The sequence below is a fragment of the Desulfogranum mediterraneum DSM 13871 genome (genome assembly GCF_000429965.1).
GTDB lineage: Bacteria > Desulfobacterota > Desulfobulbia > Desulfobulbales > Desulfobulbaceae > Desulfogranum > Desulfogranum mediterraneum.
The window spans coordinates 27,347-85,017 of the sequence record NZ_KE387005.1 but is presented as its reverse complement, the minus strand read 5'-3'; the positions used below and the strand labels follow the sequence as shown (position 1 = coordinate 85,017).

45 protein-coding genes, 1 tRNA gene and 1 pseudogene (1 of these 47 cut by a window edge) are annotated in these 57,671 nt (G+C 56.2%); 31 read left to right on the top strand and 16 right to left on the bottom strand.

Annotated elements, in window-relative coordinates; all coding sequences use genetic code 11:
- The 5 genes from G494_RS0117010 to G494_RS0116990 all read left to right on the top strand — a co-directional run.
- Window positions 1–674, top strand: the 3' portion of a protein-coding gene (locus G494_RS0117010) for an ATP-binding protein (protein ID WP_028585469.1). The gene continues 1,135 nt to the left of window position 1, outside the view; only the last 674 of its 1,809 coding nucleotides appear in the window; its start codon lies off the left edge, out of view; the stop codon is at window positions 672–674.
- 218 nt (window positions 675–892) lie between these two features.
- Window positions 893–1,264 carry a response regulator gene (locus tag G494_RS0117005; RefSeq protein ID WP_028585468.1) on the top strand — a complete coding sequence of 124 codons (372 nt, stop codon included), beginning with the start codon at window positions 893–895 and terminating at the stop codon, window positions 1,262–1,264.
- 104 nt (window positions 1,265–1,368) lie between these two features.
- Entirely contained in the window at window positions 1,369–1,836 is a 468-nt protein-coding gene (locus G494_RS0117000) for a chemotaxis protein CheX (RefSeq protein ID WP_028585467.1), read from the top strand.
- Window positions 1,837–1,880: 44 nt separating this feature from the next.
- Window positions 1,881–2,345, top strand: a complete 465-nt coding sequence (locus G494_RS0116995; protein ID WP_028585466.1) for a chemotaxis protein CheX — start codon at window positions 1,881–1,883, stop codon at window positions 2,343–2,345.
- Between the two features lie 265 nt (window positions 2,346–2,610).
- Complete coding sequence (locus tag G494_RS0116990) at window positions 2,611–4,491, top strand: hypothetical protein (RefSeq protein WP_028585465.1); 1,881 nt, start codon at window positions 2,611–2,613, stop codon at window positions 4,489–4,491.
- Between the two features lie 41 nt (window positions 4,492–4,532).
- Here G494_RS0116990 and G494_RS27965 read toward each other — a convergent pair whose 3' ends face one another.
- Complete coding sequence (locus G494_RS27965; RefSeq protein WP_035247272.1) at window positions 4,533–5,594, bottom strand: sigma-54 interaction domain-containing protein; 1,062 nt, start codon at window positions 5,592–5,594, stop codon at window positions 4,533–4,535.
- Between the two features lie 5 nt (window positions 5,595–5,599).
- The gene (locus tag G494_RS0116980) at window positions 5,600–6,082 is read right to left on the bottom strand and encodes a Crp/Fnr family transcriptional regulator (RefSeq protein WP_028585464.1); all 483 of its coding nucleotides are present in this window, start codon (window positions 6,080–6,082) and stop codon (window positions 5,600–5,602) included.
- A gap of 201 nt (window positions 6,083–6,283) precedes the next feature.
- Between G494_RS0116980 and G494_RS24200 the strand changes: the two genes are divergently transcribed.
- Complete coding sequence (locus G494_RS24200) at window positions 6,284–6,838, top strand: thermonuclease family protein (RefSeq protein WP_051305817.1); 555 nt, start codon at window positions 6,284–6,286, stop codon at window positions 6,836–6,838.
- 30 nt (window positions 6,839–6,868) lie between these two features.
- Here G494_RS24200 and G494_RS25755 read toward each other — a convergent pair whose 3' ends face one another.
- Together G494_RS25755 and ftsH are read right to left on the bottom strand one after the other, a co-directional pair.
- Window positions 6,869–8,317: a multiheme c-type cytochrome gene (locus G494_RS25755; protein WP_028585463.1), complete on the bottom strand. Its 1,449-nt coding sequence runs from the start codon at window positions 8,315–8,317 to the stop codon at window positions 6,869–6,871.
- Entirely contained in the window at window positions 8,310–10,106 is a 1,797-nt protein-coding gene (gene ftsH, locus G494_RS24185) for an ATP-dependent zinc metalloprotease FtsH (protein ID WP_153305929.1), read from the bottom strand. The genes G494_RS25755 and ftsH overlap by 8 nt, the downstream gene beginning before the upstream one ends.
- 1,079 nt (window positions 10,107–11,185) lie before the next feature.
- Between ftsH and nrfD (G494_RS0116960) the strand changes: the two genes are divergently transcribed.
- Both nrfD (G494_RS0116960) and G494_RS24180 read left to right on the top strand, forming a co-directional pair.
- Window positions 11,186–12,379 (top strand): NrfD/PsrC family molybdoenzyme membrane anchor subunit, encoded by a 1,194-nt coding sequence (nrfD, locus tag G494_RS0116960; protein WP_028585462.1) that lies wholly within the window; start codon window positions 11,186–11,188, stop codon window positions 12,377–12,379.
- 71 nt (window positions 12,380–12,450) lie between these two features.
- On the top strand, window positions 12,451–12,894 hold the full coding sequence (locus G494_RS24180; RefSeq protein ID WP_084457033.1) for a MerR family transcriptional regulator: 444 nt from the start codon (window positions 12,451–12,453) through the stop codon (window positions 12,892–12,894).
- 437 nt (window positions 12,895–13,331) lie between these two features.
- Here the strand turns inward: G494_RS24180 and G494_RS27030 are convergent, their stop codons facing one another.
- Both G494_RS27030 and G494_RS24175 read right to left on the bottom strand, forming a co-directional pair.
- Window positions 13,332–13,502 carry a hypothetical protein gene (locus G494_RS27030; protein WP_153305928.1) on the bottom strand — a complete coding sequence of 57 codons (171 nt, stop codon included), beginning with the start codon at window positions 13,500–13,502 and terminating at the stop codon, window positions 13,332–13,334.
- 357 nt (window positions 13,503–13,859) lie between these two features.
- On the bottom strand, window positions 13,860–14,372 hold the full coding sequence (locus tag G494_RS24175) for an Lrp/AsnC family transcriptional regulator (protein WP_084457031.1): 513 nt from the start codon (window positions 14,370–14,372) through the stop codon (window positions 13,860–13,862).
- A gap of 494 nt (window positions 14,373–14,866) precedes the next feature.
- Here G494_RS24175 and G494_RS26450 point away from each other — a divergent pair.
- Window positions 14,867–15,810, top strand: a pseudogene (locus tag G494_RS26450) (IS1595 family transposase).
- 53 nt (window positions 15,811–15,863) lie between these two features.
- Window positions 15,864–18,923, top strand: coding sequence for a carbonic anhydrase (locus tag G494_RS25750; RefSeq protein ID WP_084457029.1), 3,060 nt, complete (start codon window positions 15,864–15,866; stop codon window positions 18,921–18,923).
- 252 nt (window positions 18,924–19,175) lie between these two features.
- Here the strand turns inward: G494_RS25750 and G494_RS27960 are convergent, their stop codons facing one another.
- On the bottom strand, window positions 19,176–21,593 hold the full coding sequence (locus tag G494_RS27960; protein ID WP_084457027.1) for a sigma 54-interacting transcriptional regulator: 2,418 nt from the start codon (window positions 21,591–21,593) through the stop codon (window positions 19,176–19,178).
- A 398-nt stretch (window positions 21,594–21,991) separates the two neighbouring features.
- Between G494_RS27960 and G494_RS0116925 the strand changes: the two genes are divergently transcribed.
- The 5 genes from G494_RS0116925 to G494_RS0116900 all read left to right on the top strand — a co-directional run bounded on the left by G494_RS0116925 (window position 21,992) and on the right by G494_RS0116900 (window position 26,443).
- Complete coding sequence (locus G494_RS0116925; protein ID WP_028585459.1) at window positions 21,992–22,747, top strand: 4Fe-4S dicluster domain-containing protein; 756 nt, start codon at window positions 21,992–21,994, stop codon at window positions 22,745–22,747.
- Between the two features lie 19 nt (window positions 22,748–22,766).
- Entirely contained in the window at window positions 22,767–23,474 is a 708-nt protein-coding gene (locus tag G494_RS24160; protein WP_084457025.1) for a c(7)-type cytochrome triheme domain-containing protein, read from the top strand.
- Window positions 23,475–24,385: 911 nt separating this feature from the next.
- A complete protein-coding gene (locus G494_RS0116910; protein ID WP_028585457.1) occupies window positions 24,386–24,619 on the top strand; it encodes a hypothetical protein in 234 nt (77 codons plus the stop codon).
- Window positions 24,620–24,821: 202 nt separating this feature from the next.
- Window positions 24,822–26,009, top strand: coding sequence for an NrfD/PsrC family molybdoenzyme membrane anchor subunit (nrfD, locus tag G494_RS0116905; RefSeq protein WP_028585456.1), 1,188 nt, complete (start codon window positions 24,822–24,824; stop codon window positions 26,007–26,009).
- A 77-nt stretch (window positions 26,010–26,086) separates the two neighbouring features.
- Window positions 26,087–26,443, top strand: coding sequence for a MerR family transcriptional regulator (locus G494_RS0116900; protein ID WP_028585455.1), 357 nt, complete (start codon window positions 26,087–26,089; stop codon window positions 26,441–26,443).
- 125 nt (window positions 26,444–26,568) lie between these two features.
- On the opposite strand, the gene G494_RS0116895 is transcribed toward G494_RS0116900, so the two are convergent.
- Complete coding sequence (locus G494_RS0116895; protein ID WP_028585454.1) at window positions 26,569–26,967, bottom strand: hypothetical protein; 399 nt, start codon at window positions 26,965–26,967, stop codon at window positions 26,569–26,571.
- Window positions 26,968–27,666: 699 nt separating this feature from the next.
- Here G494_RS0116895 and G494_RS25745 point away from each other — a divergent pair.
- The 7 genes from G494_RS25745 (at window position 27,667) to G494_RS0116855 (ending at window position 34,648) form a co-directional block, all read left to right on the top strand.
- Window positions 27,667–29,529 carry a pentapeptide repeat-containing protein gene (locus tag G494_RS25745; RefSeq protein WP_051305813.1) on the top strand — a complete coding sequence of 621 codons (1,863 nt, stop codon included), beginning with the start codon at window positions 27,667–27,669 and terminating at the stop codon, window positions 29,527–29,529.
- A 117-nt stretch (window positions 29,530–29,646) separates the two neighbouring features.
- Window positions 29,647–29,919, top strand: coding sequence for a 30S ribosomal protein S20 (gene rpsT, locus G494_RS0116880; RefSeq protein ID WP_028585453.1), 273 nt, complete (start codon window positions 29,647–29,649; stop codon window positions 29,917–29,919).
- 111 nt (window positions 29,920–30,030) lie between these two features.
- Window positions 30,031–31,515 (top strand): anthranilate synthase component I, encoded by a 1,485-nt coding sequence (gene trpE / locus G494_RS0116875; RefSeq protein ID WP_028585452.1) that lies wholly within the window; start codon window positions 30,031–30,033, stop codon window positions 31,513–31,515.
- Window positions 31,516–31,517: 2 nt separating this feature from the next.
- Complete coding sequence (locus tag G494_RS0116870; RefSeq protein WP_028585451.1) at window positions 31,518–32,129, top strand: anthranilate synthase component II; 612 nt, start codon at window positions 31,518–31,520, stop codon at window positions 32,127–32,129.
- Between the two features lie 32 nt (window positions 32,130–32,161).
- Window positions 32,162–33,196 carry an anthranilate phosphoribosyltransferase gene (gene trpD, locus G494_RS0116865; protein WP_028585450.1) on the top strand — a complete coding sequence of 345 codons (1,035 nt, stop codon included), beginning with the start codon at window positions 32,162–32,164 and terminating at the stop codon, window positions 33,194–33,196.
- A 19-nt stretch (window positions 33,197–33,215) separates the two neighbouring features.
- Window positions 33,216–33,980, top strand: coding sequence for an indole-3-glycerol phosphate synthase TrpC (trpC, locus tag G494_RS0116860; protein WP_028585449.1), 765 nt, complete (start codon window positions 33,216–33,218; stop codon window positions 33,978–33,980).
- Window positions 33,977–34,648 carry a phosphoribosylanthranilate isomerase gene (locus tag G494_RS0116855; protein WP_028585448.1) on the top strand — a complete coding sequence of 224 codons (672 nt, stop codon included), beginning with the start codon at window positions 33,977–33,979 and terminating at the stop codon, window positions 34,646–34,648. Before trpC ends, G494_RS0116855 begins: the two co-directional genes overlap by 4 nt.
- A gap of 163 nt (window positions 34,649–34,811) precedes the next feature.
- On the opposite strand, the gene G494_RS0116850 is transcribed toward G494_RS0116855, so the two are convergent.
- Together G494_RS0116850 and G494_RS0116845 are read right to left on the bottom strand one after the other, a co-directional pair.
- Window positions 34,812–35,645, bottom strand: a complete 834-nt coding sequence (locus tag G494_RS0116850) for a septal ring lytic transglycosylase RlpA family protein (protein ID WP_028585447.1) — start codon at window positions 35,643–35,645, stop codon at window positions 34,812–34,814.
- Between the two features lie 12 nt (window positions 35,646–35,657).
- A complete protein-coding gene (locus tag G494_RS0116845) occupies window positions 35,658–37,127 on the bottom strand; it encodes a cytochrome c3 family protein (protein WP_153305927.1) in 1,470 nt (489 codons plus the stop codon).
- A gap of 76 nt (window positions 37,128–37,203) precedes the next feature.
- Between G494_RS0116845 and G494_RS0116840 the strand changes: the two genes are divergently transcribed.
- Window positions 37,204–37,280, top strand: a tRNA-Thr gene (locus tag G494_RS0116840).
- 374 nt (window positions 37,281–37,654) lie between these two features.
- On the top strand, window positions 37,655–39,538 hold the full coding sequence (locus tag G494_RS0116835) for a bifunctional acetyl-CoA hydrolase/transferase family protein/GNAT family N-acetyltransferase (RefSeq protein WP_035247264.1): 1,884 nt from the start codon (window positions 37,655–37,657) through the stop codon (window positions 39,536–39,538).
- Window positions 39,539–39,849: 311 nt separating this feature from the next.
- Here the strand turns inward: G494_RS0116835 and G494_RS0116830 are convergent, their stop codons facing one another.
- Window positions 39,850–40,791 carry a hypothetical protein gene (locus G494_RS0116830; RefSeq protein ID WP_153305926.1) on the bottom strand — a complete coding sequence of 314 codons (942 nt, stop codon included), beginning with the start codon at window positions 40,789–40,791 and terminating at the stop codon, window positions 39,850–39,852.
- 1,119 nt (window positions 40,792–41,910) lie between these two features.
- On the opposite strand from G494_RS0116830, the gene G494_RS0116820 reads away from it, so the two are divergent.
- The 7 genes from G494_RS0116820 (at window position 41,911) to G494_RS0116785 (ending at window position 51,056) form a co-directional block, all read left to right on the top strand.
- Complete coding sequence (locus G494_RS0116820; RefSeq protein ID WP_028585443.1) at window positions 41,911–43,419, top strand: APC family permease; 1,509 nt, start codon at window positions 41,911–41,913, stop codon at window positions 43,417–43,419.
- Window positions 43,420–43,881: 462 nt separating this feature from the next.
- Complete coding sequence (locus G494_RS0116810; RefSeq protein ID WP_028585441.1) at window positions 43,882–44,343, top strand: pyridoxamine 5'-phosphate oxidase family protein; 462 nt, start codon at window positions 43,882–43,884, stop codon at window positions 44,341–44,343.
- 278 nt (window positions 44,344–44,621) lie between these two features.
- Complete coding sequence (locus G494_RS0116805) at window positions 44,622–44,918, top strand: STAS domain-containing protein (protein WP_028585440.1); 297 nt, start codon at window positions 44,622–44,624, stop codon at window positions 44,916–44,918.
- Window positions 44,919–44,959: 41 nt separating this feature from the next.
- Window positions 44,960–47,338, top strand: coding sequence for a SpoIIE family protein phosphatase (locus tag G494_RS25740; protein ID WP_051305811.1), 2,379 nt, complete (start codon window positions 44,960–44,962; stop codon window positions 47,336–47,338).
- An 81-nt stretch (window positions 47,339–47,419) separates the two neighbouring features.
- Window positions 47,420–48,880 carry an MFS transporter gene (locus G494_RS0116795; RefSeq protein ID WP_028585439.1) on the top strand — a complete coding sequence of 487 codons (1,461 nt, stop codon included), beginning with the start codon at window positions 47,420–47,422 and terminating at the stop codon, window positions 48,878–48,880.
- On the top strand, window positions 48,873–49,973 hold the full coding sequence (locus G494_RS0116790; RefSeq protein ID WP_028585438.1) for an alpha/beta hydrolase: 1,101 nt from the start codon (window positions 48,873–48,875) through the stop codon (window positions 49,971–49,973). The genes G494_RS0116795 and G494_RS0116790 overlap by 8 nt, the downstream gene beginning before the upstream one ends.
- A gap of 15 nt (window positions 49,974–49,988) precedes the next feature.
- Window positions 49,989–51,056 (top strand): hypothetical protein, encoded by a 1,068-nt coding sequence (locus tag G494_RS0116785; RefSeq protein WP_028585437.1) that lies wholly within the window; start codon window positions 49,989–49,991, stop codon window positions 51,054–51,056.
- Between the two features lie 115 nt (window positions 51,057–51,171).
- Here the strand turns inward: G494_RS0116785 and G494_RS24140 are convergent, their stop codons facing one another.
- From G494_RS24140 to rbr, 5 genes are all read right to left on the bottom strand, one after another.
- Entirely contained in the window at window positions 51,172–51,588 is a 417-nt protein-coding gene (locus G494_RS24140; protein ID WP_051305810.1) for an SRPBCC family protein, read from the bottom strand.
- 366 nt (window positions 51,589–51,954) lie between these two features.
- Window positions 51,955–53,757, bottom strand: coding sequence for an AMP-binding protein (locus G494_RS0116775; protein WP_232362589.1), 1,803 nt, complete (start codon window positions 53,755–53,757; stop codon window positions 51,955–51,957).
- Complete coding sequence (locus tag G494_RS0116770; protein WP_208597709.1) at window positions 53,742–54,836, bottom strand: Glu/Leu/Phe/Val family dehydrogenase; 1,095 nt, start codon at window positions 54,834–54,836, stop codon at window positions 53,742–53,744. Before G494_RS0116770 ends, G494_RS0116775 begins: the two co-directional genes overlap by 16 nt.
- A gap of 350 nt (window positions 54,837–55,186) precedes the next feature.
- On the bottom strand, window positions 55,187–56,593 hold the full coding sequence (locus G494_RS0116765; protein WP_028585434.1) for a glutamate synthase-related protein: 1,407 nt from the start codon (window positions 56,591–56,593) through the stop codon (window positions 55,187–55,189).
- Between the two features lie 79 nt (window positions 56,594–56,672).
- The gene (gene rbr, locus G494_RS0116760) at window positions 56,673–57,194 is read right to left on the bottom strand and encodes a rubrerythrin (protein ID WP_028585433.1); all 522 of its coding nucleotides are present in this window, start codon (window positions 57,192–57,194) and stop codon (window positions 56,673–56,675) included.
- Window positions 57,195–57,671 lie beyond the last annotated feature (477 nt).

The following is a 57,671-nucleotide window of genomic DNA, read 5'->3' as shown; positions in this document are numbered from 1 at the left end:
GCCTCTGCAGCTTGGTCGATCAACTGATGAAGATGCACCAGGATCAGGGCTCGGTGCCCGAGCCGCTGTTGGAGTTGAATCGACTTTGCGCACCACTGCGAAACGCTACCATGCAAAACCTGATACCGCGGTTGAAGCGTTTTGTCCATGATCGCACCGTTGCTGCCGGGAAAAAGATCTATTTTACGGTGCAGGGGGTTCGTTCCGAGTTGAAGAGCGAGCTGGTGCTTGCCCTGTATCAACCGCTTTTGGAGTTGCTGGCGAACAGTATTGAGCATGGGCTGGAGGAGCCGGAAGAACGGGCCGCTGCAGGTAAGAACAGCAAGGGCCGGTTGAGCTTGCTCTTTTTGCTGAAGGGTGAAGAACTCTGGGTCAGCGTTGAGGATGACGGCCGGGGGCTCGATCTGGATACCATCAGCCGGCTGGCAGGGGAGCGGAAGATGGTATCCCAGCAGCAGCTGGGGGAGATGACCAGCCGGGAGAGGGCGGCCCTGATCCTGGAGGACGGGCTGAGCACCGTTGACGACCAGAGGGGGCAAGCTGGTCGGGGTTTGGGGATGGCACGGCTTGCCGAACAGCTGGAACCCTTGGCTGCGACCATCGATGTGCTCTCCCGGCCGGATAAGGGGACTCGGGTTACCCTCCGCATTCCCCAGGCAAAATTCGGCGTGTAGCAGACCGGGGGGAGCGGTTCCGGACCAGGAGAGAGGGCGGCCTCATCCAGGGGCGGAACGGACCGGCTCGATATTTGGCGAAGAAGACTTGCTTTTCTCTGGTCTGAATTGATATGATGGCAGGAAGAAATTAATGCGTCTCCGGAAGGGCTTGCCTGGGTGTTGACCCTGGTGAGGTTCTGATGATAGGCGGGGTGTCATAGTCCAAGGAGGAAAAGATGGCAAAAAATGTGTTGCTCGTAGATGATTCAAGTACCATGCGAAAGATAATCAGTCGTTCTCTTCGCCAAGCCGGGTTGGAATTCGGTAAGATTTTTGAGGCCGGTGATGGCCAGGAGGCCTTGGCCGTCTTAGAGAGCGAGGAGGTTGATATCGTCCTCAGTGATATCAACATGCCCAACATGAATGGTATTGAGTTCTTGCGAGAAAAAGCCGGGCGTGATGCCATCAAGGATATTCCCGTATTTATGATCTCCACCGAGACTGGTGAGGATATTATCGGTGAGGCAAAGAGCCTGGGGGCGGCAGGGGCCCTGAAAAAACCCTTTACCCCGGACAAGGTTAACGAGGTCCTCGGGCCACTCATGTAGCTCCAGGATATTGGCGATCTTGAATAACTGTCAGATGTTGTTACCGTTCCCCTTCCGGCTGGTCACCCTGTGGCCGGCCGGATTGTTTATGAGGAGGGTGTTTTGTGGATGTGAATACTGAGTTGGCCCCTAGATTGACCGAATCGACCCTGGAGATCTTCACCGGCATGGTGATGATGGAAATCGAGCCCCTTGAAGAAACGGCTGCGGCCCTGGGAGTGTTGCACAACTCCATCACCGGTATGGTGGGGCTTGCCGGCACCCACAAGGGCTTGCTGGCCGTGCACCTGCCCGAGGCGGTGGCCCTGGCCGTCACCGGCAGCTTTCTCGGGATGGAGGTGGCGGAGATCAACGAAGATGTCCAGGACGCCATTGGCGAGATCGCCAATATGCTGGGAGGGGACCTCAAGATGATCCTCTCTGATAAGGGAAAGGATATACAGCTCTCTCTGCCCTCAACCATCTCTGGAGAGACCTACACCTTTGCCTCCAGTGCAGATATTGATCACCTGGTTCTGCCCTTCAAGGCGCCCGACGGTATCTTCCAGGTCGTGGTTGAGCTGGAAAAGTAGGCAGCGGAGGTATCTTGAAAAAAATGTGGAGATAAGGAGGATAAGTGACCGAGGATTTAGCACAGTACCTTGTTGATTCCACCCTGGAAGTGTTCTCGACCATGATCTTTCTGGAGATCGAACCGGGTGAGGTCTTGCATCAGGAGGCGGCTTCCATGGAGTCTGAACTCACCAGCCTGATCGGGCTCGCCGGGGACCTGAGGGGGGTGATCGGGGTGCATTGCACCAGAGATGCGGCCCAGGGGATAACCGCTGCCATGCTGGGGATGGAGATCGACGAGCTGAATGAAGATGTCAAAGACGCCATTGGAGAGATCGCCAATATGGTAGCCGGCGGCCTGAAGGTAGCCCTGGCCGGGCAGGATGTGGACGTTGAGCTGGCCATCCCCACCACGGTGATCGGAACAGGACTCCGCACCAGCGGTCTTGCCGGCGGCTCCAGGTTTATGATTCCCTTCACCCTGCCTGTCGGCGTCTTCGGGATTGAGTTGAAGTATGTCCTGAGCTGAGCCGGAGCTCTTCACCTTCCGGCTTCTGCCCTCGGCTTGCCGGAGGAGGGCATGGCCACGGTCTTTGAGTGAGCCCTCTTTTGGCTAAATTTTCGGAGGGAAATAACCGAAAAAGATATGAACAGAGTGTGTTTGGCCACCCTGGGGAACAAGGGCTGTTGTTCGGAAAGGGATGGTCTGACCAGGCCCCATTCCGGCAAGGAGTAGGCCGGATCCCCTCTGATGTCCGAACGTGTTTGGCCAAGTGTCTTGGACGAGAACAACCATGAAATCCAGAGAACGTCTTGATAAAATAATCTCTTCCTGCCGCGAAAGGATGCAGGAAGAGATCTCTGCACTGTTGGGCAAGGCCATCAAGCTTGGTGTGCCGGAAACCGATGTGGTCAGCAAGGAAGCGTTCTTTGAACAGCCTGCCGGCAAATCGGTTTTTGCCCACGTGCAGTTAGAGGGTGAACTGGCCGGCCAGGGAGGGGTCCTGGTAGGGATTCGGGATGCCATCCGGATCGGCGGTACCCTGATCATGCTGCCGGACTCTGAATTACAGGCGGTCATCTCCGAGGAATCCTACACCGATGAGTTGGAAGACTCCTACGGTGAGATAGCCAATATTATCTGTGGCGCCATCACCTCAACCTTTGAAGAGCAGTACCCCAAAAACTGTCGATTTATCAGGACAGAGCAGGAGGTACTGATACCGGTCAAGGTCGAGGCCGAATCTGATCAGCCGATCCCTGACGGTTCCTACTACAGTTGTTGCTTTACCATGGAGATGGAGGGCAGCGAGATGGGGGCGCTGTGGTTGGTGCTGCCGGCCATCCCCTTTGGCCTGGTTGAGGCGGAGGAGGAGCCGACAGCAGCAGCTTCCCCGGAACAACAGGCTACAGAGCAAAGAGAGCGCAGCTCCGTTGATCGCGAGGAGGTAGAGCGTCTGTACCGCCAGGATGAAGAGCAGGGGGTTGCTGAAGACCAGCCCCAGGAGCCTCCACCTGGTGCCGGCCAGCCGCAGGCAACCGGGGGGATGGATCCCAAGAAGTTGGCCAAGCAGCAGAAGCTGATCAATGGTCTGCTGGACAGCTGTTTTGAAAAGGTCGGGGAAGAGGTAGGCGCCCTGACCAGCGGCACCTTCAAGCTCAGCCAACTCAAAGAAGAGCTCTACACCAAGGAAGATCTCCTGGAACAGGCCGGCGGCAAGCAGGTCATGGCCCGGATGGAGATCCGGGGCGAGGGCTCTGGAGAGGCGTATCTACTGGTCCCGGTGAGCGCAGCCATCTTCCTTGGCGGCAGTCTGATCATGCTCCCCCAGAACGAACTGGAAGAGACGGTTCGTAATGGGGACTTTGGTGAGGATGCAGAGGATGCTTATGGCGAAATTTGTAACATTATCGCCGGAGTGTACACCGGGGTCTTTGAGGAGCAGTATAGGAAGCAGTTCGGCTTTGTTAAAACCGTGCTGGAGACCATCCTGCCGATCAAGATCGATCCTGAAAATGATGAAACCCTGCCCTCGCAACTCTACTATCTGGCCTCTGGCAGTATGGAGTATAATGAGAGGGAGTTGGGTCGGCTGCAGGTTGTTTTTCCTGCAGCCCTTTTTGAACTGGAAGGCCTGGCTGCTCCGCAGGAAGAGGGAGCCGTCAGTCAGGCGGAAGCCCCGCTCGGGCGGCCCAAAGGCGGCACTCCAGGGGGTGCTGAGGTTGATGAAACTGCACCCATCCCCTCCCCGGACGGCAGGGCGGACACCGGTGGTGGCGTTGCCGCCGGTGGCGATGGAGCAGCCAGGCAGCCGGATGTCTTGATTTTCAGCGATGATGATCAGGAGAGCGCAACCATGGGGACGGTTTTGGAGCAGCTGGGATACCTGCCTGCCATCCTTCCTTTTAAGAGTGCGGTGAACGAGCACCTTAACAGTATGGTTCGACTGGTCTTTCTGGTTATGAAAGAGATCAATGAGCAGGGATTCGGGGTGGCTATCAAAGTCAGCAGCGGCGGCTCTAAGGTGCCCCTGGTGGCAGCCGGCCCTGCCTGGACCAGGACCCTGGTGATACAGGCGGTGAAGTATGGGGCCGAGGACATCCTGATCACTCCTGCCACGCCAGAGGATATTCGGGAAAAAGTGGAGATGAACCTGGGGAAGATAGCCGCCTGAGGCCTGAGGGTATCCCCGGGAGCCTGAGGGTATGGAGCGTCTCAGCTCTCGGCTTTCAGCTCCTTCTTTTTGATCTTTTCCAGGAGGGTGGTTCGCTTCAGGTTGAGGATACGGGCGGCCTCTTTTTTATTGCCCTGGGTTACCTTGAGGGCATGGACGATCAGCTGGGTTTCAAAATCATTGACCAGGGCATTGAAGTCAATGCCCTCTTCCGGCCATGATTCCTGCCTGTCGGCGCTAGGGGCTGCCGAGAAGAGCGGCAGTTGTTCCGGTTGGAGTCCGTTGTCCTCACCCTGGTGCTTCTCTGCAGCCTGCTGCAGGGGATCACTGTTACCGTTGCGGTATTTCTCGGGCAGATCACTGTAGCTGACATGGTTGCCGCTGTAGAGGATGGTCATATGCTGGACCAGATTTTCCAGCTCCCGGACATTTCCCCGCCAGGAGAGGTTGGCCAGGGTCTGCATGGCGGCCAGGTCAAAGCCAAGGAGGCTTTTCTCCCTGGTCTTGGCGAAGTTGCTGATGAAGTGTTCGATCAGGATGGGGATATCGTCGCGGCGCTCCCGCAAAGGGGGAATGACGACCGGGATGACGCTGAGTCGGTAGTAGAGGTCTTCACGAAACTTTCCCTGGGCAACCAGCTCTTCAAGGTTGCGATGGGTGGCTGCTATGACCCGGACGTTGACCGGGATCGGCTTTAAACCGCCCACCGGTTCAAATTCACGCTCCTGGAGAACCCTGAGCAGTTTGGCTTGCAAAACCGGTTTCATATCACCGATTTCATCGAGGAACAGCGACCCGCCGTTGGCATACTCGATCCGACCTATCTTGGCCCCGCTGGCCCCGGTAAAGGCGCCCTTGGTATAGCCGAACAGCTCGCTTTCCAGCAGGTCCTCCGGGATGGCGGCGCAGTTGACAGGGACGAAGTTGTGCTTCTGACGGGGGCTATGGGCGTGGATGGCCTTGGCCACCAGTTCCTTGCCTGTGCCTGATTCTCCCTGGATCAGGACCGTGCTCAAGTCGTCTTCGGCCAGTTTGGCAATCAGCTGAAAGAGCTGTTGCATGCAGGCGCTTTTGCCGATCAGGCCATAAAAGTTGGTTGCCATGGCCCTTATTGGCTCAGATTGTCTGCAAGTTTACTGGTGGTTCGACGCATATTCAGGCTGAGCAGGCGCATGATTTTTTTAAGGAGGGTTATGCCCAGGGTCGGGTGGCGATCGGTCAGGATATCAAATCCTTTTTTGGTCAAGATAATGACAACGGTTGGTTGGCGGGCTATGACACTGGCCGAGCGAGGGGACTTGTCGATGATCGACATCTCACCGATGGTGTTTCCCTTGCCGAGCCGGGCAATGACCCGGTAATCACCGGTGGTGGTTTTTTTGAGGACATCCAGCAGGCCGCGGATCACAAAGCACATGTAGTCCCCCTTGTCTCCCTCTGTAAAAAGGTAGTCACCTCGAAGGATCTCTGTGTAGTTCATATGCTTGGCCAAGATATCCAACTCATCCACCTTGAAGGCGTCAAAGAGCGGCAGGCTGAGAATTAAGTCCCTGGTTTTCTCTTCATTATCATTGAGTCGGGGCTCGACCATGGGGAGTGTACTCTTGCAGGCTTTTTTTTTACGATGAGAGCCTGTCCAGGCTGGGCAGGGCTACTTTGGTATCGACTGAATTACTGTCAACCGTACCATAGGTGGCAGCAGAAAAACAAGATGCTTCCCTAAAAAGTGTCATTTTATTGACAAGGGAAAACAGGGGCCTCAGCAGCGCTCGAAGGCCAGGAGCGGCTTGAGATGCTGCACCAGAGGGAAGTTGGAGGGGTGGTGATGAGTGAGGGCGTAGACAGGGGATCCTGGTTGCAGTTCAGGGGCTGGTGGTGGAAGGTTCTGGTGATGAGTCTGTTCCTTCTCCTTGTGCCTGGGACCCGTGGCTGGTGCTGGCACGGGTACGTGCTCAAGGTCTTGGATGGGGATTCCCTGCAGATCAAGCGGGGGAACAGGATCTACGAGATCAGGCTGTACGGTATCGATGCGCCGGAGTATCGGCAGGCCTATGGTCAGCAGGCACGAAGCTATACCAGCGCCCTGACACTTAAAAAGACGGTAACCGTCCTGCCGCGGGATGTTGACCGCTATGGCAGGACGGTTGCCTTGGTCAAGAGTCGAGGTCGCCTGGTCAACCGGGAGCTGGTACGCAAGGGCCTTGCCTGGGTCTATCCCAGGTACTGCCGCGAGCGCAAACTCTGCGCCAAACTGGACAAGGATCAGCAACAGGCCAGGAAGGCGAGACGGGGGCTGTGGAGGGGTGAACATCCCCAGCCGCCCTGGCAGTGGAAACGGCGAAGATAATCCCTAAAGGGTGCTGCCCCTCTTGTCTGCCTATGGCTGCTCGCTTCCCTCTTCCGGTAAAATGATCTCACGGATGGGGGCTATCTTCAGCTGGGGTGCATCCCCTGGATCGCTTTGGCCTGGGGCCTGGGTCGCCCTGCCCGGGCGGGGGAGATCCTGCCAGGGGTCCATTTCATAACCCAGTGCCGGCCAGTCCAGCCGGCTGGTCTTCCCGTGGCAATCCATACAGTCCAGGGCCTCAGCTGCAGGGCGTACTCCATGGTTGAGTCGGTGGAAGCTGACGGTTGAGGTGTAGGCGATCTCGCCGCTGAAGGGCAGGCGGAGTTTGCGCATCCCTTCACGGGCTGCCTCCTGCCGGTTGGCGCTGAGCAGGGTCAGGCTGCTTTCCGGGGAAAGGAGCGGAGAGATCAGGTAGCGATATTTCCTGTCCATACTCTGGGTGGCAAAGACCGCGCTAAAGGGGGCAATGGTGGAGCGGGCAGTACGCGGCGCGGGCCCCTGGAGCACGGTGGTACCTGCCTGTTCGATCTTGTCGCCGCGCCGATAGATGGTATCCATACCGCTGTCCCAGAGATAGCTGGGCTGGATCATCCTTGCCCGGAAGATGCCGTTGGCCGACATCAGTGCGGTCCTGCTCTTTCCCTGTTGCTGATAGAGCGGCTGAGCACTCCGCAACAGCCAGTTCCAACCGACCAGAGCCGCCTGGTCTGAGCCGTACCAGGGGATGTGGCAGCTGCTGCAGCTGATGGTTTCAGTGTGCCGGTTGAGTTGCTGCTGAGCGTGGGGGCTGGAGGAGTGACAGGCGGCACAGCCGCTTTGCTGTTGCAGGCCAGGGGGCGAACTCAGCAGTCGGACAAAGCTGTGCTTACCCTGGGTCGGGTGGCAATCTTGGCAGGAGAGCCCGGCTCCGTCTGGCTGCAGGTGGACATCAGCCTCGATACCGGGGTGGAGTTTGCTGCCTCCGCTGTCTCCTGCCGGGCCGTGGCAGCTCAGGCAGTTCGCTGCTGTGGGGATGCCGACCTGGCGTGCAATGGCCGCCAGGTCCAATCCCGGAGCCGGTCGTCCCTGTTCGCGGCTATAGTTGCCGCTGGTATCGTGGCAGACCAGACAGTCGATATTCTCCGCCGAGGTGGGATCAAAATCCTGGTCCAGGAGGTTAGAGCTGATGTGGCAGCTCAGGCACTTACTCGGGTTGGCGCCGGCGGCCAGGGCAAAGGTGGACAGTCCGTTGTTCTTGCTGTAGCTGACCTCTTTTTGCCCGTTGAGAAGGCGTTGGCGCTTCCAGGTCCAGTGGCTGGAGTGGAGGAGCTCTTCTCCCTCCCTGGCATGGCAGCTGAGGCATTGCCGGCTGACTTGGGCCACCGTGGTAAAGGGACCTTTGAGCTGGTCATGTTGGCTGGGGGCGGCCAGGGCCGTCTGGCTCAGCAGGAGGCAGAGCGAGGCGACAATGATGAGGGGTCGTGTTGTCTGGCTAATCATGGTGCGTTCCTGAGTGTTGTTCAACCAGGGTCAGGATATCCTGACGGGAGATGGTTTCCTGTTCCAGCAGGGCTGTGCTGATCGTATCCAGCAGGTCGCGATGTTCCAGGAGGATCGATCTGGCCCGGCTGTAAGCGGACTGGACCAGGTTTTTCACTTCCCTGTCAATCATCACGGCCGTGTCTTCACTGATGATAGGGCCGGGTTGACCGTTGAGCGGGTCGGCACCCCTGAAGGTCAGTGGGCCTGCAACTTCACTCATGCCCCATTCACAGACCATCTTGCGGGCAATGTCGGAGACCCGCTCGATGTCATTACCGGCACCGGTGGTGATTTCGTTAAAGACGATCTCTTCGGCAACCCGACCGCCCAACAGGGTGCAGAGGGTGCTGGTCAGGTAGGTTCGGTCCTGGGAGTTGCGCTCCTCGTCGGGCAGCTGCATGGTGACCCCCAGAGCTCTGCCCCTGGGGATGATGGTGACCTTGTGTACCGGATCCGCCCCTGGGAGCATCCAGGCAACCAGGGCATGGCCGGCTTCGTGGTAGGCGGTCACCTTCTTTTCGCGATCGGTGATGATCAGGCTGCGTCGTTCCGCGCCCATCAGCACCTTGTCCTTAGCCGCCTCCAGGATCTCCATGTCAATGGCCGGAGCCTGCCGGCGGGTCATCAGCAGGGCAGCCTCGTTGATCATGTTGGCCAGTTGAGCACCGGAAAATCCCGGGGTTCCCTTGGCAATGGTCTGCCAATGGACATCTTCGGCCACCATGGTTCGCTGGGCATGGACCTGGAGGATCTTCTCCCTGCCGCCCACATCGGGCAGGGGCACCATCACCTGGCGGTCAAAACGGCCCGGCCTGAGCAGGGCCGGATCCAGGATATCCTGCCGGTTGGTGGCCGCGACCACGATGACGTGATCATTGGCCTCAAAGCCATCCATCTCCACCAGCAGCTGATTCAGGGTCTGTTCCCGTTCATCGTTACCGCCGGCCCCGCCTCCGGAGCTGCGATGACGTCCCACGGCATCGATCTCATCGATAAAGAGGATACAGGGCGCCTTCTTCTTGCCCTCCCTGAAGAGGTCCCGCACCCTGGAGGCGCCGATGCCCACATACATCTCCACGAAGTTGGAACCGCTGATGGAGAAAAAGGGGACCCCTGCCTCGCCGGCAATGGCCTTGGCCAGCAGGGTCTTGCCAGTGCCCGGCTCCCCGTAGAGCAAGACGCCGCTGGGAATCCGAGCGCCGGCCTGGGTAAAGGTGTCCGGGTTCCTGAGGAACGCTACGATTTCCCTGACCTCTTCCTTGGCCTCTTCGATGCCGGCCACGTCATCCAGGGTAACCTTGGAGTGTTCAGGGTCCACCAGCTTGGCCCTGCTCTTGCCGAAGGCCATGGCCTTGCCCCCGGGCTGGTCGCTTTTTTTGCGGATGAACAGCAGCCAGATGAAAAAGAGCAGTACAAAGGGCAGCCAGTTCAGGATGCTGACCAGGTACCAGGGGGGCTGGTCGACCTTTTCCACATTCAGGGTGACGTTGCTGGAGATTAACTTGCGGATGAGCTGATGGTCCGGGGGAAGGACACTCCGGTATTTGCTGCCGTCCGGGGTGGCCCAGGTAACCACGTTGTCGGTCAGGGTCACCTCCGGAAGAAATCCTGTTTCAGCTTTCTTTAAAAAAACGTTGTACGGGACCTGGTGAAACACCTCGGGCTGTTGCTTGAGGGCGTTGAAGGCAAAGAGGGCAACCAGGGCGATGATGAGCCAGATGGAAAGGTTTTTGTAGAATTGGCGCACAAAAATTCTCCTGAGATGAGGGTGAAAAACTAGATGCAGCGAGCCAAGGGAAATCACCGGACAAAACAGAGGGAATGATATTGGGATGGGCTTGGCCTAGATATCCCTTAGCCAGGTTTATCCAGGCGCACTCGCATGATCACCGTCAACCCTCGCAGGTTGAGCTACCACAAATTTAGTCAAAGGTAAAGCAGGGAACTGGAGCAGGAAGGTGAGGAAAAATCCCTCCAGAGCCGCCACTCTGGAGGGATTCACGCTTTCTCACGGTTAGGTGCGAATTGCTTGTTTTTTTATGCATGAAGCATGCCCGAGCTCCAGAAAGGGAGGGGTGGGTTGTTTTTCCGGGGTAAAGCATTGTTTTTTTGTGTTATTGGCTGCGGCTCTGCTTTCCGGGGACGACCGGGCGGCTGGCGACGGTTCACCGCTTTGGGCGCACTGTTTGCCTTTGGATGGCAGGTGAGGGCGCATTGTGCGTCATCCAGTGGGCAGGGTGGCAAAGGGCGCCTGCTTGAATTTTTCAGTGGAATTTTTTTTCAAAGTAGTATAGCTATCTGTTTTACCGTATTTGGGAGCGGAAATAGAAATTTTCCATTATGTTACCGCTCTTTCTTGGGCGTATTCTGCGTCGTTGATTTATATAAAAGATAGATGTTGGTGTGTAAAGTTCTTGACACCGGTGTGCGGCAGAGATAATAATTTGCTTAGAGCTGGAAATAATACTGTTCGATAAACCTGATGCAGGGAGGTGAAGAAAACAAGAAGGGCTCGTTGGGTGCTTATCCGCCAATAAACCCCGACGATTGACAACTGGTTTTGACATGGAGGCATTTATGGAAGCGTTCGTTTTTCTCTTGGTCTGGTTAGGTGGTTCTGCTCTCCATACTCTGTTTGATCTCAAGGTAAAGCCTGTGTTGCAATCTCTCAGAGAAGAAAGTGACGTACCCTGACCGTTGAAGGCAATGGTTGGCGACCTGCTTGGTCGTGATGGAGTTGAGGGTTGCTTGGCAAGACAAGGCGTTTTGTCGAGCGAGCCTTCAGAGGGACGAGATATTCAAAACATGTTTGGAGGGTGAATAGTTATGGAGAATATTTTAACCAAGGTCTTGCCCCAGGAGGGTGGCCTTGCAGGGAAGGAATCAGGTGTCTATAACGGGGTGGTGGGGCTTTTTGGGCTGCTTACCCTGGTGGGTGTTATCTTTGGGGTGCATGCGATGTTCATTGGCCATGAGCATGCCTACGGGGTCACCAGGGAGGTGCCCTGGGGACTGCTCTTGGCGGCCTACGTCTTTTTCGTCGTTACCTCCACCGGTCTCTGTCTGGTCTCTTCCATTGGCCACGTCTTTGGCTTCAAGGTCTTTCAACCCATTGCCAAGCGTTCTGTTTTTCTGGCGATTGCCACGATCATCTCAGGGTTTTTGGTTATCGCCTTTGAGATCGAAAATCCCTGGCGGATGGCCATCTACAACATCATCTCGCCCAACCTGACCTCCAGTATCTGGTGGATGGGAACCCTCTACGGGGCCTACCTCTTTTTCATGCTTATCGAGTTTGCCCTCCTCCAGGCCGGCAAGCACAAGGTAGCTGGGATGCTGGGTCTGCTTGGTGTGATTGCCGGTGTGGCTGCCCATTCCAATCTGGGCGCGGTCTTTGGGCTGCTCAACGGCCGTGAGTTCTGGCACGGGCCCTATATGCCCATCTATTTTATCACCTCGGCCATGATGTCGGGTTGTGCCACGGTGATCTTCTTTCACTGGCTGGGTTACAAGATAAATGGCTGGAAAATGAGCACAGAGTTGCAAAATTCGCTTTTTGCCGTTGCCAAGCTTGGCGCTCTTTTGTATGTGGTTATCATGTTTTTCACCACCTGGAAGTTTATCACCGGTGTCTCCGGTCATCCTCCGGGAAAATATGAGGCCATCATGTCCCTGATCAGCGGACCCTATGCCAAGAACTTTTGGTTCGGCGAGGTGGCCATGGGATTGGTTATCCCCTTTGTGATCATTCTGGCGGTAAAGGCCAGAAACGTCACCGCCCTTGCCATTGGTTCGGCTTCCAGTATCATCGGTATCTTCTTCATGCGTTATGATCTGGTGGTTGTCGGTCAGGTGGTACCAGGGTTTCATGAGTTGAATATCATCGATCTGCCACATCTCTTGCCCTACACGCCAACCCTCCATGAGTGGGTCATCACCCTGTCCGGGTTTACCTTCTGTGCGGTGTTGTTCATGTTAGGCGAGCGGATGTTTCGCGGTCATCTTTCCGAAGATCACTGATATGTCTCAGGCCGACAGGGGATGCGACCCGCTCCCCTGTTCAGGTCTCTTGAGACAGGAGGAATTACACCATGGCAAGAAAAAAGACCGAGATTCAGGCAGTTCGTCCGGATGTGCCCATCTATCCCATCGGGGTTGCTGCCAAGTTGTTGAACGTCCATCCCAGAACCTTGCGTATTTATGAAAAAGAAGGGTTGATTCAACCCGCCCATGTGGGGAATCGACGGATGTTCTCGGCCGATGACATTCAATGGATCAACTGTATTCGCCGTTTTATCCATGAAGAGGGGATCAGCATTCCCGGTCTCAAGAAGTTGCTTGAGTTTGTCCCCTGCTGGGAGATTGCCGATTGTCCCGAGGATGTCCATGAATGCTGTGGTGCCAAGGTCGATCGTGCTGCTCCCAAGGCCCTCTATAAGGTGGGTGATACGGTGGGGCAAAAGCAGGCTAAGGCCCAGGACGTGGCCAAACGGAAAAGTGCTGTCTCAAAAAAAAAGCAGCAATCTACCGGTTGAGCTTCGGCTTGGTTGAGCGGGGGCGGGAGCTCGGGTGGCCCAGTGGGGCTCCCCGGTGATCCCGCCTTCCCGCCAGGGTCTTCTTCTGTGAGGGCAGCAGGTTACAGGGGCGAGCGATGTGGGCTCGCTCAAGGGAGCTGTCGTCAAACAACCCAAGATGGGTCAAGCCTGCCGTCGGGTTACCATGCGTGATATAACGCTGACGCTGGGTATATCCGGATTCAAGGGGATCCTGCCAAGGTGGCTGATCATCGGGCCGCCAATGTCCAATGCCCCCTTCCCGACACACTCGTGTCCGCTTTTTCTCTATTTTGTCTTAAAGGTCCCCCCCCCCCCCCCCTCTCTGCCCGTATAGAGGCGCTGCGGCGCCATGACCTTTGTTTTATTCGGGTCTATCCGAATCTCCCAACCGCCTTATTGATGTAACAAGCTTTGGCTTAAGCCCCTGTAGCTTTTGAGCCTGAAGGTGAGGTCGCAATCACTTCAATTAAAACGGTTCGGAAGGCATCGAAGACCTGGCCAAGCTGGTTTTCTCCTAAACCATACTGCAGGGCGGGTTTACCTCCTAAACCATTTTGAGAGATCAGGATATGGCCTTTTTCTGCCATCGGGAGACAGGTTGCATTTCTCGGCACTGAGGTAGGGGACAGTTTTTTTGCTGTCATTGCCACGCGGGGGAGAGTCCGGGACGTTGGTAAGCTACTTGGTATCTTTGTAGTCGTCATTCGCGCGCAGGCAGAAATCCAGGGTTGGAGGTACCAGGACGCCCCAGGCGTCATGGCCTCCCTGCACGGGTAGGACATCGAGGCATTGAAGTGTCAGCGGAGCAATCCCGAATCCTGGATGCCCGCCTGCGCGGGCAGGACGGTAGAGGCAAGGGTAGGACAGTAAAAGAAGAAAAAGAGAAGTAGGATCAGTTGGTTGCCTAGGTGGGTAGATAATCTTGGCTGAATATTACAGATAATTTAGAGGTGATCAGATTTTTTTGGGCCCCTCAGCCCTGCCCTCTCAGGTGTGGTGCGGATGGGCAGCATGGTTTCCGACTTGAGGGTGTCCAGGACAAAGGAGGTGCGGATATTCTGAATCCCGGGTATCCCGGAGAGGCTGTCATTGATGAAATCGGTATAGGTGCGCATGTCCTTGATAGCCACCTTGAGCAAAAAATCCCAATCCCCGGTGAGTAGCAGACATTCCTGCACCTCTTCCAGCTCGATCAGCTGCTCCTTGATCTGTTGGAGGGAAGGGATCTGGTGCAGACTGAGGGAGACGACGACGATGGCCAGCAGACCAAAGCCTGCCTTTTCCCGCTCCAGGATGGCAGCGTAACGATCGATCACACCCGAGGCATTCAGGCGCCTGACCCGCTCGAGCATGGCCGGCGGAGAGATGCCGATCTCCTTGGCCAGCCTGACGTTGGTTATCCGACCATCCTGCTGAAGGATGTTGAGAATTTTGGTATCGATTCGATCAAAGGACACGGTTCGCTCGCTGGGCAGCCAAGGTAATTGTAGGTTCCTGTGAAAAATGAGATTTTTCGACCAGGATCAAGGCATGGGAAAAATTTTATCGCAGGCATCCAGCTGATATTCCGATGATAAAACGTACACCATGACGCATGGATTGGCAGAGAAATAATTTTTCAAGGTAACCCTTATTCACTCCGTAGGCACTATCGCTAAATTCTACTCGGATTGCAAGCCAAAGCAACATCCCGTACTTTTTCAAAAAGTCCAACTGCCAGCCACCCTGCTCCACCCCTCCCGAGCCTCGATCGATCGGCGGTCGGTCAACAATTAGGCCACAGTTGACATCGGCCGAATATTGTTATATATAGTCCGCCACTCTACCTAACGAACTTAACGGAAAAATGAGTACCACTGATCCTTAGCCACGTTTATTTTGGGGGTTAGTCACTATATGATTAGCCGACCATGTCATAATCCACCAAGACCAAAACAAACGGGGGATTATCATGGCAAAGAATCCAATTCAGTTCCGGAAAGGCTTGAGTTTGACAAATTTTCTTCATCAGTACGGTGACGAAGAACAATGCTATCAAGCTCTGTTTACATTCCGATGGCCCCGGGTCTTTGTATGTCCCAGGTGCGGACATGCGGGGTATTGTCAAATTGCATCTCGTAAGGTTCTTCAATGCAATTATTGCCATACTCAAACATCGTTGACTGCCGGGAACATATTTGCATCAACGAAATTACCGCTTACAGTCTGGTTCCTTGCGATATACCTTGTCACTCAAGTCAAAACTGACATTTCTTCATTGCACCTTGGCCGTACCCTCGGAGTATCTGCAAATACAGCGCTTCGCATAAAATTTAACTCCAACAGGCAATAAAGGAAAGAGATGATACCCGACCACTGAAAGAGCTGGTGGCTATCGAGGACGCGTATTGGGGTGGAAAGAAGAATGACAGGGTTCGAGGCTGTGGAGCAACAGGTAAAACACCCTTTGTGCCATCAATTTCACTCACCGAAAAAGACCACCCTGTCAAAATGCGTCTGAGTCGAGTGATTGGATTTACAAAACAAGAACTGAAAGCATGGGCAAAAAAACATCTGTCCCTAAAATTGGTAGTATCAGATGGCCTCAGCTGTTTCCCCGCTGTCAAGAAAGATGATTGCAAGCGCCAACCGATTATTTCCCGTACCGACAGCCGATATGATGGGTATGGTGTTTTTAAATGGGTAGATGTCATGATCGGTAACGTTAAAAATGCATTACCTGGAACGTACCATCACCTTAGTCCACGTCACCTGCCAAGGTACCTTGCAGAGTTTTGCTATCGATTTAACCGGAGGTTTGATTTGCACATCATGGTTGATCGCTTGGCATGCGTGGCGATGCGGACACCGCCAATGCCGCAGCGCCTCTTGAAGCTGGCTGAAGTTCGTTGGTAATCACTATTCACTATTATTTTTTATGAAAAATTACAGTCCAACAGGAGGGCTGAATGCAATTCAACCTACAATCAATCGTTAGTCTTGTAATCGTTATTTTTTTTCTCCCCTTGTCCGCAGGTTCAGTCTCCAAGCCCGGTCCTGAAGAGGCCGTCAAGCTGTTGAAGGCCGGTAATATCCGTTTCAGCACAGGAAATTCGTCTCACCCCAACACTTCGGCCAACAGGCTTTATCAGGCAGGAACCGAAAGTCAGGGAGACCATGCCTTTGCGACCGTCATCACCTGTTCAGACTCACGGGTGCCGGTAGAGCGAATCTTCGATGCCGGTATCATGGATATCTTTGTTGTCAGGGTTGCCGGCAATGTGATCGACACCGATGAAGCTGGTTCCATTGAGTATGGCCTGGCCCATGTCAATACCCCGGTCCTGGTTGTTCTTGGCCACACCCAGTGCGGTGCGGTCACCGCCGTAACCCATGCTGTTCATGGCAAGGGGCATGCTCTTGAGCGCAATATTCCCCCTCTGGTAGCTAATATTACACCTGCTGTCGAGCGAGCCATCGAGCAGCACCCCGATATCCATGGGGACGAGATTATCCCCATGGCGATTGTTGAGAACGTTTGGCAGGGTATTGAAGATCTCTTTATGTCCAGTCCTTCTTCAAGAGATCTGTACAAAGAAAACAAAGTGAAGGTTGTAGGGGCTGTTTATGATGTCGCTACTGGTTTGGTCAACTGGCTGCCGGAAGAACAGGTTGGGGAAATCCTGAAAAAAGTTGAAGCAGATCCTGGTCGGGCAATAGAACGTATGGCGCCGGCCCATGGAGAAAAGACTTCTGGCCATGCTGGGGTAGGGGGCCACTCTGGCCCGTCTCGTGGAGGTGACGCTTCCCATGCCAAGGTTCAAGGTCACCTTGAAATTAAACCTGTGGAGATCGTTCTGGCTGATGCGGATACCATGAAGATCCTGGAGGCTGACCTGTTCAAAGGGCACGAACCACAGGAACATCCTGTGGAGAGCCATGGTTTATCCAATACTTTTTGGTGTATAGTTGCAATACTGGTTGGTTTTCTGGTTTTGGTGGTTGTGGTTTTTCTTACCAAAACGCTTGACAGACTCAACCTTCGGGTGAAGATGTATACGAGTTTTGGTAGTATTCTAGTTCTTGCAACAGTTTTAGGTGGTGGAGCTTACGTTAACTTTAACGATGTTAAAAGGTTTGCTCATCTTGAAGCAGCGTTCATGGGGGTTGAGGTCAAGGCTGGAAGTGTCAGGTCATCTCAAAACAGTTTTCTGCTTAATGGTTTGAAAGATAGGGAATTCGGTGAGTTGGAGGTGCGGAGTGCAGAGTCTAATCTCAGGGATATTGTTAAAGATCTGGAGCAGGTAAGGAAAAATGGACACCTGTCTGAAGAACAGCTTGCTGGAGTTGAATTCTTAGAGGGTAATGTTTCAGAGTATGGCAAGAAGTTCAAGGAGGTCGTCACCTCTTTTCGTGAAATTGAAGAGCTTGAAGTCGAGCTTAGCAATGCTTCCCTAGGTTTTGAAAGTAAAATTGAGATTATGGCTGGGCATCATGAAGAGATGCTTGCGGAAGCTGAACATAAAGGGGTCGATCTGTCAGAAATAGTGAGGCAAACTGCCATTGTTGAGCATCTCCTTACCTTGGAGATACATGGAGTAAAACTCTCCCGTGCCGAAGTGGAATTTCTGCTCGATAAGAATCCGCACCATATAGCCACAATGGAGAGAGAGCTTGGAGCATTTAAGGGCTACCTTGCTGCCGTGGAGCATGAAATTACCGGACAGGAGGAGTTGCAACAGCTGAAGTCGATTGAAACAGCCATCGGGGAGTATGAGCTGGTTCTCAGGAAGGTCGTTAAAGACGTTGCCGTTATCGAGCAGGATTCGGCAAAGATGAACTCGCTGATGGGCGAGTTTTTCAGCAGTGCAGCAGAGCTGTCTCATGTGGCGGAAATGATGGCTGACAGCACTGTGAAAGAGGCCATCTTCACGATTATCATGCTGATAACGGTGATGTTAATCGCTGGCTCCATGTTGGCGCTGTTTCTCACCCGGCTGATTACCACTCCCATTCTGCAGAGTGTTTCTTTTGCAGAAGCGATAGCAAACGGTGATCTCACCCAGAGTCTGGAGGTGAAGCAAAAAGATGAGACGGGTTTGTTGGTGGAGGCGCTGTCCCAGATGAACCGCAGTCTGCGACAAATGATGCAAGATATCAAGAGCGGATCCCTTGAGCTTTCAAACTCGTCCCAGGCTTTACATTCAACCGCTAACACAATGGCCAGCGGCTCCGAAGATACCAGTCAGAGCGCAAATACAGTTTCTGCAGCCGCTGAGGAAATGAGTGTGAATATGAGCTCTGTGGCAGCAGCTGCAGAACAGGCAGCGACCAATGTGAATATCGTCGCAGCCGCAGCGGAAGAAATGACCTCAACGATTGCTGAAATAACGCAGAATACAGCGAAAACCAGCACGATGACAACAAAAGCAGTGGAGCAGGCGTCAAGTGCTTCCGAAAAGGTAAATGAACTTGGAAGTTCCGCCCAGGATATCAGCAAGGTTACCGAAACAATAACGGAAATTTCTGAGCAGACAAACCTGCTCGCGTTGAACGCTACAATTGAAGCGGCCCGGGCTGGTGAAGCCGGCAAGGGTTTTGCCGTTGTAGCCAACGAGATAAAAGAACTTGCCAAGCAGACAGCCGAAGCAACGCTGGAGATTAAAAGCAAGATCGAGGGGGTTCAGAATTCCACCCAGGGAACTGTTTCAGAGATTACAGATATTACCAAGGTAATAGATGATGTAAACACGATGACAAATGCCATCGCCGCAGCAATTGAGGAACAGGCAGCTGCAACCCAGGAGATTGCTGCAAATGTCGCGCAGGCCTCCCAGGGCATTCAGGAGGTAACTGAAAATGTTTCTGAAAGCTCGGTAGTCGCTCGTGATATTTCCGGAGAAATCGCCGGCATTGACAGCGCCGCAACAAAACTGAATACGAGTAGCGCTGATGTTCTCTCCAGTTCAAACCAGCTCAACGAGTTCGCAGAAAGTCTCAAGGAGATGGTTTCTAAGTTCAAAGTATAATATTTTTTGATATAATGAAATAAGTTCAGGCCTAATCTGACAGCTGCCTGGTTTTGCTGCGCAGCCTGGCGGATAAGGCCTGAATTAATCTGTTTTTTTAGATCATACAACCATTAAAAATGGCTTAGCTTCTATCTGCACACCAATGTCCGCGGTACCCTAAGATGCGCTTCAGCTTTTTTTCTGCTACCCCATGAAGCTCGGCTCTTTTTCTTCTGCCCTGAAAGAGAGGTTGATCTTCTCTGGCGGGTTTCAGGCGGAACCTTCCTGCTGGAGCTTCTGCTCTCTCGGGTCGACGAGCTGATATTTCCTGATCTTGCGGCGGAGGGTGTCTTTGGAGATGTGCAGGTCTCCGCAGGTCCGCATCTTCCGCCAGTGGTTGCGCTCCAGGGCAATCAGGATGGCCTGCTTCTCGATCTCTTCCAGGGACTGGACGCCGTGGTTGACTGCGCCGTCGGCGCTGCTGCTCTCCTGGTGGATGGCTGAGGTGGAGAAGGGGTCCGGCAGGTGGTGGGGCTGGATATAGCCACCCTCGCAGAGGATAAAAGAGTACTCGACAATGTTTTCCAGCTCACGGATGTTGCCCGGGTAGTTGTGGGGCATCAGCAGGGAGAGGGCGCTGCTGGACATGCCGACGATGTCCTTTCCTTGTTCGGCGCTGTACTTCTTGATGAAATGTTCGATCAAGAGGGGGATATCTTCCTTGCGTTCACGCAGGGCCGGCAGGTTGATCTTGACCACGTTGAGCCGGTAGAAGAGGTCCTCTCGGAACCTCCCCTCCTGGACCAGGCTCTGCAGGTCTCGATTGGTGGCGGTGATGATACGGACATCGGCCTTGACCGGGGTGTTGGATCCCAGGGGTTCGTAGACCTTTTCCTGGAGGACCCGTAACAGCTTTACCTGGACCGAGAGGGGGATGTCGCCGATCTCGTCCAAAAACAGGGTGCCCCCCTCTGCGGCGGCGAATCGTCCCTGCTTATCTTTCCTGGCATCGGTAAAGGCGCCTGCCTTGTAGCCGAAGAGTTCGGACTCCAGCAGGGTTTCGGGCAGGGCTCCGCAGTTGACCACGATAAAGGGCTGTTCCCGCCTGCTGCTGGCGTTGTAGAGGGCGCGGGCAATCAGCTCCTTGCCGGTGCCGCTTTCTCCCAGGATGAGGACGGTGCTGGGGCTGCGGGCAATATCAGGCAGGATGGCAAAGAGTCGCTGCATCTTGGTCGACTTGGAGATGATCTCGTCAAAGGTGTACTTCTGGCTGAGCTGTTTGCGGAGGGTGGTGATGTCGGTCAGGTCGCGGAAGGTCTCGACCCCGCCGATGATGTTGCCCTCGTGGTCGGTCAGGGGCGCGGCGCTGATGCTGATGGGAACCTCGGCACCTTCGCTGTTGCGGATGGTGATGGAGCGGTTGGAGGCGGCCTTGCCGGTATAGAGGCTCTCGGCAATGGCGCAATTTTTGCCGCAGATGGAGGAGTGGAAGATGGCTGAGCATGATTTGCCCATGGCCTGGTTCCGGTCCCAGCCGGTGATCTCTTCGGCGGCGCGGTTAAAGGAGGTGATCTGCCAGTTGCGGTCCACGGTGAAGACGCCGTCGGCAATGGAGTCGAGGATCAGGTTCTCTCGGATGGAGGAGGTGTTGTCGCGAAAGGTTTCGATGCCGCCGATGATGTTGCCAAAGTCATCCAGCAGGGGCGAGGAGCTGATGGTGACCGGAATGGAGTTACCCGCCTTGTTCTTGATAAAGATCGAACGGTCGATGTAGGAGTCGTTGTGGTCAATGGCCTTCTGGAGCAGGCAGTTGCCGCCGCAGACGCTGGAGTGGAAGATCGAACTGCAGGCCTTGCCGATCACCTCTTCCCTGGTCCAGCCGGTGATATCTTCGGCGGCCCTGTTAAAGGAGGTGATGATCCGATTCTTATCCACGGTAAAGACCCCGTCGGCCACAGAAGAGAGGATCAGGTCGGTCTGGAGGGCGTCGGTACAGTCGTAAAAGGTCTGGACTCCGCCGATCACCCTGCCGTCGGCGTCATAGAGGGGTGAGCTGGTCAGGGAGAGTGGGAAGCTCTGGCCCTCCTTGGTGCTCATGAAGATGGTGCGGGCAGCGATGGAACGTTTTTCTGTGATGGATTGGCCGATCAGGCAGGCGTTGCCGCAGATCTCCGCCGGAAAGACCGTGCTGCAGTTCTTGCCGAGGATCTCTTCCCTGGACCAGCCGGTCAGCCTCTCGGCGCTGGAGTTGAAGGAGGTGATCTCCAGTTGCGGGTTGACCGTGAGTACACCCTGGTCAACCGAGTTGAAGAGCAGCTGGTGGTGGGCAGGCTGGTTGGTGGGCTCCAGGGTGACCATGACCTCTTGGCGGTCACTCTCCTTGCAGGACTTGGGGATAGGGAATACCGAGGCCTGCATCGCCTTCCTGGCAGGCTCCTTCCGGCAGGTGGTGATCAGGATGGATTGTCTGGAGACGGCCTGGCCCTTTTTGCTCTGTTCCAGGAGGGAGAAGAGAGCGTCTGCGTCGCTGTCTGCGCGAAAGAGGCGGTCCAGGGGGGTTCCCACTATGTGCCCTCGCTGTTTGCCGATGAGTGCTTCGGCCTCGGCGTTGATGCCGATTACTCGCCACTGCTGGTCCAGGATGAAGATGGCCAGGGGCGATTGCGGAAATTCAAATGGTTGAGACATAGTGGCTGTTGCTGGTTTGTGGCCACCTTGAAAAACAATTTTTCAAGGTACCCTTGTGGGTAAGGAGTGCGGGTACCGGGGGGCTGTTCAGGGCAGGTCTGCCTGGGGCTCTTCGGCTCTCTTGGTTCATGGCTGTCGCCTGGGCCAACGATATTCATCTTTGTCGGCCGGGTCAATGGATTTGCTCGGCCGCATGTATGCTCCAGCTCCCAGCCGGCGTAGGCGCTTGATTCTACCTGTTTGAGATCTTGCCCTTCTTGCTGATTTAGGGTATGGTTACAGGCTTGTGTTTTGAGTGAGGAGAGGAGATTAACCCTGATGTATGTGGTGCTGAGGCGTTACACACTGTAGTACACTGTGCCAAAGTTTTTTTGACTATTTCAGATTGAGGGCGTGTAATGAACATTAGTGAGTTGGAAAAGAAAGAAAATGAAGGTGTGGAAAATATTCCTTCGCTGGAGCGGCGAACCTTCCTGCAGGCCGGTCTGGCCATTACCGGGCTGTTTATGGGGGGTACGGTTTTGTCGTTGACCTCGGCACCCAAGGCCCTGGGGGCTCTGGGCGGCATGGAGTCTGTCAAAAAATATCCCCACAGCCCTCACTACAGCATGGTCATGCGTCAGAATCTCTGCGTTGACTGTCAGCTGTGCATGGAGGCCTGTGTCCGCACCAACCATGTTCCTTCCTATGGCTACCGCACCATCATCCTGGAGAGTTATCGGGAGATCGGGCCTGATCAGAAGGAGCGGATCTTTATGCCGGTGCTCTGTAACCACTGTAACCGTCCTCCCTGTGTTCGGGTCTGTCCCACTGTGGCCACCTACAAGGACAAGACCACCGGTATCGTGATGATGGACTCCAAAAAGTGTATCGGTTGCAAGACCTGCATGGCGGCCTGCCCCTATAATGCCCGTTACTTCAACGAAGAGGTCCGTGCCGTTGATAAGTGTAACTTCTGTTATGATACCCGCCTCTCAAAGGGAATGAAAGATACGGCCTGCGTCGAAGCCTGTCCTGCAGATGTACGAGTATTTGGTGATCTCAGTGATCCCAACAGTGAAGTGTACAGCCTGGTGCATCAGCCTGGAAAGGTTGTCTGGGTGCTTCGTCCGGAAACCGGAGCCCTGCCAAACGTTTTTTATATGAACGCCTAACCATTGAAGGAGAGATTCCATGAGAGTGTCATTGAAGTTGTTCGCAGTTCTCGGCATGGCAACCGTCGCCGGCGTAAGCTTTTTGGGCGCAACGGTACAGGCAACGGCTCCCGCCCAGGGCGAAGAGGCTGTTGAAGAGAAGGTCTTCCAGTCCTACGGGGACACCTTGATCCTGGCCAAAGAGCCGGTTGATGCGATGTTCAGTCACAAGTCCCATGTCATCGAGTATGAACTGTCCTGTGACAGCTGTCATCCAGACACCTTTGAGCGCAGGCGCGGGGCTGCCAAGGCCAACGGGGATTATACCATGGCCTCTCTGGAGGCGGGCCTCTACTGCGGTACCTGCCATGATGGTGATACCGCCTTCAGCAGCACCGAGGAGGAGAGCTGTGTCACCTGCCACGGCAGCGATATGGTCGAGCCCGAGACCATAGTCTTTGTCAAGCCGGTAAAGGCGGTTATCTTTGACCATGGTGCCCATACCGAGATGGGCTTTGAGTGCGCCAGTTGCCACGATGAACTCTTTAAGATGCGCCTCGGTGCTGCCGAGGAGCAGCCTGAAAAATTCACCATGGCTGCCCTCTACGAGGGAAAATACTGTGGTGCTTGTCATAACGGTGACGACGCCTTTGCCTCGGATACCCTCTGTACCACCTGCCATATCGGGGTAAAGGGTTTTGAACGGATGCATGGCGGCGGCGATGCTGCCCAGGGAAAGGATCACTGATTCCCAAGCGTTCAGCTGTTCCACTCCAGCGGTGGATGATCTGACTCGGCCGCCCAGGAAGCGTTCTGCTTCCTTGGCGGCCTTTTTGTTGTATTGGGGGAGCTTCAGGATACTATCCAGGAGTCATTGTCAACTGAGCTGGAAGAGGCCCCCGCCGTCTGCTGCCGGTACGCTCTCTTAGCTGTCCCCTCCTTCCCTCTTTCTCTGCTGCCTCTGGCGAGGGCGCCTCCCTCGCTGTCTCGCCCCTGTTCCCTCTTGCCCCTTTAGTCTCCTGCTCTTTCTTTTATTCCCTGATTATCCGTGGATTCATTCTCCTCTGGCCTCCCCTGTAACATCAGGGCTGAGCTCCCCATATGTCTGCAGGGTGGGGCCTGCCCCGACCGCATGCTATCTCCTGCTTGGCCTGGGGAGGCTTGCTCCGGGCTAAACTCGGACCTCTCTGGTTTGAGTTTTGGGCGCGTTTTGTGCCATTGCAGGGTGCCTGTCTGGGTAACTTGTTTGAATTATTATGTAAAGACAAGGGGTTTCCTCTGGCGCGCAGATGCTTTTTCTGGTGGTTGTTTCTGTGGGGCAAGGTGATGGCTGCGTCGATTTCAGAGCTAACTGCTCGAAAGAGAGTTGAAGTGACCGTTGGGTCAGCTGGGCAGGGTGCGGTCTGCAAGGGCGTGATCTTCGCCATCCTGGCCGTCGCAGCAGGGAGCGTTTTGCGTCCACAGGAGAGATAAGTTGGAGCCCGTCTCTTCCTCTAAAACTTGTAGGTCTTTGGGTGCAGGTTGTTATGATCTATAGATTTCAATGGCTTATCTGTTTTGTTCTTTCTCGGGCCGTTGGGTTTCTGTTTTTGGCACACCCCTTGCGATAGCAGGGTAAAGCATCGCAACCACCTGCGAGCAAAGAGAAAGAGGAAGACGATGAATACTCTCCAGCCCAACCAAGTAAAAGAGATGAGAACTGATGGCGGTCATGTTCTGATCTCGTGGATCAAGGCCCATCTGACTCAGATCAGTGAGTGGTTTTGGTTCTGTTGTTCGTTCCTGCTGTTCCTGGCCCTTGGACCCTTTTCAGCCGTGGTTGTTCTTCTGGGGCTGAAATCGCTGGGCAGTGAAGAACAGCGACAAGAGATGATAGAGCCGGCAAGGCTATAGGTCACCTTGAAAAAAGCTTTTTCTTCCAATCTCGGCGTTGCGCTCAAAATTTTATCCTCGGAATATCAAATATATGCCTACGGTAAAATTGATCGCGCGCCTTGACCTTGATCGAAAAATCTAATTTTTCAAGCTACCGTATAGATTGTTCAATATTTCAGCTAAGACTATCTACAATTAGAGTAACCTGAGGAGGTACACCATGGTAAACAGTTTCCCCTTTGCTGCAACGGCCGAGCCTGAAGTAGCGAGTCCTTCCGTCAACTATCTTTCCGGTGCCTTTGGCCTGCTTCTGGCCGTCGGCATAGCCACCGGTCTGTATGGTTTCTTTGTCGGTCATGAGCATGTCTACAATGTCAGTCGTGAGGTACCCTGGGGACTGCTCATCTCCACCTATGCCTTCTTTGCCATCACCTCCACCGGGCTCTGCCTGCTGGCCGCGATCAGCCATGTCTTTGGCGGCAACAAGCTGGCCCCCCTGGCTAACCGGATGGTCTGGATCTCGCTGATCACCATCATCAGCGCCTTTACCGTGATCGGGATGGAGATTGTCAACCCGTGGCGGATGGCAATCTACAACATCATCTCCCCCAATGTAACCTCCAATATCTGGTGGATGGGAACCCTCTACGGTATGGCCCTGGGCTTTATCCTCCTCGAGTTCTGGCTGATTCTCACCAAGCAGTACAAGCTGGCCCTGTTCTTCGGTATTCTGGGCGGTCTTGCCGAGGTGGCGGCCAATACCTGTCTGGGAGGCGTCTTTGCAACCCTGGCTGCCCGTCCCTTCTGGTACGGCGCCCAGCTGCCGGTCTACTTCCTGGCCTGTGCCTTCCTCTCCGGTGCGGCCGCAGCCATCGTCTTCACTCACTTTGCCGCGGTAATTCGCGGTCAGCGTATGGAGCAACAGGTCTTTGAAGGGGTCCAGGCTGCCGGTAAGGTACTCTTGCTGATGTTGATTCTGGTCAGTGTCTCCACCTTCTGGAAGATGGCTTCCTTCTATGTCGGCGGCTCTGTGGGCGGCCGGACCGCTGCAGATGCCCTCTACACCGGACCGCTCTCGACCAACTTCTGGGTACTGGAGGTCGGGGTTGGCCTGGTCGCTCCCATCCTGTTGCTGGCCTTAACCCGGATGAAGAGTCTGGCTGCCATGTCATTGGCAGGGATCATGGCCCTGGTCGGGATGTTTATCGCCCGCTTGGATATGGTCACCGCAGGACAGATCGTGCCCACCCTGGCCGAGTTTGATGCCTCTGTGCCGACCTACTTCAACTATGCGCCCTCTGGTCCGGAATGGATCGTGGCCATGGCCGGTATCGGTCTGACCGGGATGCTCTTTCTCCAGGGCGAGCGCTTTTTTGGTAAACGATTCTCCGGCCACGACAGCCACTGAGAACCATAAGGATCAACTCGATCAGGTGCCCCTCATCCAAGAGGTGAGGGGCACCTCTTCAGGAAAAGAGGCGCAAGATGATTGACGAAAAAAAAGCGATCTTTACCATAGGCGTTGCTGCTCAGATGCTCTCGGTTCATCCGAGAACACTGAGGATCTACGAACAGGAAGGTCTGGTGACGCCGATGCGAAAGGGCAAATGGCGTTACTACACCATGAACGATATCAAATGGATTGAGTGCCTGCGCGAGATGATTCATGAACACGGGGTCTCCATAGCGGCGGTAAAAAAATTGCTGCAATATACCCCCTGTTGGAATATCACCGATTGTCCGTTTGAAAAAAGGAAAGAGTGTACCGCCTTTATGTCCAATGGGCTCATTCCGAAAAAGATCGATAAGCAGAAGTCGCGGAAGGTGCAGAATCTCAGCTGACCCTTAGGGTAGAGAGGTCTGCCCGGATTGCTTCGTTGCTTCATAGCTTACCAGGCCCCAGCCATTCATTGGCTGGGGCCTTTTTCGTGCCCTGCACCCGGGCCCATGCAGGTGACCAGGGGAACTCAGAGCTGACGCCCATGGAAGATCGAGTAGTAGCGGAAACGACCGGTGGCGTGGGAGGTGATCCCGGACAGGAAGATGATGGCCAGGATGGCCCAGCTGCTGGTGGTGTCGGTGTGGAAGAGGAGGCCCAGGATCAACAGCTTGACCAGGATGAAGAAGCCCCGGTTTTGGAAGAGGTGCTTGCCGTTGCTGTAGAGGTCGGCAGCCAGCATCAGGCCACCGCTCACCGCCGTGAGCAGGTACCAGGGAGCGAGCTGGTCAGGCTCTACCATGAAGTAGAGGCCTCCGGAGTAGACTGCTGCGGCGCAGAGGTGGCCACTTCGTAAAAGGACGTTGCTCCAGCGTTTGCCGGGAAAGGTCCTTGATTCCGCGGGAAAGAGAAGCGTGTGCAAGGACATGGGACCGTTCTGGCTCCTGGGGAAAAGGGGATCTGGTGGTTCTCAGCTGCTGCTGTCTCACGGCCACTTTGAAAAATTGGACTTTTTGATCAGGGTCAAGGCGGCCGATACATTTTATCGCAGGCATATGGATGATATGGTGATATGCCGAGGATAAAATTTTCAAGCGCAACGCAGAGACTGGAAGAAAAAGCAACTTTTGAAGGTGGACTCAAGGGATATACCCCCATCCTCTACCAGCCGTCAATGGCTTTTTGACCATGTTTCCAGGTTCCTGACTACGGGCCTGCTCAGCCAGTGGGAGGCCGGGGAGAATCCTTGGTCTCAGTCTGGGTTTTTTCAATAAAAGGGCGTTGTTTCAGTTGGATGAAGAGTAAGGCTACCACGTCTCCTGCCGGGCCGGACCAGCGTCTGCCCGGGAGGGAGCCCCGGCTGCTGACCAGATCCTTACTCCTATGGGTGTGAAGATTATTGCCCCTTGGTCACTTGTCGGGTAAAGAGTCAGAGCAAAGGGCCTTTGCGTGGCTTGCCCGGCGGACTTCGGGGGAGTGTCTCTCCCGGTGCTGGGACGCCTTCGGGAATGGCTCTGGAGATGGTTAGGGACATCCAAATCAGAAGATTGGTGTTGTAACTGGCAGCGACCTCTTTGCGCCGCCCCTGTCCGGGGACGGCCTGCTGGAATACTTTGTGGAGTATCTGATGAAATATTCGCTTTTTGCGTTTTCCTGTCTGGTGGTCGGCGGCCTGGCAGTGGGTGTCTCTGCGGCACCCCTGGGTTCAACCCGTCCGCCTGTTCAGGAAAATTTTAAACAACTGGTCGCCACCCGGCAATGCCCTGGTTGCGATCTGGCCGGTGCGGTGATGACCCGAATGGATCTGGCCGGTGCCAACCTGGCCGGGGCTAACCTTGCCGGGGCAAAGCTCTTTCTCGCCGATTTATCAGGGGCTAACCTGCAAAACAGTAATCTCCAGGGCGCTGCCCTGGGGGGGGCCGATCTGGCCGGTGCCGATCTGCGGGGTGCCAATCTGACCGGTGCGGTACTTGAGGGTGCCTTTCTTGATACGGCCCTCATTGACGGTGCCATCGTCACCCGACGGCAGGAAGAGGGTGATGATTTTTCCGGCAGCGGCGAGAAGGTCCATGTACCCGAGGCGTCCAGGTCAAAGAGGGTTCCCTATACCCAGGAGGTGGGGATGGAGCCCTCCCCGGGCGCTGCGGATGAGGTCGAGGAGCCGTCGTCCCCTCAGCGGGCCGCGCTCTCGGCGGCTCGGCAGCCAGACGCTCCTGTCGCCCGATCTCAAGCTGTTCAGCCTGTTCCAGGAGTCTCTGCCGAGCAGGATCGACCCAAGCAGAGTGGGTTGATGGCCGCCGCCGTTGTCCCGGCCGCTGCGGTCATCACACCGGCCAGGAGCAGCGAGTCGCCTCCAGCAGCTGTGGCCGCGGAGCTCGTCTTGAAGGAGGAGAAGAAACGCCAGGCTGTGCAGCCTGAGCTTGTCCGGCCGCCTGTGCCCCGGGAGGCGCATCCCCCTGCAGAACCGGACGCTCTCGGTGAGCTGAAGGTGCTGCCCGCAGGGATTAAAACCGGGCCAGCCCAGGCCCCGGAGGTCTCAGGGGAGAGGACGGCAAAACAGCCAGCTGCCAGTGATGGGCAGCTTACCGTTGTGGAGGCTGCAAGGGGCAAGGTGCCCGTGGCAGGAGGGCTCACTGGAGTCGTCCCCGTTGAAACCAGGCAAGCGGTTCGGGCAGGCGCTGCCCCGGCCGGAGAAGAGCTGGCGCCTCTTGAGCCGGTGGCAGAACCGGTGACGGAAGAGGTGACAGAAGAGGTGGCGGTCTCCAAGGCCCTGCCAGCGACCCCCGATGGGGTCAGCAACATGGAGGAGTTCATCGTTGCAGAGGAGCGTGCACCGGGAGAAGAGCCCGCCCCAAAGCCCGCTGTTGAGGGCGATATCCCCCGGGCCGTGAGCCTTGCCGAGATGGCTGCCCAGTCAAAGCGTAGGACCAGTCAAGAGGCAGCCGTCCGGCTTCCCCAGGATAAGGCGGTTAAGCCGCCGGCTTCCTCCACTGCTCCCGGGGCGGGAGGGAACCAAGAGGGGGCTGCGCCCCTGTCGGTGAGCGGACTGCTTGCCGGCGGAGAGGCAGGGCAGGGGGCCGGAGCCAAGGAGGCTTCGCCGCAGGCGGTGTACACCGTTGAAACCCCGGATCAGGCCCAGGCCAGAGAGGCGCGTCTCATTGAGCGCTTATTTGATGAGGAACGCTGTGTAGAGTGCAACCTGAGTGGGCTGGATTTAAGCGGTAAGGGCTTTAAGAAGATGGACCTGGAGCGGGTCAACCTGAGCCGGAGTACGCTTCAAGGCGCGGATTTTCGTGGTGCCAATCTGAAGGGAGCCAACTTTCAGGGGGCTGACCTGCGGGACGCTGATTTTCGGGAGGCAGACTTATATCATGCTGATTTTACAGAGGCTCAACTCGGCGGAGCCCGCTTCGAAGAGGCCCTGGTCGACTCGGCTGATTTCAGCAGAGCCACCGGCCTGGTGCTGGGAGAGGAGCAGCAGGGCGAGTGAAATAATCTCAGGTAGTCGGTAATAATCTTGACAAAACAATCTGGTTTCGTTATTTAACAGGGTTTAAATTTCACTATTTCATTTGAGATATGTACAATAAGGAGTTAGGAGTAATTCATGGCCAATCATAAGTCTGCGCTCAAGAGAGACCGTCAATCGAAAGTTCGTCGCCTGCGTAACCGCATGAACAAATCAACAATGAAAACCGCCATTCGTAAGGTTGAGGAAGCTCTTGTTGCCGGTTCTGAAGAGCAGGCCAAGGATGCACTCCAGTCTGCCATTCCCGTGATCCAGAAGACTGCGACCAAGGGAACCATTCATAAGAATACGGCATCAAGGAAGGTTTCTCGTCTCACCAGACGGGTGAACAACATGCAGCCGCTTGGATAAGGTGGAAACAGCGTTATCCCCTTCACAGCCTTGCAGATGAAAAAAGCCATGGAAGCCGAGTGCTTCCATGGCTTTTTTTTATTGCGCCTACTATTATAACTCGTTGAAATTATGTATTTTCCCGAAAAGAATGATTTCGTAGGGATGCTGGATAGCGCCGATCTGGTGCCGGTCCATCGGAAAATCGTCGCTGATCTTGATACCCCGCTGACCATCTTTGCCAAGGTCGCCGGCCAAGACCCACACGCCTTTCTCTTTGAGTCCATGGAAGGTGGGGAAAAGTGGGGGCGCTATTCCTTTATCGGCATGGATTCCCTGGTCACCTTTGAGAGCGTCAAGGATCAGGTGCGTTGGACCTATCCCGGTCGGAAGGAAGAGAACAGGGTAGAGAACGGGGCCCAACCCCTGGATGAGCTGCGGCAGCTGCTGGCCTCCTTTGAGGTGAGCGACGCCCCCGGGCTTCCCCGTTTTTACGGTGGTGCAGTAGGTTTCCTCGGTTATGATATGATCCGTTTTATTGAGGATATTCCCGATCGCCATGCCCCCTCGGGATTTCCGGACAGCTCCTTCATGGTGCCCGGGGTGGTCTTGATCCACGATTCGGTGGAGCAGACCCTGACCATCGTCTGCAACCTCTGGCAGCAGGATGGGGAGGACGCTGAGCAGCTCTACCAGCAGGGATGTCAACGGATTGAGGAGCTGGTCGCCGCCATCCACCAACCGGTTCCCCCTGACCTGATCCGCCAGCATGCGGTTGAGCCCCATGTCTTTTCCTCCAACATGGAGCAGGAATCCTTTGCCGCCATGGTGGAGCAGGCCAAGGAGTATATCCTGGCCGGAGACATCATCCAGGTGGTCCTCTCCCAGCGTTTTCATGCCCGTTCCCAGCTCAACCCCTTCACCCTCTACCGGGCCCTGCGCCATATCAACCCCAGTCCCTACCTCTTCTATCTCCGTTGCGGTGAGCTGATCCTGATCGGTTCCTCTCCGGAGATCCTGGTACGTCTGGAAAATGAGGCCATCGAGCTGCGGCCCATTGCCGGGACCAGGAAGCGGGGTGCCACTCCGGAGGAAGACCTGGCCCTGGAAGAGGAGCTGCTGGCCGATCCCAAGGAACGGGCAGAGCACCTGATGCTGGTGGACCTGGGGCGAAACGATGTGGGCCGGGTGGCCCGGGCAGGTTCGGTTGAGGTCAAGGACCTCCTGGTCATCGAGCGCTACAGCCATGTGATGCATATCGTCTCCGGGGTGGAGGGGAAGCTTGAGCCGGGCAAGGATCAGTTCGATGTCATGGAGGCCTGTTTCCCGGCAGGTACCGTCAGCGGCGCCCCCAAGATCCGGGCCATGGAGATCATCGATGAGCTGGAGACGGAAGGGCGGGGCCCCTATGCAGGTGCGGTCGGCTATTTTGGCTTTTCCGGCAACATGGACTTCTGCATCACCATCCGTACCTTCATTCTCCAGGAGGACAACCTCTGGATTCAGGCCGGTGCCGGCATCGTGGCTGACTCGGATCCGGCCAGTGAATATGAAGAGACCATTAATAAATCCATGGGGCTGCGCCGGGCAGTAGAGCTTGCAGAGAAGGGGTTATAGTCGTGATTGTACTCATCGATAACTACGATTCGTTTACCTATAATATCGTCCAGATGCTGGCCACCCCCCTGCCCGATGCTCCGGCCTCCTGGCAGCCACCGGCCATGAAGATCTTCCGCAACGACAAGGTGCGCCTTGCCGAGATTCAGGCCCTCAACCCTGAGCGTTTGCTGATCTCTCCCGGCCCCAAGACCCCGGATCAGGCCGGTATCTCCATGGAGGCGATTGAGGCCTTTAGCGGCCGGATACCTATCCTGGGGGTCTGCCTGGGCCATCAATCCATAGCCCAGGTCTTCGGCGGCAAGGTGATTCGGGCGAAGCGCCTGATGCACGGCAAGACCAGTCCGGTCCACCATGATAACCGTGGTATCTTCACCGGCCTGAGCAACCCCTTTGAAGGCATGCGCTATCACTCCCTGATTGTGGAGGAGTCAAGCCTGCCGGAGTGCTTTGAAGCCTCCGCCCATACAGACCAGGGCGAGTTGATGGGCTTGCGTCACCGGGAGTTGCCCATCGAGGGAGTTCAATTTCATCCGGAATCGATTATGACCAGGGAGGGGATGCAGCTGTTGCATACCTTTCTCCGTCCGGACTATGAGCAACTGCTCAGATAACACGCTCTTTGCCCAAGAAAAAAGGATCTAAGATGATACGAAAAGCAATCAGCATGCTCATCGAGCAGAGCGACCTCAGTGAAGCCCAGATGATCGAGGTGATGGAGCAGATTATGGGTGGTGATGCCACCCCTGCCCAGATCGGTTCCTTTATCACCGCCCTGCGGATGAAAGGCGAGACCATTGATGAGATTGTCGGCGCGGTCAAGGTGATGCGCGCCAAGGCCACCTTTGTCGATACCGGGGTGGATACCTCCACAGGACTGTTGATGGATATCGTGGGCACCGGCGGTGATGGTTCGGGCAGCTTCAACGTCTCCACCACCACCAGCTTTGTGGTGGCCGGGGCAGGTATCCCCGTGGCCAAACACGGCAACCGGGCGGTTTCTTCCAGCTGCGGCAGCGCCGATGTGCTCGAGGCCCTGGGTGTTGATCTGACCATGGCGCCGTCTGAGGTCGGGCGCTGCGTGCAGACCATCGGCATCGGCTTCCTCTTTGCCCCCATGCTCCATGGCGCCATGAAGTACGCCATCCAGCCCAGGCGGGAGATCGGGATCCGCACCATCTTCAACGTGCTCGGTCCCCTGACCAACCCTGCTGGAGCCAATGTGCAGCTCACCGGTGTCTTTGCCCGGGAGCTGACCACGGTTCTGGCCGAGGTCCTGGTGCGTCTGGGGATGAAACGTACCCTGGTGGTCTGGGGTGAGGGCAACCTGGATGAGCTGACCATCGGCGGGACCTCCTATATTGCCGACGGCCATGACGGCCAGGTCAGCTCCAGCACCGTTACCCCGGAAGAGGTCGGCCTGCAGCGTGCCGGTATGGAGGCCATTCGTGGCGGACGTACCCCTGAAGAGTCAGCCGAGATGGTCCGTTCGGTCCTCCGGGGCACCCCTGGCGCAAGGCTGGATATGGTACTGCTCAATGGCGGAGCGGCCCTGCTGGCAGCAGACAAGGTCGCTGATCTCCGCCAGGGGGTGGCCATGGCCAGGGAGATCGTTGCCTCTGGTGCCGCCCTGGAAAAACTTGATCAACTGGTTGCCTTCTGCAACCAACAGCAGAGCTGAACAGCAGAGACCTAGAGTTATGATACTGGATACCATTGTTGCCAGAAAACGTGAAGAGGTGATGGAGCTCCGCCTCCATGGGGTGGTTCGTCCGCCGGCAGAGATCGATCCCCCCAGAGGATTCATGGCGGCCCTGACCGCGGATCCCGGGGTGGCGATCATCGCCGAGGCCAAGAAGGCCTCACCCTCCAAGGGGGTGATTCAACCCGATTTTGACCCCGTGGCCATCGGCCAGCACTATCAGCAGGGCGGGGCCCGGGCCATCTCGGTGCTCACGGATGTGGATTTTTTCCAGGGCGCCCTGGCCTATATTCCCCTGGTCCGTAATGTGGTGGAGTTGCCGGTGCTGCGCAAGGATTTCATCATCGATCCGCTCCAGATCGAAGAGGCCAGGATGGTGGGTGCCGATGCCATCCTCCTGATTGCAGCCATCCTGGAGACCGAGCAGCTGCGCGACTTCCGCCTCCATGCCGAGAGTCGGGGCATGGACGTGCTGGTGGAGGTCCATGATGAGGCAGAGTTGGAGTCTGCCCTGAAGGCGGAGAGCAGGCTGATCGGCATCAACAACCGCAACCTCAATGACTTCAGCGTCAGCCTGGAGACCACCTTTCGGCTGCTGACCATGATCCCTGACTCGGTGCCCGTGGTCAGCGAATCTGGGATCGCCACCATCGACGATATGCTTCGCCTCAAAGAGCATGGGGTGGCTGCCGCCCTGATCGGCGAGAGCCTCATGCGCAACGGTACCCGGGGGACACTCCTGGAGGAGTTTGCATCGATATGAAACGTCATCGCAGGACGCGGATAAAGATATGCGGCATCACCCGCCTTGATGATGCCCTGGAGGCCGTGGAAGAGGGGGTGGATGCCCTGGGTTTTATCTTCTACGAGGGAAGTCCCCGTTTCATCGACCCTGAAGAGGCCAAGCTGATCATCGAGCAGTTGCCGCCCTTTGTGGGCACTGTCGGGGTCTTTGTCGACAAGAAGCGCAAAGAGGTGGAGGAGATCGTCGAGTACTGCTGTCTGGATTACGTCCAGCTCCACGGCAGCGAGTCTCCCAAGTACTGTGAACGGTTGGCCAGGCATGCCGCACCCTGTCAGGTTTTAAAGGCGCTGCGGGTCGGTCCCGAACTCAGCGCCGAAACCGTTGCCGTCTACAGCCCCCATGTCAAGGGCTTTGTCCTGGACACCTATTCACCCCTTGCCGTGGGTGGTACGGGCACAGCCTTTGACTGGAACCTGATCGAAAAGCTGGAGCTGCAAAAGCCCTTTCTCCTGGCCGGGGGCCTCAGTCCCGACAATGTCGAGAGCGCCCTGACCACGGTCCGTCCCTACGGGGTGGATGCCAACTCAGGCCTGGAGACCGAGCCCGGGGTCAAGGACCATGGCCTGATCCGGAGTTTTATCCGCAAGGTTCGAGAGTTGGAAAACAGCGCCCTGCTGGCTGACTGATCAGCGCTGGGCTTTCATCCAAGCTCAGCACAAGGCAGACAGCGAGTGGCTGGCAGAGGCTGCTGCCCACTTTCGAGGATATTTTTTTTGCAGATTCGGCCGGGAATGGCTCTACTACACCATGGCTCTACTGCACCTTTAGGCCGCTTTTTCGTGGCCAGGGCTAGCGAGCCAGGACCAGGGCATCGGGATAGCCGTTGGCCTCCAGGTACTGCTCATAGGCCTTGACCTTGGCCAGAGAGGTGCCGGCAAAGATCATCACCCGGTAGAGGTTCATCCCGGCAGCCGGGTACTGCTGGATCACCACATTCCTGCCCTGGTCGGCAAAGGTCCTGGCCAGCTTCCTGGCCTTGCTCAGTTCCACAAAGGCCCCGGCCTGGACATAGAACCTGCCCTGGTCAAGGTCCTTGTCCGGCACTCCTTCTGCGGCCCGACCGGGCACCGGCTGGCGCGCCACAACCGTCTTCTCCTGAGGTTCAGGGGCCTGCTCTTGATCACCCAGGGCGATGATTTCCACGCTGGCGGTGCCGTTCTTGATCATCCCCAGCTCCTTGGCGCTGGTATAGGTCAGATCGATGATCCGGTTCTTGGCAAAGGGGCCGCGATCGTTGACCCGCACCACCACCTTCCTCTTATTTTCCAGATTTTTTACCAGGAGCATGGTTCCCATGGGCAGGGTCTTATGGGCAGCTGTGCTCCCGTACATATCATAGGTCTCCCCGTTGGCGGTCTTGCGGCCATGGAACTTCTTGCCATACCATGAGGCCCGCCCCTGTTCCTGGTAGCCCTTGGCAGAGGGGATGGGGTAGTAGCGGACGCCCTTGATCACATAGGGCCGCTGGGTGGGGGCAGCGTACTTTTTGCCTGGTTTGGCGGGCTTGGCCTGTTCCCTCCGGCTCAGGGTCTCCCGCTCGCTGCAGGCAGAGAGGAACAGGAGCGTGATCAGCAGCAGCCACCAGGCGGTGGCCGGTCGGGTAGGGGAACCAGGAGAGATCATGGGCTTGGCCGTTCAGGGTTTATCAGGGAGCAGGTGCTGGAAACGATCTCTGTAAAACAGCCCGGCTGCCCCGGTGGTGTGGGGGGTGTAGGGGCGGAGGCCGTCATCTCCACCCCTGATGTTGTCAAAGAGGACCGATTCATCTTCATCCACCATGGAGAGGCGCAGGTCCAGGATAGGGCGAAAGACCTTGATGATCCCGTCCGTATCCCGCCGTACCACCATCGCCTCCCAGCGGCGTTGGCCAAAGCCCTTGTACCAGATTCCGGGGCTCAGCTCACCGCTGATGCCATCGGCCATGGCCGGAGCCCGTTCATCCTCCTCGCTGTAGAGGTTGTGTTCCAGCAGCGATTCCAGCTCATAACTGCCCTGGACTGTTAAGCGTTCCCAGGGATCGTAATCCTCCGACTCCGAGCGGAGCAGATGGGTGACCTCGTCGTTGAAACTCCACTGGCCATGGCAGACCTGGCAGGCCACCTGCTTGGCGTACTGCTCATGGGCCGGGTCGCTGAGGCGTGGCACCTGGTGCTGTTTCCCGGATATGGTGCCGGTTACAACCAGTTGCTCATCGATTACCTGCAGTCCGGGCAGGGCTGGAAGCGGCCTGCCGGCCTGCCAGGCGTGGCAGCTGGCGCAACTGAGCGCGGTCTGCTGGGGGGGCGGCTGGTCATGGCCGCTGCTCGGGTGGCAATCGGTGCAGAATAAGCCGCGCTGCTGATGGATATCCGGTGCCAGGTTGAGCTGCTCCACCCCATAGGGCCGCAGGTAGGGCTTGCGGTTGGCATAGGGGGTGCGGTACTCCCAGTTATAGTCGTTTTCAAAGGTGCCGTAGAAGTCGCTGCCCACGTAGTTGCCGTAATGGCAGCTCAGGCATTGTCGCTTGCCTGGAGGGCTGAAGCGGTGGGATTGGAGCCGACTGTTTTCAAAGCGCAGATGACAGGCTGCGCAACCGGTGCCGTGGCCCACATAGGGGTAGGGGTCGCCCGGGGCGTAGAGATGGCAGCGCAGGCAGCGTTTGCGGAGCAGATCCTCGCTCAGGGCCAGGGGAGTGTCGATCTGCTCTCTCTGCGGGACCTGGGTGAGTGAGCTTAAGGGGCTGCTCGCGCCGAAATGAAAACGAACCGCGTTCACCTCGCGGGCCAGGGTGAAGTGGGGATTGGTGACCGCGGCGGCAACCTGGGACGGATGGCAGCTGCCGCAGCTGGCGGCCATCTGCTCGGGGTGGGCCGGTTGGGCGACCAGTCCGCTGTGGGCCTGCTCCCGGGTACTGCTGCTGTCGTCGCCCTGGTGGCAGACGGTGCAGGCCATGGCGTGGTTGGAGTCGGACACCATTGTCCGGTGGCAGCCCTTGCAGCCTTGAACAGTGACCTGGACAGGTTCCCCGGCATGGTCGGCTGTAACCGGTTTCCGGCTTGGCTCTTCAGAGCGGCAGCCGCAGAGGAGCAGGCCAATAATCAGCATAATGCCAAATTTCGTTTCCATAAACTTGACACCATACCATAAAGTTGCTACATCAATAAACCTCAAATTTCCTTCACCATTAGGTGATTGATCCCGAGCCGATATAGCTCAGTTTGGTAGAGCGGCTGATTCGTAATCAGTAGGTCACCGGTTCAAGTCCGGTTATCGGCTCCAGCATATCAAGGGCTCAGCTCCTCTACAAGAGAACAGCTGAGCCCTTCTTTTTTTCCCTACTTTAGGCAGAGCCCTCATTTCCCCGTTATTCCCTCTCTCTCCCTCCAGGTACCTTACTGTCCCAACGGCATCGTTGGTTCACCTCGGTTGGTCCGGAGGAGATCATCTCTGGACACATCGCCTTGAAATGAGCGAGACGTTTATCAAGCCTGAAGTTCAGGCGCGCGCTTGGACTGGATTCATTGTCGTTAAAAATGTAGTATATAAACAAGATAGGTTTTTGTGCTTCATGGTTGATGCTGGCGTGCTCTTTTTTAACCAATAACTTTCCTTGTCTATTCTCTCAATCTTCAGACAGGGGGGAGATACAGATAATGACGACTCAATACTGGGCAGATACCTACGTAGAAAAATCTGTCACTGCCCAAGAGGCGGTATCGCATATACGATCCGGGCAAATGGTTTTTATCGGCTCGGGATGTGGTGAACCGCAAAAACTGGTGCAGACCCTTGCCGAAAGTACTTCCCGACTCAATGGACTCGAAATTGTCCGTTTGTTCGGGCGAGAAACAGCCTCTTTGACCGCCATTGCGGACAGAACATCGGATACCAGTATAAATATCCGTTCAATCTATCTCGGCTCAGCGGAATCACCCAGGATTGCGAAACATAAGCGCTTTATCACGCCAATGAATATGTCCGATGTGCCGGCGCTCTTTACAACCCGCAAAATGCCTCTGAATGTTGCACTTGTCCAGGTCTCTCCGCCGGATGATTTTGGCTGGATGAGCCTGGGGATCTCCGTTGATGTGACCCTTGCCGCCGCCCGATCTGCCGATTATGTGATTGCCCAGGTGAATCCCCGGATGCCCCGGGTTATGGGACAAAGTTTTATTCATCTCAATGACGTTGATGCCATTGTTCACCATGAAGAGGAACTTCTTGTAGTGCCTCCGGCAAAGTTTTCACCGGATGCTGCCGCTACCATGGGCCAACTTATCGCACGGCAGATAGAAGATGGTTCCACTCTGCAGATTAATATAGATGCTGCTTCCCATGCAACAGTACAGGCGCTTGTGGACAAAAATGACCTCGGGATCCATTCCCAGTTTTTAACAGATGACGTCATGCACCTCTACGCCAGGGGCAATATCAATAATCGTAAAAAAGGTTTTAACGAAGGTAAGATGGTGGCTTCCATGGCCATCGGCAGTCACAACCTCTATGAGTTCCTCAATGACAATCCTGCCGTCGATTTCCATCCTTCCGATTATGTGAATAATCCCTTCAATATTGCACGAAATAATCGAATGGTATCCTTGAATGTTGCCCAATCCATGGACCTGACCGGTCAGGTTTCGGCCGAGGCCTCGGCAACGACTCGGTACGCAGGTGTTTCGGGTATTCCGGATTTTGTGAGAGGGGCTCGTCAATCACCTGGCGGTAAATCGATCATCATGATCTTTTCCACCACTGCTGGAAAAGATGGCCTTGTCTCCAACATCGTTCCTCACATTGGCCAAAATGCCGTTGTTGTCCCACGGGGCGATGTGCACTATGTGGTTTCCGAATACGGAGCAGTGAATCTCTTTGGGAAAAGCCTACAGGAGCGTGTGATCGCTATGATCAGTCTGGCGCACCCGGACTTTCGAGAAGAGCTTTTCGCGCATGCCAAGGAACAGGGTTTGATAGGAGCGCAACGCAATCTCGGGGAGGCGGAAAAGGCAGTTTACCCGGTTCGGTTGGAGGAAACCGTTACAATAGAAGGTAACGATGTCACTATCCGGCCATCCAAACCCGTCGATGGACGACGCATTCAGGAACATTTTTACAACCTGGCTAAAATGGACATTGTTTCTCGATTTTTCCACGAGAAGACCGTCTTTGGTATCTCTGAAGTGGAAAGCCGCTCCCAGGTCGATTATGTGCAGGATCTTGCCCTGGTAGCCGTTGTCGGTGAATTCGGCTTTGGCCGTGTTGTTGCCATCGGGGAAAGTATGAGGCTGAAAAACTCCAATATGGCAGAAGTGGCTTTCTCGGTGAGTAAAGACTATCAGGGTAAGGGGCTGGGACGGATTTTTCTCAAGAAGCTGGCTATTGCGGCCAGGGAGAACGGCATCGCAGGCCTGATGGCCATCACCATTCCAAGGAACAAGGCCATGATCCAACTTTTTAAAACGCTCCCTTATAAGGTAAAAACACAGTATGAAGATGGGGACGTTGTCCTGAGCTGTCGTTTTGATGAACTTGCTGAATAGGGCTGGTTTTTGGGCGGGCCCTGTGCGCGCTTGTAATTCCTTTCCAGGGAGCTCAGGGCTAGGTTGATTGATGTGGAGGCAGAGGCTGGCAAAGTTGAGACTACCTGGAAAAATTGTTTTTCCTTCCAGTCTCTGCGTTATGATAAAGGTTAAATCTTAGGAATATCAACCATCAACAGTATGGTTGTGGTGAAATGAATCGCGTGCCTTGAGCTGGATCTAAAAATAGCATTTTTCAAGCTACCCTAAAAACAACAGGGTGAGGAAGACGCGCTTCCTCACCCTGTCTGGTGTGCTCCTATCCAGGAGTGTTACGGAGCTAGATATTCAGTGGTGGCCACCGGGTAGAACCTGATCTTCAGCAACTTGGTGCCGTCATTGCTCACCAACTGGTCGGTGACAACCAGGTCTGCAATATTCAGGATCCACTCATTCTCATAGTATACCACAAGGCCTGCAGCTTCCATCTCAGCCAACCATCGATCAAATTCGGCCTGGTCGATCACTCCATCTCCGTTCCCGCCGTTTATGAGTGCATCATAGCTCAGAGGCACATCATCATTCGAAATCTCGCCGTCAAGACTGATATCCAGACTTGCATCAAACACATACCCTGTATACTTGAACAGGCTGCTGATATCCTTGGCTTTTGATTTGCCTTTACCCCCGCTGTTCTCGCTGTTGAAGCGGACAAAACCGATATCTGTAGCCTCATACACGTTGTCACCCACAATCAGGCCGAGTGCCAGCTGATCACTGTCCGGGCATTCGCTATAGGTGCCAAAGTCAGGATTGAGCGGGTCGGTATCGTTACATGCCTCTCTGACAAGGTTTGGATAAAGAATAACCGAGCTCTCCTTGTCATTATTGCCATTATTCGGTTTTCCCTTGATGTCGGCATAGACGTAGTATCCCTGTTGTTCGTAGGGGATTTGCACCTGGGCAGGATCACCGTCAAAGGCTTCTCCGCATCTATCCAGGGCAATCAGTTCTGTTACCGACGACTTCCTGTTGGTAATATAGCTGATGGTAGAATCACCATATTCACTGATAAACACCGAGCCGCCTCCTGAGCTCCCGTCACAGAGAAAATCGCTCTTGCCGTGGATATTGAGATTATAGTGGGCTCCGCTCGGGTACCCATTACTCAATGTAATAATATCCATGGGTTTTGCAGCCATAAGCGGAGTCACCGAACATGCTAGAAAGAGGGTGGAAAAGGTTAATGATTTTGAGATGATAGCTTTTTTCATGGGAGCCTCCGGTAATGATTTGTTCTTAGTCCAGCTAGTCACTGGGACTACTTTTTTCTAGTCATTGGAACTATGTTGGTTATTCAATCGGCATGCCACTGTGTGGCACTGTCGCTCTTTTTGGTAAGTAGCTAGGATGGAATAATAATCCTAGCTCAGGGAAATGAGAGAAAACGGAAGCATTGTAATTGAAATTACCAAACTGAATGTTCATGGAGGGGATCTCGCTGTCTTCCCCTGTTAAATTCATCCAGGTTCACGTCCGGAGGACGTTCTTCTCCTGTCGCGACACACCACCCTGAAGGTGTCAACTGACTGCAGGGCAATCAGAGAGGGTTCTTTGTTGGTCTTCGTGAAGATCAGGGAACTCCATCCCGTGAAGGAGGAATTGGCAGGATCGAGTCAGGGGAGGGTGGGGCGTAACACCATTGCTGTCGTTTTACAGCGGCCGGGAGAAAAAAAAGTACCTCGGGAAGTGTCTGCAGGGGGCCGCCCTGTGACCACAGTCTTTCCTTGGTAGGGGATTTGTCCGGAGCCGAGTCGGGTGTTTTTGTTAATGTGTTAATTTTGGGTTGTTTTTTTTGGTTGTTTTTCAGGGCGCGATAATGTCTCTCCAGCAGAGGCCTGTGGAACTGAGATCAGAAAAGAGGGGCGAGATATTTTTGGGGCATGGCATTGCCCGTATCGAAATCGGTCTGATCAGGCCTTGACTTTCATCAACTTTTATGATCTAAAATTCCCCATTGTCTTGATGGTATCGTCCTCAGGAAATAATAATATCGATTTTTCTGATATTTCAGACACCAGATATTAGGTATCAGATATCTGTTGTGTTGTGATCGTTTTTCCCCTGTAACAAATAAAGAGTGTTCAAGTTGGAGCAGCCAAAAGAGGTGGGGATTTCCTGAAGGGAATCCGGAGGGGGCGCTAAGCGTACCCTTGCAAAGCCGTCATCTTCGGGTGGGCAGGGGGAACAGTTGCAACTCGTCCGGGCGTGAGGACCCTGTTCGCTATTATTGTCAACGCCCTATTAACATCCTGTAACAAACCTTGTTTTTCGGAAGATTGTCTTTCCGGATTTGATATTTGAAGTGAACCTGTCAGAGAGGAACGTGTACGATGAGTCAGCAAGAACGGGTAGTCCTTGAAAAATCACTGAGTCCGGCCGGTGTGTTGGCACTGGCTATTGGCTCCATAATCGGTTGGGGGAGTTTTATTCTGCCCGGTACCATGATGCAGCAGGGCGGGCCGCTGGGCGCTACCCTGGGGATTGGTCTGGGCGGACTAGCCATGTTGGTCATTGCCAAAAGCTACGGCTATATGGTTGAAAAGGTGCCGGTCTCCGGCGGGGAGTTTGCCTACGCCTATAACGGTTTTGGCCGCTATCATGCCTATATCTGCGGCTGGTTTCTCACCCTGGGGTATCTCTCCATTGTGCCCTTGAATGCAACGGCACTCTCCCTGCTCGCTAAATTCATTGCCCCTGATCTCTTTACCAAGGGCTATCTCTATAGCTTGGCCGGCTCTAAAATTTATGCAGGGGAGGTGGGACTGGCCTCTTCGGCCATCGCGATCTTCGGTTACCTGAACTATCGCGGCTCCAAGGGGGTTGCCAATGTCCAGGTCTACATGGTCGGGCTGCTGGTAGCGGCGGTGTTCTTGATCGCAGGCGGTGCAGGCGTGGCCGATATCTCCCATTTCACCAACCTCTTGCCCGGCTTCAGCCCGGACGTCTCACCCCTTGCCGGTGTGGTCGCCATCCTGGCCATCGCTCCCTTTCTCTTTGTTGGTTTTGATACCATTCCCCAGGCAGCCGAGGAGTATGACTTTCCCCCTGCCAAGGCCAACAGGCTGATCATGATCTCCATCCTGGTGGGCGGCCTGATGTATATCCTGGTTCTCCTGGCCACAGGCGTGGTCTTTCCCTGGCAGGAACTGATCGCAGGCAACCATGTCTGGGCCACCGGCTTTGCCATGCAGGCTGCAGTGGGCAAGACCGGGCTTATCTTTCTGGTGGTGGCTATCTCCATGGGAATCTGTACCGGTATCAACGGCTTTTACATGGCCACCAGCCGCCTGCTGTTCAGCATGGGGCGGGCCAAGGTGCTGCCTGAGTGGTTTATCGGGGTGGACGAGAAAACCGGTGTTCCCAAAAATGCGGTCTTGTTCACGGCCACCCTGGCGCTGTTGGCCCCCTGGTTCGGGCGAAACGTGATCATCTGGGTGGTGGACATGGCCGCCCTGGGTACCGCCTTTGGCTATATGTATACCTGCCTGGGTGCCTACAAGGAGACCAAGAAGCCTGATGGAGCGCATGTGGAAATTCCCATCAAGAGCACCACAGCCCTGATGGGCGGCCTGATCTCCTTTGGCGTGCTGATGCTGCTCTGTGTACCCGGCAGCCCCGGCTTCATGGCCGAGGAATCCTGGTATGCCTGCGGCATCTGGGTGGCTCTGGGTACCCTGTTCTATCTTTCCCAGGCAAAGAGGTATAACAGCCTGCCTGGAGCTGAACTGGATTACCTGATCCTGGGCAAGGAATCGACCGAGTCCGCCTATCAGGACCTGGTCCAGGATGATGCTGCTGAACCGGTATACCAGCCAAGGGAGGTCGGAGGCTCGGTCTAGGCCCGCCCCCGTTCTTCCGGTTTTTCCTGCCCTACCCTGAAACGGGAAACAGGGGCAGGTGTCCAACCGCGCCTGCCAGGGTCAGGCTATCTGCTCTCTGTAGCGGCACCCATCTTCGACGCACCTGCTCCCCTTGGGAGTGGGTGCGTTTTTTTTTGCTGCGCCTTCCTGGCCAGGATCTTCAAGGGCAGGGCCTCTCTCGAGCACGGAACCCCTGATCCCTCCCGCTCCAGCCCCTTTCCGCTGATCACCGGAACAAAGGGCAGCAGCTCTGTTGTCTTCTCCGCAATCACAGGAGATGAGAGGAGTTGAGAGCCAGACTCTCCCTTTACCTGGAGCCGGTTCAGGACTAGGATGAGGCCATGACGGCAATGACGGCGGCAATGACAGCAAAGACGGTGGCAATGACAGGCAGCGAGGGCCCAACAGTGGGCATCCTGGACGATAGAAATGGAGGAGCTGATGAGACGTAAGGACAAGGAAATTAAGGATATCCAGCAGATTTCCCGTCTGATTGAAAAGTGCCGGGTGTGCCGCATCGGCATGGCCAAGGGGCAGTGGCCCTATATCGTCCCTGTTTCCTTTGGTTATGATGGCCAGGCGATCTTCTTTCACACCGCTGCCCAGGCCGGGATGAAGGGAGCGTATCTTGCCGCCAACAACCGGGTCTGTTTTGAGTTTGAATACGGGGTTGAACTCGCCCCTGATGAGCAGACGCCATGTGGATGGTCGTTTCGTTTTCAGTCGGTGATCGGTTTCGGCAGGGTTGAAGAACTTCACTCCAGGGAAGCGAAGGTTGATGGTCTGGCGGAGATTATGGCCCACTACTCGGACCAGAGCTGGGACTTTGCCGAGCTCCCCCTGCACGCGCTGCGGGTGTGGAAAATAACCATCGAGGAGATGAGCGGCAAGCAATCACTTTAGTCCACCTTGAAAAAAATCTTCAAGGTGGACTTACCTTTGTTGAAGAGTAAGGTCGCCCTGTTTCAGCCGCTCTGGAGGTGGTCAATTTTAGGTTGTCATTTCTACAGGGTGGTTTTGCTGCTTGTTGCCCGTGGTAGAGTTTGCTACTCTTGAGGATAACTTTCTTTGTTTGGGAGAGTGGCTTGAGGAGTGAGGATGTCCTTCAGGGGAGGCTGGCCCTCGCCCGGGGCGGAACGCTGAGCACCCTTGGAGGGGCAATCACCGGATTACGAAGGCATATGAGAAGATACAATCTACCGGAACGTTTTGACGTCAACAGTGCAGCCACGGTTGAGCAGGAGTTGCTTGAGATCGTGGAGGGTGAGCAGGTCGATCAACTGGTCTGTGATTTTTCAGAAACCGTCTACATCTCGAGCGCTGGCTTGCGGGTGATGTTGCTGGTCGTCAAGCAGCTGAAGAAAAAGAGCGGCAGCTGTCTGTTGTCCAGGATGCGACCGCCTGTTTTGCATATCTTTCAATCAGCCGGTCTTGACAAAATAATGGATATTGAAACCTCGGCTGAGCCAACCCCTTAAGATGGCCGCTTGTGCAACCACAGGAGCAGGAAGGTAAGGTGATGGCCCGACCCCGACGTTCCCTGCTGCTCCGCCTGGCGCTGCTGATCCTCTTCGGGACCGGGGTGGTCCTCTCCTCTGTGGTCCTGTTCGTCAATCTGACGGGGAGCAGCATGGTGCTCCAGTTACAGCGACAGCGCTATGAGGTCCTTGCCCAGTCGGTTGCCCAACAGATCGATCGTTTCTTTTTTGAAGCCGAACGATCCCTCGATAAACTCACCTACTTCACCTCCTCCACCTTCCGCAGTCGCGAGGTCGTTGCCAGGCGTCTGCGGAGTCTGCTTGAGGATAATCCTGCCATCTATGCCACCGGTGTTGCCCTGGTCCCCGGCAACAGCATAGAACAACCGGAGTTCAAGATCCTCTTTGCCTTCAGGAGTCCCCGGGGGATTCAGGTCCAGGATCGCAGCGATCCGGAGCAGGACTATCAGAGTCACTGGTTTGTCCATGCCAGTGAGCACAAGAGCGATCTCTGGACCATGGGTTATCGCGACCAGGATACCGGCAACCATATGGTCACCTATGCGATACCGGTCCTCAACCTGGCAGGTGGGGTGGAGGCCGTGGTCATCTGTGATCTCCTCCTGAGCCGGGTTGAGGAGATGATTGCCGGGCTCGACCTTGGCAGTGAGGGCTGGCCCTTTCTGGTCTCCTCTGCCGGCAAGCTGATCGTCTATCCCCATGGACGGGACGGTATCCAGGGTGATGATCAGCAGACACTCCAGGAGCTGTTGGAAGATGCCGGCAACCTGCAGCAACGCCATACCCTGACGAGCCTGATCAAGACCATTGTCAATACCTCCGGCGGCGTACTCCAGTTCCGCCGCCTGAGTGGAGAGGGCAAGGCCTGGCTCTACAGTAACCACGTTCCTTCAACCAAATGGTCGCTTGGTTTTGTGATCCCGGAGTCGCAGAGCCTTGAACCGGTAGAGCTGCTGCAGCAGCAACTCAGCCTGGCAGCCGGCCTGGGGGTCGTCCTGCTCCTGATCCCTTCCTTTTTCATTGCCAGGTCCATTATTCGCCCTCTCCAGGGCTTATGCCGGGCCACCGCCGGCCTGGCAGCAGGAGATTTCAACACCCCCCTGCCAGCGGTTTCCCGCCAGGACGAGATAGGAGAGCTGGTGGAAGATTTCAGGCAGATGCGAGTGCGCTTGCAGAAATATATCGCCGAGCTGGCCAGGACAACGGCTGAAAGGGAAAAGATCGACAGGGAGCTGGCCATCGCCGCTACCATTCAGCAGGGGATGCTGCCTCGCTCCTTCTCCCTGCCGGAGCGTGCGGGCCTGGATATCTATGCGACCCAGCATCCGGCCAGGGAGGTGGGTGGAGATCTCTACGACTTTCAACTCCTGGATCAGGATCACCTCTACGTCTGTATCGGCGATGTCTCCGGCAAGGGGGTGCCTGCCTCTTTATTCATGGCCGTGGGCAAGACCCTGTTGAAGTTTTCCATCCAGCAGAATCCTGATCCGGCAGAGGTGCTCTACCATGTCAACAACGAGCTGGTTCAAGGCAATGAGAGCGCCATGTTTATCACCGTATTCTGCGGGATCTTTAATTTTAGGACCAATGTCTTCCTCTTTGCCAATGCCGGTCATCCTCCCCCCCTGAAGTTGCTGGCCGGGGAAGCGGTGCCCCTGGAGGCCGAGGCCTTTCCCCCCCTGGGAGCCATGGAAGATATCGAGTACCGCAATCAGGAGCTGGCCCTCACTCCGGGCTGCAAGCTGCTCTTCTACAGCGACGGGGTTACCGAGGCCATGGATTCGGAGTTCCAGCTCTATGGTGAAGAGCGCCTGGCCGCCGTCTCTGCCCGCTCGACTGAGCAGCGGGCAGCAGCGCTTGTCAGCCAGGTGCTGGAGGATGTTGCCGCCTTTAGCCTGGGGGCAGAACAGGCCGATGATATCACCATGCTTTGCTTTTCCTTTCAGCCCGGGCCGCTGCCGATCCGGGCAGCCGGTACCCCCAGCACCCTGCAGATCAGCAACCAGGTCTTGGAGTTGAAGCAGGTAACCGCCTGGCTGGAGACCCTGGCCGCTGACTACCTCTTTTCCGCTGAACTGAGCGGGGAGTTGAACCTGGTGCTGGAGGAGTGGCTGGTCAATGTCATCAAATATGGCTATCCGGGATCGAGCAGGAGCCACACCATTGGCCTGAAGTTTTGGCTGGATGGCCGGGAGCTCTGTTTTGAAATCAGGGACAGGGGCGTTGCCTTTGACCCCACCAGCCAACCGTTCCCCGATCTCGACGCCCCCCTGGAAGAGCGTGAACCCGGCGGGGTGGGGTTGCATCTGATCAGAGAGCATAGCGATGGAATGTGCTATCGACGGGAACAGGGCGAGAATATCCTCACCCTCACCAAGAAGCTTGAGGGGGGAGCATGAGAGCGGGCTCCACTGATGGCGAGCTGGAGCCGAACTCTGCTGCCAACCCTTCCCTGTACCTGAGTTGAACTATTGGATCCTATGAACGAGACATCCTACCCGGACAAGTGGAAGATACTGATTGCGGTCCAGCTGGCCATCTTCATGTGCACCTTTGAGATCAGTGTGGTCAACCTGGCCCTGCCCGTGATCCAGGACGTCTTTGATGCCCCCCTTACCCGGGTCAAATGGGTGGCGGTCCTCTACAGTGCCACGGTTGCCCTCTGCCTGCCGGTCACCGCCTACCTGGGCAGAAGATACGGGACGGTCAGGGTATACCGCCTCGGTCAGCTCTTCTTTTCCATTGCCACGGTTTCCTGTGGTTTTGCCCGGAGCCTGGAGGTGCTGTTGCTGCTCAGGATGGTCTCCGGTTTTGGGGCCGCCTTTCTCCTGTCCCTTAACCGGGTGGTGGTCCTGGGCAGTTTTCCCGGGTCCCAACACGGCATGGCCCTGGGTGTGAGCGGCTCCACCTTTGCCCTGGGGATCGTCTCCGGGCTGGCTGCCGGCGGGCTGCTGATCGAGACCCTGGGCTGGCAGTCGGTATTCTTTGTCAATCTCCTGGCAGCGATCCCCATGCTCCTGCTGAGTTGGCGCGCTCTGCGTAGCCGAACCCTGGGGATTGAGCAGGAACGGATCGCCTTCGACGCCAAGGGCTGCCTGCTCACCGTTGCCGGCCTGGGGCTGATCGTCTATGCAGTCACCCACCTGCTTGAGCTGCTGACCTCACCGGACCTGGAGAGTCTGCTGATCATCGCGGCCTCGCTGCTGCTGGTACCCCTGTGGCTACGCCATGAGTTTAGGGCAGGAGATTCGTTTCTCAATCTCCATATTATCAAGACCTACCCCTTGCCCTACAACTTTCTGAACACCCTGGTGGTTCGTTTCAGTATCGGCGCCCTCAACTTCATCGTTCCCTTTTACCTCCAGACCTGCCTGGCCCTGAGTCCTTTTCGGGCCAGCGTGGTGCTCTGCAGTGGGGCGGTGGCCACCGGTATCTGCGGGCCCCTGGCCGGCAGATGGATCGACCGGATCGGCCCCATGATGCTGCTCAGGATCGGGTTGGTCCTCATCTTTTTAGGCTGCATCTGTTATACCCTCCTGCCCTCCGGATCTGCAGCGCAGGCAGATACAGGCGCAGCCATCGCCCTGGTCGTCCTTGCCCAGATCTTTATCGGTACAGGTTCGGTCTGTTTCAGCGGCGCCTTTCTCTTCAGCAGCATGCGGGGGGTCTCACGCCAGTCCTGGGCCAGTATATCCAGTTTGCAGTCAGTGGTGATGATGGCAGGGAGCGCCATTGGTGCCAGTGTGGCAGCAGACCTGGTGGGGACCTGGGCCAGCGGCACTGAACTGGACCAGGGGATCAGTTTCACGGGATTTTTCCTCCTCTTCCTGCTCCTGGGCGGAATGGTGGGCGGCCTGGCCCTCTACGCCTTTATCTATAAGAGAAAACCCTATGATGCGGCCTCGGCCTCTTCCCGGGAAGGAGTATGCGAGCATGGCTGAGCCGGATAAGGTCTGCGCCACCCGGGAGACAGCCCCGAAACAGAGGGCCCTGCTGCGGATGGCGAAGACCGCGCTCCTCCTGCTGACCCTACTCCTCCTGGCCTGGTTTTTTGCCCTGGACCACGATGATATCATGGATGAGCTGATCCAGGATGTCATCTTTGCGGTCGTTGTTTTGGTCAGTCTGTTGATCACCCTTCGTTTTGTCTCCATGATTGTCGGTTATTACTTCATCAGGAAGGTGATCGGCCACCAGGACACCGATCAGGGCACCCATACCATTGCCAAGTGTAAGCCGATGAGCCGCTCCTTCCAGAAGAAGCGAGCACATGTGGTGATCCTCTTGCACGGCTTTGTCTCTTCTCCCATGATCTTTGACCAGTTGATCGAGGAGCTGGATCAGAATAGTATCGATTACCAGGCACCCCTGATCTATGGTTTTGGGATCAATCGGTTCAGTCTGCTCTTTACCCTGACCGAGGATGAGTGGATCCGTCAGGTCACGGAACTCTATGATGTCCTGGCCACCCAGTATGAACATATCTCGGTCATCGGCCACTCCCTTGGAGGCATCCTCGCCTGCTACCTTGCCCAGATTCGTCCGGTGCATCACCTGGTGCTTGCTGCCCCGGCCATCTTTCCTGCCTCCACCCAGAGGGTGCACAGTTATCTCTCCAGGAGTGTCTTCTGGGCCTACCTGCTGCAGTGGGCGCTTCCCCTGGTGCCCATGGTCAAGCGCAGAAACAGGGCCAGGACCCTGGACGTGCTCGATGACCAGGCTGCCCAGAAGTACTACCTCTACCCGGTGGCCCCCACCAGGGGTGTGTTTAATATTCTGAAACTACAGTCAAAGCTTGACCTGTCGAGCTTGAACTGTGCGACATTTGATCTGATCTGCGGTCGCCAGGACCTGACCGTGGATTGTGGCCTTATCCAGAACTATCTGCAGAAAAATGGGATTGTTCACCGCCTGCACAGCATGGATTATACCGGCCACAATCCCTTTATCGATAATGACCGAGAGCTGGTCAGCTGGATTGTGGTCTATATCCTGAATGATGAGTTGAGCTGGCCCCCCAATGATTGCTACTAAACGAGGACGTATTTGATGGCAGATGTGAACAGAGAGGTCTATCCGGAACGAACCGTCAACGAGGTTGTAGGGCTGGCCCGGGAGTGGGTCGAGAAGAACTATCTCGGCACCAAGGGATTTGTGGGGGCCCATCTTGTCGGCTCCATAAACCATACCCCTGGTGAAGCACTCTTTCCGCTCTACCGGGATGTGGATATTGCCATTGTCCTCGAAGGGATCGACTACCAGGAGATCAGAGAGGTCTCCCATCAGGGGTATATCCTGGAGTGTATCCTCTCCGGAGCGGGCCGCTATGACGGCGCCAAAAAAATATTAGCAGAACCGGGTATGGCCTGTAATCTTGAGGTGGACAGTGTCCTGGTGGATCCCACGGGCAAACTGGAAAAACTGCACCGGGAGGTGGCCCTTGACTACAACAAGAGAAGCTTTGTCCGCCTGCGGGTGGAACAGGCAGAGAAGGATGCCAAAGAAAATCTGGAGAAGATGACAGGGGCTGCCAATGCCCTGGAGTTTGTCTTTTATCTGGGTAACTTCATCATGCACTGTACGGCCATGACAACCCTGGCCCATCTGGAACCGCCCACCCACCGCCGGGGGCTCTTGAACCTGAAACCAATGCTCCTTGCAGATGGTCAGGAGGCCCTCTATGAACGCTATCTCCAGATGTTCGGCTCAGCCAGGCTGGATGCAGCAGCAGCCCGCCTCTTTGTGGAGGAGGCTGCCGGCGCCTTTGATCGTGCCCTGGAGATCAAGAAGTCCCCGGTCCCCTATGAGTGGAAGCTTGACCCCTGTATTCGTCCCTATCTGGTTGAGGGCAGCCTGGAGATGATAGAAGAGGGGGGACACCGGGAGGCGATTTTTTGGATCGCCCTCTTTTTCATGATCTCCAACGGTGTGATCCAACAGGACGGAAACGCCGAGGAAAAAGTGAACTACCTGGCACAGACAGGGGGCTTTCTCCAGGCCCTGGGCCTGGGCTCGGCAGAGGAGCTGGCCCAACGAAGCAAAGAGTGCTCCCTGTTTCTTGAAGATCTTCAGGCCTACAACCGGGAGCTGATTGCCAGCTCTGCCAGGTTGCGTTAAGCGGGGTCAGGGCTCGAGTTGGCGGCTCAGGATCGGTCGCTTGCGCCTTTATCCGCCAGGGCAGGTGAGGCGAGCTGCGCTCCTCGCTCACCATGCCCCGGCACCGGCAGGGCGTTCAGGCAAAGAGCCTGTTCAGGCCTTCAAAGCCCATGACATAGATGCTCTCCATCACTTCCCGGGCCTCTGCCTCCGAGACCCCTTTGGGCGTAAATGCAGATGACCAGCAGAGCTCAGAGCTGGAGGGATCGATCTCCCTGACCTCCATCTTGCTCAGATAGTTGTCCACCGGCAAAGGGCCGCTGACAATGGAGTATTCCAGGGTCATGGCCCCGTTGTCCAGGGATTCCAGTTGTTCGACCAGGATTGAGCCGTCCTGGAGGGTGAGATTGCGCCTGGCGCCCACCCCGGCACCCTCGATGGTGGTGGCGGCCACGGCCTCCACATATTTGCCCAGTTCCTTGAAGTCGCTCACCGTCTGCCAGAGAGCGGCGGCGGAAGCGTTGATGGTGGTCTTCATCTCTACGGTGGTCATGTCTTCTCCTTGTTGTTTTCTGTTGTAGTCGTGTTGGTTCCGGGAGTACGGTTTGGAGAAATACTAGTATATTAGATCGGCGTCAACGATTAAGCGAGCTCCAGGTTTACTCCTGGGGAGGGGAGATATCCGCTTCGGACGGGTCTGCGCAAAGCGTGGAGGCAGCCGTTGCTGCGGGAGCAGGGAGCAAAGGCATGGCAAAGGGGAGAGGGGGCTGGCCCGGGCCATTGACCGCGACCAGGCCTGGAGGGCTTGCCGGCCCAGATCTTTTTCTCTGCCCCTGGAGGACGCTCTCCCCCCTGCTGCAGGGATCAGCCTGGAATGGATCAGCCTGGAAGGGGGCAGGGGGCGGCAAAAGGGATGCGCCTATCCCGAGGCCCCCAGTTTTTCCATGGCCAGTTCCCGCATCCGAAATTTTTGCAGTTTTCCGGTGACGGTCATGGGAAACTCCTCCACAAACCAGATGTAGCGGGGAATCTTGAAGTGGGCGATCCGCTCCCGACAGTACTGGCGGATATCCTCTTCCTCCAGGGTCTGGTTGGTGTGGAGTTGGATCCAGGCCATGATCTCCTCGCCATAGAGGTCGTCGGGTACCCCAAAGACGGCAACCGAGGCGACCTTGGGGTGGGTGAAGATGAAATCTTCGATCTCCCGGGGATAGATGTTTTCCCCGCCGCGGATGATCATCTCCTTGAGGCGACCGGTGATCCGGACATAGCCCTGCTCGTCCATGGTACCCAGGTCCCCGGAGTGGAGCCAGCCCTGGGCATCGACGGCCCTGGCCGTGGCCTCTGGATCGTTATAGTAGCCCAGCATGATGTGGTAGCCGCGAAAACAGATCTCGCCGATGGTATCCAGCGGCAGCGGCTCGGCGGAGTCGAGGTCGACAACCTGCACCTCCTGGTGGGGGAGGTTGCGACCGACGGTATGGATCCGGTGATCTTCACTGTCATCGGGCAGGGTCAGGTGGGTGATCGGTGAGGCCTCGGTCTCGCCGTAGCCGATCAGGATCTGGGGGCAGTGCATCTCAGTCATCACCCGCTTCATCAGGGCAGGCGGGCAGGGGGCCCCTGCCATGATTCCGGTTCGCAGGCTGCCCAGCTCAAACTCTCCAAAACGGGGATGTTCCAACTCGGCAATGAACATGGTTGGCACCCCATGGAGGGCTGTGCACCGTTCCGTCGAGACCGCCTCCAGTACCTCCAGGGCATTGAAATGCTCACAGGCGATGACGATGGTCGCGCCCACCGAGAGACAGAGGAGGTTCGCCAGGACCATGCCAAAGCAGTGGTAAAAGGGCACTGCCACGCAGAGGCGGTCCTGGGAGGAGAACCCCATGGCAAGGGCAGAGAAGTAGGCGTTGTTGAGGATGTTGTGGTGGGAGAGGAGTACGGCCTTGGGAAAACCGGTGGTTCCGGAGGTGTACTGGATGTTGATCGCCTCCCGGTCAGAGAGGCTGGCAGCGATGCGCTCAAGCTCTTCTCCGCCAACCTGTTCTGCCGCGGCCAGTACCTCCTGCCAGAGGGTGAAGCCGGGGTAGGTTCGTTCGCTCTGTTCCGGGTCCTGGGGCTCGTAGAGGACGATCCGGCGGAGAAAGGGGAAGTCTGGGTGGTCGATCTCCACTCCCTGCTGTCGGCGAATCTCCGGGATCAGCTCCGCCAGCATCTCCACATAGTTGCTCTTCTTAAAGGAGGGGATGATAAAGAGCGCCTGAAGCTCGGAACGCTTAAGGGCATAGGCCAGCTCCTGGGGACGATAGGCGGGGTTGATGGTGACCAGGATGGCTCCGATTCTGGCCGTGGCCAGCTGGAGCAGCAACCACTCGATGTTGTTGGTGGACCAGATGCCGATACGGTCACCCTTGGCAAAGCCGATGCCGAGCAGACCCCGGGCAAGCTGGTCCACGGCCTCGGCCAGGGCTGCATAGCTGAGGCGTCTTGACTGGGGAAGGGAGACCACTGCCTCATTTTCGGGCCACTTGCGGGCAACGGCCGAGAAGTGGGCCGGGATGGTCTGCCGGAGCAGGGGGATATCGCCGTTGGTTCGATAGTAGCTCAAGGTATCGTGCATGGTCGGCCCTCGCAGGTGACTGTTGCTGGCTGGGTTCTGTTCCTTGCCGTTTCCCCGGTCGGCAGCCCGGTAGCTGTGGAGCTCTAGAAGATGTTCCACCGTTTCAGGGACATGGCCTTCCTGATCCTCTTTCGGGAGAGTTGGAGTGCAGCCTCCCTGGGAAGCAGGCCATTGCTGTCTGCCATGGCAAGCACCTCCTCGGTATTTTTACGGATCTTCTCCTCAATGGTCTGCATGGCAACACTTTGGGATGCCTTTTGGTACTCCATGGCCGCGCAGATCACCCCGCCTGCATTGGCAATGAAATCAGGCAGCACCAGCACTGCCTGCTGATGAAGGTACTGTTCCGCCCCATAGGTCATGGGGATGTTCGCCCCCTGGGCAAGCAGTTTTGTCCTCAAGCGGTGGATATTCCCCTCATGGAGGACGTCTGGGCGGGCAGCCGGAATCCAGATGTCGCACTCCATGTCAATGGTTGCGTCGGCATCCCCCTTGCGGCCCCGGGGGGCATGGATCACACTCTTGCCGGCTGCCTTGAGCTCGATCAGGGCCTCCACCTCCAGGCCATCCGGGTCGTAGAGTGAACCCCTGCTGTCCGAGGTGCCCACCAGCACCGCGCCCTGCTCGGTCAGAAAGCGGGCCGCATGTTTGCCCACCGCGCCAAAGCCCTGGATCACCAGACGGGCCCCATCCAACTCGAAGTCGCAGTAGGAGAGGGCGACCTTAACGGCGTGGAACAGTCCCCAGCCGGTGGCGCCGATGGTGTCCAGAGGGATACCGCCGATCTCACTGGGCAGGCCAACCGCCCGTCCGATCTCGTCCTTGACCCAGGCCATACACTCTTCGTTGGTCCCCATGTCCGGTCCGAAGATATAGTCGGATTCCCTCCTGAGGGCATGGGCAAAGCCTCGGATGAGGGTCTCTTTTTTCTCCGGCTGGCTCTTGGGGTCAGCAAAGAGGACCGATTTGCCGCCGCCATGGGAGAGGCCGGCTGCCGCATTTTTCAGGGTCATGGCCCGGGCCAGACGGATACACTCTTCCGTGCTGACATCCTCCGCCATTCTCAGGCCGCCGATGGAGGGGCCTGTGGCAACGTTATCCACGACCAGGATCCCTTTCAGCCCTATGGATGGTTCCTGAACATAGATGATCTTTGCCGGTCCCAGTTCATCTGCCATGGTAAAAATTTCATTTTCTCTCACGGTCCCCTCCTCGCTGAAAAAAGATGAAATGTGGGAAAGCGCATTGGCTTGCCCTCTGCACCGACACCATCTTGCGGGCAGCTTGAGGCCCCTTTGTTGCCCGGGATCCGCTCCGGCCGGCCACACCGACTCAGGGATACGCTCTCTTGCATCCCGCTGCAGATGGCAGGCAAGCCATTAAGACGGGTTTTCAAGCACCCTAATCGGATAGCACCCTTACACTAGTACCCCTATACTGTCAGTACAGCATATGGGGATCAATCTTGTCAAATCCCTTGTCCTCCACGGCAGCTTGTACCGTCCTTGGGGGTACCCTGGGTTGATGCTCAGACATGGCTGATCGCGGTATGGGCGGAGAGCTCGGAGTTGGTGGTGCGCAGATCCGTGATCGAGAGCTCATGGATATCGGCTTTGCCGGTCAGGCGGGAAAAATCTTCCAGCTCGGCAGTCGAGACCTTGAGGAAGTTGTGGAGCCTCCGCGCTGCCTGGTCGATATCGAGCCGTGCCCGCAGTTCGGGATCATGGGTGGCTATACCCACCGGGCACCTGCCCGTGTTGCAGACGCGATACTGCCTGCAGCCGATGGCAATCAGGGCGCTGGTGCTGATGGCTACCCCATCGGCCCCCAGGGCCAGTGCCTTGGCAAAATCCGAGGAGATCCGCAAACCGCCGGTGCAGATCAGGGATACCTGATAGGCCTTCCTGGCATTGAGGTGTCTTCTGGCGCGATAGATGGCAAAGGGGGTGGGGATGCCCACCGAGCCCTTCACATACTTGGGCGAGGCCCCGGTGCCGCCGGATCTGCCGTCCATGGTGATGAAGTCAGGACCGGCATGGAGGGCAAAGTCGAGATCTGCCTCGATATGACCGGCGGCAATCTTGATGCCGATGGGGCGTCCCTCCGAGGCCTCCCGGAGCCAGTCCACCTTCTCTTTCAACTCTTCCCGGGTCCGGATATCGGCAAAATGGGCCGGGCTGATGATATCGCTCCCCTGGGCAAAGCCCCGGAGCTCGGCAATCTCCCTGGTGACCTTGCTGGCGGGAAGATGGCCGCCCAGGCCCGGTTTGGCCGATTGACCGAACTTGATCTCGATGGCATCCACGCTGCGCAGGTTTTCTTCGTTTACGCTGTAGCGGTTGGGCACATACTCAAAGATATAGCGATGGGCACTGTCGCGGGCCTCCTGGAGGATCCCGCCCTCACCCGAGCCCATGGCGGTCTGGGCCGCGCTGCTGCCCCGGGCAAGGGCGATCTTTGCCTCACGGGAGAGGGCGCCAAAGGACATGTGGCTGATTAGGATCGGGGTGGCGATGACCAGGGGGCGGGCAGCCTTGGGGCCGATCACCGTGGTGGTGGAGACCGGATCCTGGTGGTTGAGGGGCAGGCGCGAGAGTTGGGCGCCCTGGATGAGGATATCGTCCCAGCCGATCAGGGTAGCCCTGGTCTGCATTGGCTCGATGATGGATTGCCCGGTCTCGGCCATGGCGATGATATCAGCCAGGTAGGACTCATGGCTGTCTTCGCTCTTCCGGGGGTCATGGGAGAGTCCTTCCTCTTTGCTCGTTTCCGCCCCTGCCTGGGAGGTGTCCGGCTCTGCCCCGACCCTGCGCCAAAAGGATTTGTCCGATTCACAGACCGGGCAGACCCAATCCGGGGGCAGCTCGTTCCAGGGGATACCTTCCTTGTCTTCGTCGTATTCGGTGTCGCAAACCGTGCAGATATATACAGCCATGATTCACCTCCTGGGTAGGAGAAGGCGAGGCTGCCGCTGGTAAGGCCGGCTTCGCCCCTCGCTGCGTGCTGAACCTCTACTAAAGGTCCATATTCGCGGGCTGGTAGTACTCTCTGGGATGTTTACAGGCCGGACACTTGGGGGGCGGCTCTGTGCCTTCATGGGTGAACCCGCACTGGGAACATTTCCAGCGGATGGCTTGATCGCGCTTGAAGACGGTACCGTTTTTTACCATCTCCAGGCAGCGCTTGTAGCGGTCACGATGGTGCTGTTCGATCTTGGCGATCTGTCTGAAGAGGATGGCTGCCTCCATGTTGCCCTCTTCCTCCGCCTCTCTGGCAAAGGTGGGGTACATGTCCGTGGTCTCATAATGTTCGCCGCTGATGGCCTCTTCCAGGTTGGCGGCCGTGTCGCCCAGGCCGTTGAGCAGCTTGAAGTGATCGTTGGCATGACGCTGTTCATTGGCTGCGGTCTCTTCGAATAGTTCTGCGATGTAGTGATAGCCTTCCTGGCGGGCCACCTTGGCAAAAAAGGTATACATGTTTCTGGCCTGGGACTCTCCGGCAAAGGCGGCCTTGAGATTATCGATGGTCTTGGACATGGTTCCTCCTCTTTTCTGCGGGATCAGTATTTCAGGGTTTGACCGGGAAGCTGTTACCCGGTCATGGGTCGGTCGAGCCAAAAGGCAGACCCTCTTGAAACTGCAGGCTCACTGCCGTAAGCTTTATCCATGTATTGATAATAGCAGATCTTCGAGGATTTCAAGAACTAATTTCCTCTGCAGCCAGGGGCCACCCTGCACCGATCTCCCTTGCCAGGGGAAAGGGGCTGGCTGTGCTTGTCCAGCCGCTCCGGCTCAATGCTGATATATCGGGTGTTGCCGTGAGGGGCCAGGTGTCGCTAGCGTCGTCATTCCCGCGGAGGCGGGAATCCAGTTGTGAGGTGAGCCGCTGCAGCTCCGCCTGTCACTCCATCCCGGCGAAATATGAGGGTACCTTGAAGAATCTCATTGTTCAAGGTGGCCATGAGACCCTACGTCAAAGCGTACTGCCAAGAGGGTTCCGACCAAGAGGGCTCT

Excerpts from the sequence above, each read along its gene's own strand:
- G494_RS0117005 (WP_028585468.1), top strand. The coding sequence starts at position 893 with ATGGCAAAAAATGTGTTGCTCGTAGATGATTCAAGTACCATGCGAAAG.
- G494_RS0116990 (WP_028585465.1), top strand. The coding sequence starts at position 2,611 with ATGAAATCCAGAGAACGTCTTGATAAAATAATCTCTTCCTGCCGCGAA.
- G494_RS27965 (WP_035247272.1), bottom strand. The coding sequence starts at position 5,594 with ATGGCAACCAACTTTTATGGCCTGATCGGCAAAAGCGCCTGCATGCAA.
- G494_RS0116980 (WP_028585464.1), bottom strand. The coding sequence starts at position 6,082 with ATGGTCGAGCCCCGACTCAATGATAATGAAGAGAAAACCAGGGACTTA.
- G494_RS24200 (WP_051305817.1), top strand. The coding sequence starts at position 6,284 with ATGCTGCACCAGAGGGAAGTTGGAGGGGTGGTGATGAGTGAGGGCGTA.
- G494_RS25755 (WP_028585463.1), bottom strand. The coding sequence starts at position 8,317 with ATGATTAGCCAGACAACACGACCCCTCATCATTGTCGCCTCGCTCTGC.
- nrfD (WP_028585462.1), top strand. The coding sequence starts at position 11,186 with ATGGAGAATATTTTAACCAAGGTCTTGCCCCAGGAGGGTGGCCTTGCA.
- G494_RS24180 (WP_084457033.1), top strand. The coding sequence starts at position 12,451 with ATGGCAAGAAAAAAGACCGAGATTCAGGCAGTTCGTCCGGATGTGCCC.
- G494_RS27030 (WP_153305928.1), bottom strand. The coding sequence starts at position 13,502 with ATGGCAGAAAAAGGCCATATCCTGATCTCTCAAAATGGTTTAGGAGGT.
- G494_RS25750 (WP_084457029.1), top strand. The coding sequence starts at position 15,864 with ATGCAATTCAACCTACAATCAATCGTTAGTCTTGTAATCGTTATTTTT.
- G494_RS27960 (WP_084457027.1), bottom strand. The coding sequence starts at position 21,593 with ATGTCTCAACCATTTGAATTTCCGCAATCGCCCCTGGCCATCTTCATC.
- G494_RS0116925 (WP_028585459.1), top strand. The coding sequence starts at position 21,992 with ATGAACATTAGTGAGTTGGAAAAGAAAGAAAATGAAGGTGTGGAAAAT.
- G494_RS24160 (WP_084457025.1), top strand. The coding sequence starts at position 22,767 with ATGAGAGTGTCATTGAAGTTGTTCGCAGTTCTCGGCATGGCAACCGTC.
- G494_RS0116910 (WP_028585457.1), top strand. The coding sequence starts at position 24,386 with ATGAATACTCTCCAGCCCAACCAAGTAAAAGAGATGAGAACTGATGGC.
- nrfD (WP_028585456.1), top strand. The coding sequence starts at position 24,822 with ATGGTAAACAGTTTCCCCTTTGCTGCAACGGCCGAGCCTGAAGTAGCG.
- G494_RS0116900 (WP_028585455.1), top strand. The coding sequence starts at position 26,087 with ATGATTGACGAAAAAAAAGCGATCTTTACCATAGGCGTTGCTGCTCAG.
- G494_RS0116895 (WP_028585454.1), bottom strand. The coding sequence starts at position 26,967 with ATGTCCTTGCACACGCTTCTCTTTCCCGCGGAATCAAGGACCTTTCCC.
- G494_RS25745 (WP_051305813.1), top strand. The coding sequence starts at position 27,667 with ATGAAATATTCGCTTTTTGCGTTTTCCTGTCTGGTGGTCGGCGGCCTG.
- rpsT (WP_028585453.1), top strand. The coding sequence starts at position 29,647 with ATGGCCAATCATAAGTCTGCGCTCAAGAGAGACCGTCAATCGAAAGTT.
- trpE (WP_028585452.1), top strand. The coding sequence starts at position 30,031 with ATGTATTTTCCCGAAAAGAATGATTTCGTAGGGATGCTGGATAGCGCC.
- trpD (WP_028585450.1), top strand. The coding sequence starts at position 32,162 with ATGATACGAAAAGCAATCAGCATGCTCATCGAGCAGAGCGACCTCAGT.
- trpC (WP_028585449.1), top strand. The coding sequence starts at position 33,216 with ATGATACTGGATACCATTGTTGCCAGAAAACGTGAAGAGGTGATGGAG.
- G494_RS0116855 (WP_028585448.1), top strand. The coding sequence starts at position 33,977 with ATGAAACGTCATCGCAGGACGCGGATAAAGATATGCGGCATCACCCGC.
- G494_RS0116850 (WP_028585447.1), bottom strand. The coding sequence starts at position 35,645 with ATGATCTCTCCTGGTTCCCCTACCCGACCGGCCACCGCCTGGTGGCTG.
- G494_RS0116845 (WP_153305927.1), bottom strand. The coding sequence starts at position 37,127 with ATGGAAACGAAATTTGGCATTATGCTGATTATTGGCCTGCTCCTCTGC.
- G494_RS0116835 (WP_035247264.1), top strand. The coding sequence starts at position 37,655 with ATGACGACTCAATACTGGGCAGATACCTACGTAGAAAAATCTGTCACT.
- G494_RS0116830 (WP_153305926.1), bottom strand. The coding sequence starts at position 40,791 with ATGAAAAAAGCTATCATCTCAAAATCATTAACCTTTTCCACCCTCTTT.
- G494_RS0116820 (WP_028585443.1), top strand. The coding sequence starts at position 41,911 with ATGAGTCAGCAAGAACGGGTAGTCCTTGAAAAATCACTGAGTCCGGCC.
- G494_RS0116810 (WP_028585441.1), top strand. The coding sequence starts at position 43,882 with ATGAGACGTAAGGACAAGGAAATTAAGGATATCCAGCAGATTTCCCGT.
- G494_RS0116805 (WP_028585440.1), top strand. The coding sequence starts at position 44,622 with ATGAGAAGATACAATCTACCGGAACGTTTTGACGTCAACAGTGCAGCC.
- G494_RS25740 (WP_051305811.1), top strand. The coding sequence starts at position 44,960 with ATGGCCCGACCCCGACGTTCCCTGCTGCTCCGCCTGGCGCTGCTGATC.
- G494_RS0116795 (WP_028585439.1), top strand. The coding sequence starts at position 47,420 with ATGAACGAGACATCCTACCCGGACAAGTGGAAGATACTGATTGCGGTC.
- G494_RS0116790 (WP_028585438.1), top strand. The coding sequence starts at position 48,873 with ATGGCTGAGCCGGATAAGGTCTGCGCCACCCGGGAGACAGCCCCGAAA.
- G494_RS0116785 (WP_028585437.1), top strand. The coding sequence starts at position 49,989 with ATGGCAGATGTGAACAGAGAGGTCTATCCGGAACGAACCGTCAACGAG.
- G494_RS24140 (WP_051305810.1), bottom strand. The coding sequence starts at position 51,588 with ATGACCACCGTAGAGATGAAGACCACCATCAACGCTTCCGCCGCCGCT.
- G494_RS0116770 (WP_208597709.1), bottom strand. The coding sequence starts at position 54,836 with ATGGCAGATGAACTGGGACCGGCAAAGATCATCTATGTTCAGGAACCA.
- G494_RS0116765 (WP_028585434.1), bottom strand. The coding sequence starts at position 56,593 with ATGGCTGTATATATCTGCACGGTTTGCGACACCGAATACGACGAAGAC.
- rbr (WP_028585433.1), bottom strand. The coding sequence starts at position 57,194 with ATGTCCAAGACCATCGATAATCTCAAGGCCGCCTTTGCCGGAGAGTCC.